The organism is Paenibacillus sp. FSL R5-0517, assembly GCF_037974355.1.
Lineage (GTDB): Bacteria > Bacillota > Bacilli > Paenibacillales > Paenibacillaceae > Paenibacillus.
The window spans coordinates 4094536-4152206 of record NZ_CP150235.1; the positions used below are offsets into that span (position 1 = coordinate 4094536).

The window sequence follows — 57671 nt, forward strand, 5'->3', positions numbered from 1 at the left end:
GCATGGCGGCTTCACATATATAAAAATAGAACATACGTTCTTTATGGGAGGTTTTTGTTTGGCTAGCTATAAAAAACATGGGACTGGATGGGAGTATAGACTAAGGTACAAGGACCCTTTCACACAGAAATTTCGAGAGAAGGCACAAAGAGGATTCGATTCAAAAAAAGAAGCGCAGTTGGCAGTTAGAGAATTTGAAAGAAAGCTTGCTGCTGGCTATGAACAATCTGATTTATCGCTTCAAGATTATCTAGATTTTTGGATCAATGAATATAAGAAAGGAAGTGTTCGTAAGAATACATTATTACTTCATCAGAACAACATTAAAAATCATATTATCCCTTTTTTTAAAAACATGCTTATACGAGATGTGAAGCCAATTATGTACCAAAATTTTATAAACCATATTAGTGAGAAAGGATATAGCCGACGTACGGTTGAATTAATTCATTCCACAATGCATAATGCCTTACAAAAAGCTGTTATAATCGGAAAATTAGAAAAAAATCCATGTCTAGGTGTCGAAATAAAAATTAAGCGCAAAAAGAAGGAAGTCCACTTTATTGATTCCGATGATATACCATTGTTTATGCAAAACTCTCGTCATTATGGTTATGTATACTGGATATTTTTCCGAGTGTTAATTGAAACTGGTATGCGAAAAGGCGAAGCAGCAGCTCTAAAATGGATTGATATTGATTTGGATAATCATTTCATTACAATTGATGAAACTCTAGATTTTACAGCGAAAAACAAAGAAGAATTATTCGGTGACACTAAGACAGATAAATCAGAAAGAAAAATAAAAATTACTACAAATCTAGTAAATGACATTAAATTTCACAGAGAGTGGCAGGAACATAACAAAGGGATACTTGGGGATAGATACCACCATGACCTTGATCTGGTTCTATGTAGGGAAGATGGAAACTTCATGCCTAAATCATCATTGTTCAATGCCTTCTCCCGCATCTTACAACGTTGTGATCTCCCATCCCTTCCCATTCACTCTCTCCGACATACCTGCGCGGTTCTTTTACTTGAGTCCGGAGCAGATATGAAATTCGTTCAAGAACAATTAGGTCACGGAAGTATTCAGATCACATCAGATGTATATGCCCACATCTCAGGCAAGATACAGAAAAGCAATATAGATAGATTTGAGAAATTCACTGAAGAAATTTTCGAATAGAAAAATATTTTGTGGGCATTTTGTGGGCACTTTGGTTTTTCTTTAAATATACAGGGACTTGCCCACAAAAAGAAAAACCCCTCAGCGCTAGAGCGCCAAGGGATTCGGCTATTAGTACAAAGTAATATATTGATCGCGTTCCCATTGGTGGACTTGTGTTCTATACATATCCCACTCAATTTCTTTCAGCTCATAGAAGTGAGCCAAGGCGTGGTCGCCGAGAGCATCACAGATAACTTCGCTGCGGATCAATTCATTCAGTGCTTCTTTCAGGTCAGCTGGCAAGCTTGGAATGCCTTCTTCCACACGCTCTTCTTCTGACATGATGTAGATGTTACGGTCAATTGGAGCTGGTAAGGAAAGCTCACGTTTGATTCCGTCCAGACCTGCTTTCAACAAAACAGCCAAAGCCAGGTAAGGGTTAGCAGCCGGATCCGGGTTACGAACCTCAACACGTGTGCTCAAACCACGGGAAGCTGGAATACGAATCATTGGGCTACGGTTACTCGCAGACCATGCTACATAACAAGGAGCTTCATAGCCTGGTACAAGACGTTTGTATGAGTTCACAGTTGGGTTAGTAATTGCTGCAAACGCACGTGCATGCTTCAGAGTTCCAGCCATGAAGTGACGTGCAGTTTTGCTCAAACCAAGCTCGTCCGACTCGTCAACGAATGCGTTCTCATTGCCTTTGAACAAAGATTGGTTGCAGTGCATACCGGATCCGTTCATACCAAACAGCGGTTTAGGCATGAATGTAGCATGTAAACCATGCTGACGTGCAATCGTTTTAACAACGAGTTTGAACGTTTGGATCTGGTCAGCCGCTTTCAGCGCATCAGCATATTTGAAGTCGATCTCATGCTGACCTGGAGCTACCTCATGGTGGGAAGCTTCGATCTCAAAGCCCATTTCTTCAAGGGTGATAACGATGTCACGGCGACAGTTTTCACCAAGATCCGTAGGTGCTAAGTCGAAATATCCACCTTGGTCATTCAGCTCGTTGGTCGGGTTTCCTTTTTCGTCTGTTTTGAACAAGAAGAACTCAGGTTCAGGACCGACGTTGAAAGAAGTGAATCCCATATCTTGGGCTTCCTTCAGGTTTCGTTTCAAGATACCACGTGGGTCTCCTGGGAACGGGTTACCATCTGGAAGGTATACGTCACAGATCAGGCGTGCAACACGGTTTTCTGCTACCCATGGGAAAATAAGCCAAGAATCTAGATCTGGATAGAGGTACATGTCGGACTCTTCAATACGTACATAACCTTCAATGGAAGATCCATCGAACATCATTTTGTTATCCAGAGCCTTAGTCAACTGGCTCACAGGAATCTCAACGTTTTTGATAGCTCCAAGCAAATCGGTAAATTGCAATCGAATGAATCGTACGTTTTCTTCTTTCGAAATGCGGAGAATGTCTTCTTTTGTATAGCTCACTATAACCTCTCCCTTTCTTATCTGCGTATTTGGCTTGCCTGTTATATTTGTACATTAGAAAGTTCCACGGGTCAAGGATTCTTACACCATAAGTGCATGATTTCCTCTCACTCGCCAAGTTATGCGAACTTACTTTTTATTAAAGAATCGGGAAAGCTCTCCCTGAATGAGAGATACTTGTCCAGGTCTCTTACCTGACACAAGCTGCTGCTTCAGCAAGCGATGCAACTGCGTATCGGACAGTTCTCTGCGTTTAACTTCTGTATCTGGCGTGATAACTGTAGCTTCCTCGGATTCTTTCGAAACAGGATTCATCACTTGTTTGATCCCTGCGATGTTAACTCCTTTTTCAATCAAAGCCTTGATCTCTAGCAATCTCTCTACGTCATTAAAAGAGAATAACCGCTGATTACCTGACGTTCTCGCAGGAACGATCAAGCTGTGCTGCTCATAATAACGAATCTGACGTGCAGACAGATCCGTAAGTTTCATTACAATACCAATTGGGAATAAGGCCATATTTCTGCGAATTTCATCACCCATGTTCATCAACCTTCCAGTCATCTATTCTTCACCCTATTGTACATTTAGTTGTTACCAAGTGTCAATGACGTGTTAGATAAACTCACAATAATTTACGATCTTTCATGGTCTGTAATGCCATCAAAACGCCATATTTGACATGAGAGTACGTTAATCCGCCCTGCATATACCCAATATACGGCTCCCGAATAGGCGCGTCGGCTGATAATTCCAGACTTCCGCCCTGAATGAACGTACCTGCCGCCATAATGACAGGATGTTCATAACCAGGCATATCCCACGGTTCAGGAACCACATGACTATCTACAGCTGCTGCACGCTGAATTCCCTGCACAAAGGCAATTAAATGCTCAGCAGAACTGAACTGAACAGCCTGAATCAGATCCGTACGAGCTTCATTCCAAGCGGGCTTGGTTACAAATCCCGATTCAGCAAACATCGCAGCAGCAAACGTACTACCTTTAATAGCTTGTCCTACGATTGTCGGTGCCATGTAAAGTCCTTGGTAGATGCCACGTGTTGTTCCCAGCATTGCTCCAACCTCTCCCCCAATTCCCGGGGCTGTCAGGCGATAAGCTGCCAACTGTACGTATTGTTCCTTCCCACATATGTATCCTCCGGTTTCTGCGATACCTCCACCAGGATTCTTAATAAGTGATCCGGCCATCAGATCAACTCCGACTTCTGTCGGTTCACGTTCCTCCGTGAATTCACCGTAACAATTATCCACGAATACGATGACATCCTCCTTAAGCCCTTTAACACGTGTAACCATCTCGGCAATCTCAGCAACACAGAAGGATGAGCGCCAATCATAACCACGTGAACGTTGAATCCCAATGACTTTTGTAGCCGGCGTAATGCTTTTCTCAACTGCTGCCCAGTCCACGCCACCTTCAGCAGTTAAAGCCGTCTCACGGTAGCCGATACCAAAATCGCGTAACGAACCTGTACCATCACCGGGTTTGCCAATCACTTTATGCAATGTGTCATAAGGCTTACCCGTGATGTACAATAATTCGTCACCTGGGCGCAATACGCCAAAGAGAGCTGTACTAATCGTATGTGTACCTGAAGCAAAATGAGGACGTACCAACGCGGCTTCCGCGCCGAACACATCAGCATATACTTCATCAAGTACTTCACGCCCACGGTCGTTATACGCATAACCTGTTGAACCTGCAAAATGAAAATCACTTACTTTTCGCTGTTGGAAAGCATTAATCACTTTCCATTGATTGTGATCTGTGATCCGATCAATCTGTTGAAGTTGTCCTTCAATCTGACGCTCCACTTGTTGCTGAAGTTCAGATATTTCTGAATCAAAGCTTACCATCTTACTTCATTCCCCTTCATAGCACGAATCTGACGTTGAATAGTCATTATCATGTAACTTATCACATCAATATGTCATGATTATTACGATTCAATAAAATTTTCGAGCATATAACCAAATTTCTCATATTCACCTTTTTGTAATTCCACTTCATAAATAACATCATTCTCTTCAAAGCTGGTATCCACTACATCACCAATTTTGTAGAGTACCGACGTAAGATCCCCACGTTCTGCCGGAATACGGAAGCGTTTCGTGTCACCTGTCAGTTCGTTCTGAATCAATTCACGGATTTTAAGCAGATCCTCTGAATCTAATGCGCTTACTTTAATATGATCTTTATCCAGTGGAAGCATCTCAAGCTGCTCTGGTGTGCACGCATCTTTTTTGTTATACAGGACTAACTGCGGCTTATCCCCTGCACCAAGTTCTTGCAGAATCGTGTTAACCGTTCTCATCTGATCTTCACGCATAGCTGATGAGGCATCCACAACATGCAGGATGAGATCTGCTTCATTCACTTCTTCCAGTGTTGCCCGGAAAGCCGCAATCAGATCATGCGGGAGATTTTGAATAAATCCAACGGTGTCGGTAAGTACGATTTCTTTACCACTTGGAAGTTCCATCGTGCGTGAAGTTGGGTCCAGAGTAGCAAATAGCTGATCTTGAATATACACATCTGCCGCAGTCAACTGCTTGAGCAAGGTTGATTTACCAGCGTTGGTATAACCAACAAGGGCCACTTGAACAATACCTGTCTTCTTCCGGCGTTCACGGTGCAACTTGCGATGACGTGTCAATTCTTCCAGATGACGCTTCAGATCGTCAATGCGGCCACGGATGTGACGACGGTCTGTCTCCAGCTTGCTTTCCCCCGGCCCTCTTGTTCCGATGCCTCCACCGAGTCTGGACAGATTCTTGCCATGACCCGACAAACGTGGCAACAAGTAGCTGTGTTGAGCCAACTCCACTTGAATGATACCTTCTCTCGTGTTGGCACGCTGTGCAAAAATGTCCAAAATCAATTGGGTACGATCAATAATTTTGAGATCCAGGGTCTCTTCCAGATTGCGAACCTGTGCTCCTGACAATTCCTGATCAAAAATAGCTGTAGTTGCTCCGAGTTCCTCTGCAATTGCACGAAGCTCTTCTACCTTACCTTTACCAATGAACCATTTGGTATCCCGTTTTTCTCTGTTCTGAGAAAGTACACTCAGCACTTCCACTCCAGCTGTCTCGGCAAGCTTCACCAATTCCTCTAAAGAGTACTCAGGATTGATACCCGTGCGTTTTACATCATCCGTAACAAGACTCACCAAGACGGCGCGATCTTTTTTGACCATATCTGTATCATGCGTGCCATTTGTCATGTATATGTTCACTCCCTCTAATTACTAATTCGTTGATATTCATTACCACAGATATGCCATGGCATGCCTTAAGCCGAACCGGTTGGCCCGGCCGGCTAGTGTAAAAACTATATTATCGCTTACTTTCGCTCAAAGTTCAAATCCTCTGTACGGATTGTCATCAGCTCCAGTTTCCCTGGACTGCCTTCCGAGTATTGTTCCAACAAACGAACCGCCTGATGCCTGATCGAACGCTCAATGGCATTACGAACGTATCTGGCGTTACTGAACGCATGCAGCGAATCATTTTTTTCCTGAAGCAAATGCTGCTTAAGTTTGAGTATGGTCTGAGGCATTAGAATATAATCACGCTCTTTGGCCATAATCTCAGAGATTTGAATCAACTGATCAATGCTATAGTCTGGAAACTCCACTTGAATGGGAAAGCGCGAAGGCAATCCGGGATTTGTCTGAAGAAAAAAATCAATTTCTTCCGAGTACCCTGCAAGAATCAGTATAAACTGATTTTTGTTATCTTCCATGGACTTAACAAGCGTATCAATGGCTTCCTTGCCAAAATCCTTCTCTCCACCGCGGGCCAAACTGTAGGCTTCATCAATGAACAATATCCCACCGAGTGCCTTCTTGACCAGATCTCTTGTTTTCTGCGCCGTGTGACCGATATATTCTCCAACCAGATCCGCACGCTCAACTTCAATAAGATGACCTTTACTCAACACACCCATCTTCTGAAAAAGTTTGGCAACAATCCTCGCCACGGTTGTTTTACCAGTCCCCGGATTACCTTTGAAGATCATATGATACACGTGCGCACCACTAAGTAAGCCTGCTTCGGTACGCATCTGAGCAATCTGTAAGAAAGCATAGATCTCAAATACCAGGTCTTTGATATTTTCAAGTCCAACCAACTGCTCCAATTCACCCTGTATCTCCTGGAAGTGCGCATGTTTGGTTATGCTCTTGGCCGCCTGTACTGCCGCTGCCTCATCTTTGACCAACATCTGAGGTTCCTGGTTACGCAACACAATATTAATTTGTCTGGATGGTCTGCCTCCTGGTTGCTCTCCTGCAGCCATGACCCGTCCGTTCATTCGCCATCACCTCTATTTTATCGGGCTGAACTCTCCTGATTATTAATGTATTCTATCAGGCGCTCCAATATTAGAAGGATCATGAAGAATTCTACGGTTAGGTACATGTCTTAGATCTGAATGTTTTTTCGAAACTCTCCGTTCTCAAACAAACTCTGCCTATGCTTCAGTGATAACTGAAAGTATGGGAATACATGTGCATCAATGGCATGCAGCAATTCCTTTGCCGTCTTGTTAGCCAAGTCATAATCACCTGTCGTAATATGCTTCCGCGACAATGCATCTTCAAGCTCATCTTCATCCAGCAAAAAGACCTCTCCATCTTTCAGCACAACGACATCCAGATACAGGTCATCAAACCAAGGTACCCCCTGATCGGTTATCCCCTGACTGCGACATGTATCAATATACCATTCCACAATCCGCTCCTGATCATCAAACATCGCTGTAACAACGAAATGCTCTCCCTTCGGGTAGTATTGCAGCCAGGAATACCCTTTATCTGCAATACAGAAGGTACTGCCTCCATATGTTTTCCACAGAGGTTCTTTCAAATCCTGTATGGTGTACAACGTAATATAACCTGTGAAAATTTTGGATTGAACGAACCGGCATGTGAATTGTCGGTTCGTAATCCGGCGCCAGTTCGCGCGGTCCCCGAATTTCCGTTTCATACGAACCCCTCTTTGCCGACTACAGGTCCGTGACCTGCTCTGATGTTATTGGTGAACAATGTAATAACGTCCGCATGATAAATTCCAGCGCTCTGGGCCTACCTTGCACAACGTATTACGAATAGTTACAGCTTACCATATTTAAGGTATACACTCAAAATCAAGCTTTGTCCCACCTATTCATTAAATGATCTTCTATTAAAGAAGGTTCGTATAACCAAAAAAACTGCTTCACCGAAATTCCGGGAAGCAGTTTAATTCATGCAGCTATTTAGTTATTCACTGGTTTAGCCGCCATTTCCAGCTTGAGAATCTGCAGGTTCGTCTGTTCCTCCAGTGTCACCACTCGTTCCGCTGTCTGGAGTTACAACCTCGCCCGGTGTTGTTACGGCCCCATCATCAGAGCCTTCACCTGTACCGCCTGGCTCTGTTGTCCCCTGACCAGGTGGGGTCGTGTTTCCTCCACCAGGTTGACCGTTACCTTGGCCGGCTCCGCCGTTATTACCATTGTTTCCATTATTGCCGTTATTACCATTCCCATTTCCGTTGTTGCCATTTTCATTCCCATTTCCGTTATTGCCGTTCGAGTTGCCATTATCCGGCGAACCATTGTCCGGATTTTCCGTACCTGGCTGCTCAGGATTTGTTTCTGTACCAGGGTCTATACCAGGATCAGGTTCCTCTGGTGGCATTTCCTGCGCTTCAATCATCAGGGAAATGGTGTTCGAAGGATCCGTCTCCTGTCCTGATGCCAAGTCGTAAGCTGTCACATAGTACTCATAGGTCAGGCCAGGCAATGCACTTAAATCTTGTGCACTGGTCGATCCCACTGAATCAATGAGATGCGTGAACTGGCCTTCGGAGGTTTCTTTACGATACACCCGATATGGCGTGCTCGTGTCACCTGTTCCAGTCCAACTCAGTGAGACGGTTTGAGCATTTGGATCGTATGATCCACTCAGACCACTAACGGATAGTGCTGGTTGTTCTGGTTCTTCTACTGGCGGAGGTGCCTGCCCTCCAGCCGGTGTTTTGAATTGCTTCACTGGAACGCCTTTTAAGGCATCCCCCATGACTTTGGCAAAGAAAGCTGCTGACAGCTTACTGCTGTTCTTAAGCATATGATTGGCATCCGGATTGTCATAGCCCATCCAGACTGCGGCAGTCCATTCCGGTGTGTATCCAACGAACCATACATCACGGTTGGCACTGTTGCCAGAGATACCACTTTGAACCGTTCCTGTTTTACCCGCTACCGGACGATCCAGACGTGCCGAACGTCCCGTACCATCATTAACAACATTCTGCAGCATCTGTGTAAGCTGATACGCATTTTGCTCGCTCATGACACGCGTGGTGTCCGAGTTATCGTGTTTATACGTTGTTTTGCCTGCGCTATCCTTTATTTCCTTGATCGAATAGGCTTGACGGTATTCTCCGAGGTTGGCAAATGCACTATAGGCTTGCGCCATTTCCAGTGTATTTGTCCCTTTACTCAGACCACCAAGGGCAATTGCCAAGTTTTTGTCTTCATCTGTCAGCTGTATACCTACACTCTTGGCAAAATTAATACCTGTGTTAACGCCGATTTTATCAAGCAACCAAACCGCAGGAATATTTTCCGATTTCGTAATGGCATCTGTCATACTGATCGTCGAAGAATATCCATGCAAATTACCCGGACAGTAGTTACCAAAACATTGCTTCGCATTGCTCAGCGCCGAGTTGGCACTGTAGTTTCCTGTTTCAAGCGCCGGTGCATAAGACACAATTGGTTTAAAAGCAGAACCCGGCTGTCTTCGACTCTGCGTTACACGGCTATAACCTTTAGTCTGATAATCACGTCCACCCAGGAGGGCAACGAGACTGCCATTCTCGTGGTTCATGATGACCATGGAACCTTGAACCTGTTGATCGTCTTTACTTGCCTCGAACAGACTATCGTCTGTAAAGGCAGTTTCCATGGCTGTTTGAGCCTGAGCATCCATGGTTGTATAGATTTTGTATCCGCCAATATTCAGATCATCTTCCGTTTTACCTGTTACACGTTCAGCTTCACGAAGCACATAATCTATAAAGGCTTGATACTTCATGTCTTTCTCTGGTCGCTTGTAGTTATAGTTAATCTCTTTTGCTTCATCCATCTCCGCCTTGGTGATGTAGCCTTGTTCATACATCAGCTGCAATACCACACCACGGCGTGCTTTGGAGTCGTTTGGATTGCTTACCGGGTTATAGGCAGAAGGGCCTTTCGGCATCGCTGCCAATGTAGCAATTTGCCACAACTTCAACTTTTTGAGATCGGTAACTCCAAAATAAAATTCAGATGCCGCTTTAATCCCGTAACGCTGATGACCGAAGAAAATCCGGTTCAGATACATCGTCAGGATTTCGTCTTTGGTGTACTTGCGCTCCAATGCCATGGCAATGGATACTTCCGTTGCTTTACGGAAGAACGTTTTGTCACGGGACAAGAACATGTTCTTGGCAAGCTGCTGGGTTAGTGTACTACCACCTTCCACCATGGAACGAGCCATGACATCCTTAACCGCCGCACGCCCAATGGACCAGATGTCCACGCCCTGATGATCGTAGAATCGCTTATCCTCTGTTGCAACAAAGGCTTGCTTCACCAGCTCAGGAATATCATCTTCTTTGACGGGTTCCAGCTTCTGAATGGATAGCTCCCCCATTAATTGGCCATTGCGATCATATACTTTTGAAGTTTCATTAATTGTAGTTTTGTCCTTGTTGGCTTTGAGCAGATTTTCACCACTCACCATAATAAATAAATATCCGCCTAGTGCACAGAATATGGCGATTGCCATTGTGAAAAACAGTGTCCATCCAACGCGTTTACCCGTAATTTTTTTCTTTTTAGAGGTCTTTGGCTTCGCTTTTTTGGGTGACTTGTTATTGTTGTTGCGATTATTAGACCTCGACAACGGATCGTTTGGCATGTTACCTCCTGACTCCCTTTCAGTTGCATAATTTCTATTCGTCTGTCGGCTCAAACATATATTAAACATATTTTGCCCGGAATGAAAAGAACAACCCTTTATTCAGGTTGCTCTGTTTCAATACCTATACTTGTAGACGAAATGGTTGGTGAAAAGGTTTCGTAATTTTTTAAGCTTCGCCGCTATTATCTTGCTGCATCAGCGATACGCTGCGTTGCGGCGTGAACGTGGAGATGGCATGCTTGTAGACCATTTGCTGGCGTCCGTCGCTGTCAATGACGATCGTAAAATTGTCAAATGCCTTGATCGTCCCGCGGATTTGGAAGCCATTGGTCAGATAGACCGTAGCAGGAATATTTTCTTTCCGCAGTTGGTTCAAGAACGTATCTTGGATGTTGATGGACTTGTTCATTAGCCGTACCCCCATTGGTTCATTTGAATTCGTGTTCAAGTAATATTCAATATCGCTGAGTAGCTTTCGTGCTATTATATCATGAACAGTTTCATATAATCCACAAAAACCCCTTGTCTGCTATTTTACACCCATTCTTGGCAAGGCAAACAAATAGAAGACTTATCCATTATACACCGCTTGCCAGTTTTGCAAAAGAGGGACAAACCCTTCATTTTTAAGCTCATTTATTCATTGTTTGGCGAATCGTCAATCTCTTACACCTATTCTAGTGATACATAAAAACCTCTATCCTTTTGATGACCAAAAGGTAGAGGTTTACATATCTCGATCTATTTGATACCTGTCAGAAGAATACTAATCATCGCTCAAATCAATCAAATTTTTGTGTAATCAATTCACTTATTTGCTTGTATTTCCCTTCAAAATCCTGGGTATCCGTCATGTCTACCCATTCAATATCCTTCATATGGCGGAACCAGGACAACTGTCTTTTGGCAAACCGGCGCGTATCCCTCTTTAACCACTCAACCGCAGCTTCCCAACTCACTTCCCCTTGCAAGAACGCTGCAATTTCCTTATATCCCAGCCCTTGCATGGAAATATGACCTCTCGCCACGCCCCGTTCCAACAAGGATTTCACCTCATCTACCAGACCTTGTTCGATCATCAGATCAATCCGCTCTTCTACCCGGGCGTATAACTTCTGCCGATCCATTGTCAAACCAACAATAAGAAGGTCATAAGGCGACTCTTTCTTCTGTACTGCCAGCTGATCAGACCACTTCTCGCCTGTGAGGTGATGAATCTCAAGCGCACGCACAATTCGCCTTTGGTCATTCGGATGCAGACGATCTGCACTGACCGGATCAACTCCCCTTAGACGATCATGAAGGGCCTGTGCGCCATATTGCTCCGCATAGCTGAATTGTTGCTCCCTGAACGCTTCATCCGAACCACTATCGGAAAATTGGAAGCCGTAACATACCGATTCCACATACAGACCGGTGCCACCTACAATAAAAGGCATTTTACCACGTTCATGGATTTCACTAATCAATCGGGTGCAGCTCTCTTGGAACTCGGCCACGGAGTAAGGGTACTCCGGTTCATGAATATCAATGAGATGATGAGGTACACCCTTCATTTCTTCAGAGGTAATTTTAGCAGTTCCGATATCCATTTCACGATATACCTGCATCGAATCCCCTGAGATAATCTCACAATCGAAAGCTTGGGCAAGCTCGATGCTCATTCTTGTTTTGCCTACTGCTGTTGGTCCAACCAGCACAAGCAGTTTGGGTTTTGGTTTAACTTCCACGTTCAACATTAATCACTCCGTACAGGGTTTTTGCATTCGCTCGATCAAGTATTTCAAATCCGAGCCTGTCAAACTCCGCGCTGCCGCGCTTTTCTTTCATCACTACCCTTTTACGGGCGACCCGTCTCGCTTCCATTATGCTCTCTTCATCCAGCGCATGAGCATTCGCATAATCTCGCAAGGGCTGTATCGCACTAGAATCCATCATCGGTTCACGGAACATGGGGTCAAAATATACAGTGTCACAGCTTCGATCTGGCATGGAACGCAGTAAATCAAGATGATCCACATGCCGCAGATCTATGCGCCGAAAAGCCTCATCCACCAAGGGTTGATTGCTCTTATAATGCGACATGCCCTCCAGCAACAGTGTATAGAGTGGTTGAGAACTTTCGCAGGCGATGACCCGTCCACTCAACCCAGCCGCAACCGAAAATACCAACGCATCAGAACCAAGTCCAGCGGTACAATCAACAATGGTGTCTCCTTCAAGTACCGCACCAGCTTCCAGCATGGGATCAGCTTCGCCTCTTAGAACACGTTTAGCGCGAACAAATCCCATACTGGGGTGAAATTCAAGCTCCGTTGCATCTTTGCGAAACAGACGGGCTCTGCCATTGAGTACCACTAGTATTTCATTGATACCATAATGTTCAATCAGTTTGGGTAAAGACGTTCTATTGCGCGGTACGTAGGTACCTCCTGTCGTTTCGGCGAGTTTACGCGCACGCTCCACCTGAGAGGCAATCTCCTTGTCACCGGTTGTAATGTACATAATGTCCCCCTAAATAGCTACATCACTCGTTTAAATAATTTTTCCAGATCATACGTTGAAAATGAAACCACAATCGGCCGCCCATGTGGACAGGTGTAGGGCTGACGACATGAACCCAGACGCTGAATCAGCACTTCTGCTTCCTGATCCGTCAGCTTCTGATTGGCTTTGATGGACGCCTTGCAGGAACACATGATGGATGCAGCTTCTCGCATCTTGGCCACATCTATGCTGCGTTCGCTTAGAACCCATTCGGACATCTCTTCGATAATGTCCTTCTCATCCCCTTTGGGGAACCAGAATGGATGGGAACGAACACGGAACGTCTGTCCACCAAAATGCTCCAAATATACACCGGCCTGCTCGAACCAGGCCAGCCTTGTTTTCAGCTTTTCCGTCTCCGAAGGTGTGAATTCCAAGGTAATCGGCAGCAGTAACTCTTGTGAGGCCTGAGCAGGATTACCGAATTTCTCGTAATAATATTCATAATTCACACGTTCATGAGCGGCGTGCTGGTCAATCAAATATAAACCTTGGTCATTTTGCGCGATTAAATACGTACCATGATGCTGTCCAATGAGGCTCAGCTCCGGAAATGCCGGCATGGATGCATCCGATTTAATGGCAGCAGCAAGTTTAGTGGCATCAGGCAAACCTGAAGTTTTCCACGTCCGTTCAGTTCTCGCACTCGAAGACGGATTGTAGGGTGAACGTGCTTCCCTAACCGGCAAAGTTACGGGATCGGACTGGTAGGTAGTCGGTTTGCCATCAGTCAGCGGTTTCTCTGCTGCTACACGATCTTGAGAAGAAAGATCAGACTTTGGAGAAGCTTCGGAAGAACTTGTACTTACCTCTTTAGTAGCTTCCTGCACGTTAGCATTTGTCTGCCCTCCATCATGACTCGACCCCTTCTGCAAAATATGCCCGTTCCAACTTTCTAACTGCTCAGGGGGGTGTGTAACCTCAGGTGGAGCTTCGGGCAGCGGCATTGTCTGTCCGTTTTCAGCTACCGGTTGTACTGCGGAAAGATCCGCCGGAGCATCCAGATCATCATCTTCCGTATTTAACTTTAACAATGCATTAGAAGGTTTCCCGAGTGGACCTTGTTGTCCATAGCCTTCTGCATCAGACTGGTCTTTCAGCGGACCACGCGGAAAGAGGAATTGTTCCTGGATAAAGGAACTATCATCTCCACGTCGAATCTGCTGCTTCTTGACCTGCGGAATCAATACTTCCTGCCGGAGGATCCCCCTCAACGTCGTCTCCACAAATTCATAGAGTTCTGGTTCCTTGCTAAAACGTACTTCCAACTTGGCCGGATGCACGTTCACATCCACAAGAGAGGGATGCATCTCCAACTGCACCACGACAAGCGGGAAGCGATTGATGGGCAGCAAGGTATGGTAGGATTTGAGAATCGCCTGATTGAGACCGTAATTGCGAACAAATCGCCCATTAACGATCGTCGACATACCACCACGATTCGCTCGTGTCCATTCTGGCAGGCTGATCAGCCCGCTCACCCGGTAATCCAGACTTTCACCCTGAATAGGAAGCATCGCTTTGGCAGCACTTGTCCCATAGATGGCTGCAACCACTTGCAGCAGATCGCCGTTACCCAGCGTCTGAAGCAACACATTCTCATTATGGCGCAATCTGAACGAAATGTTTGGATGCGACATCGCCATTCGGTATAGAACATCAGATATATGTCCGAGTTCCGTCTGGATCGTTTTCATATATTTGAGTCTGGCTGGTGTATTGTAAAAAAGTTCTTTCACTACAAAATCTGTACCTTGGGGCGAGGTTGCATCTTCATGAGAGACAAGGTTCCCGCCTTCAATTACAATGCGGCGCCCCCGCCCGTCATTGTTACTTGCCGATAACACCTCTACCTTGGAGACTGCGGCAATACTCGCCAGGGCTTCCCCGCGAAATCCAAGACTTGTGATCTGGAACAGATCTCGTCCATGGGCTATTTTGCTGGTTGCATGACGATAAAAGGCCGTTTCCATATCCTCTGGCTCGATACCTGACCCATTGTCTTTGACACGAATACTGAGGAGTCCGCCCTCTTCCACCGTCACCTCAATCTTGGTGGCGCCTGCATCCACCGAGTTTTCAAGCAACTCCTTGACGACTGAAGCAGGTCGTTCGACCACCTCACCAGCCGCAATCTGGTTGGCAATATGTTCATCTAGCACATGTATTTTCGCCACAGGTTTTCCCCTCCCTTATATTCAGGATAATTGCTGTGCCTTCAATTTGAGATCATTTAATATCTGCATCGCCTGAAGAGGCGTCATGTTCATGACATCGATATCTTTCATCGTCCGTATGAATTCTCGCGCTGGCTTATCTTCCACTACAACTACATCCGTTTTCGTTGCCACGTTCGGCTCATCATCCCCAAAGATGGACAGTTGAACCACATCCGAATGGCTTGCGTTGGACTGTGCTTTGCTGTTTGATTTCTTGGTATGCTGCTTCCCAGCCCCGGTTGAATCTTCAATAGGAGATGTGTAATCTGCACTTTCCGCAGTATCATGCTCCCGGAGTATAGAAGCTGAATCCGTGTGTTGGAGCTCTCCATCTTTTAATCTCAAGCCTGCTTCCTGCTTCTCGTTGCCGATGTATTCACTACCCACCGCTACTTGCGCAGCCGCATGTTCGAATCCATGCAACAGTCCATTCGCCCGCTCAATAATGCTATCAGGCAGACCTGCAAGGCGTGCACAATAGATACCATAACTGCTGCTGGCTGCTCCGGCAATCAATTTGCGCAGGAAATTAACCTTGTCACCGCTCTCCTGTACCGCCATTGAGTAGTTAGCCAGCTTGTCCAGACTCTCCTCCAGATGAGCAAGCTCATGGAAATGTGTGGATACGAGGGCTTTACAGCCGATGATATCATGTACATATTCAATAACAGACTGAGCAATAGCCATGCCTTCACTGGTTGATGTTCCCCGTCCCAATTCATCGATTATAATCAGACTGCGTGGTGTTGCTTTGTCCGTCATGACCTGAATGTCAGCCATCTCCACCATGAATGTGCTTTGACCACCAATGAGATCATCCGCTGCACCAATTCGTGTGAAAATGCGATCCATGATCGGCACCTCCGCTTGACACGCAGGCACAAAACAACCCACTTGCGCCAAAATGGAAATTAAAGCGACTTGTCGCATATAGGTGCTCTTACCAGCCATATTCGGTCCAGTAATCAGCAGAATACGGGCCTCTTCCTTGGTCATTGCCGTGTGATTGGCAATAAATGCACCATCTCGCATGACCGCCTCGACCACCGGATGGCGTCCTTCTTCCACAACCAGATCATAACCGTCGGTCAGCGTAGGCCGTACGAAGTTTCGCTCAGCACTAATCACAGCAAAAGATTGATACACATCAATTTCGGCTACCTGTTCAGCCAGCTTTTGCAATCTTGCAATCTCTTTGTTCAGCCGCTCGCGCAGTTCTGCGAACAGTCCATACTCAATATCAACCATTTTGTCCTGAGCTTCGAGAATAAGCGTCTCTTTTTCCTTCAACTCCGGCGTAATGTAACGTTCTGCATTGGCAAGTGTCTGTTTACGTTCATAACGTCCCTCCGGCAGTGAGGACAGATTGGACTTGGTGATCTCGATATAATAACCAAACACTTTGTTATATCCAATCTTCAGCGATCGAATGCCTGTCGCCTCACGCTCTCGCGCTTCAAGCTCCGCAATCCACTGTTTCCCGTTAACCGAAGCCTCACGCAATTCATCCAGACGTTCATGGTACCCTTCACGAATCAGGCCTCCGTCCCTTACGGATACAGGCGGCTCGTCCACAATGGCTTGCCCGATCGCTTCACGCAGATCATTGCAATCATCCATCGTTTCGGCAATATGCTGAAGTGTTGCGGAAGATGATCCTGAGCAATGCTGACGAAGTCCTGGAATTTTCTCCAGTGATGATTTGAGCGCATTCAGGTCACGACCATTGGCATTACCAAACGCAATCCGGCCAACCAAGCGCTCCAGATCATAGATATCTTTGAGTTCTGCCCGCAGGTCCTCACGCAATATAAACTGGTTGTACAACGTATCCACTGCTTCAAGACGCTCATTAATCTTCCCTTTTTGCAATAATGGCTTATCGACCCAGCGACGCAGCATTCTTGCACCCATGGACGTCTCGGTCCGATCAAGCAACCAGAGTAATGAACCTTTTTTGGAGCGTTCACGCACGGTTTCAACCAATTCCAGGTTCCGGCGGGTAAACGGGTCCAAGATCATATAATGATCTGGCTCATACGTTGAGATTTGGGTTAATTGTCCCAGAGAGCGTTTCTGTGTCTCACTCAGATAGGAGAAAAGACGTGCAATGCACGCTTGACGTTCAGGTTCTAATCTTGCCCACACAGCCTCACCAAACTGCTGACGAACCAGATCTTCCTTATTCTTTGTCCACGCCGTGTAGACCACAGGGCGACCGATTGGAGATGCCTCGGCTTCTACCGTTTCAAGCAGCGCTGCATCCCCCACCAGCTCCGATGGTTCGTAGATGCCGATTTCGTCTTTAAGCCATTCCTTGGAATAGGGTACGGATGTCACATACAACTCACCCGTTGACAGATCACAGGCTGCGAGCGCGAGCGTATTTTGATTACCAGTAAGACACACCATGTAGTTGTTGGATTTGTCCCCTAGTGTTTTGCCTTCCATTACCGTTCCGGGTGTAACCACACGAACAATTTCACGTCGTACCATGCCTTTGGTTACACTCGCATCTTCCATCTGTTCACATATCGCAACTTTATAGCCTTTTTCAATCAGACGCTGTATGTAATTGTCAGCCGAATGATAAGGTACGCCGCACATCGGAATTTTGTCATCCGTGCCTCCGTTACGTGCAGTCAGCGTGATCTCAAGTTCACGGGCAGCATTAATCGCATCCTCGAAGAACATTTCATAGAAGTCGCCCAGTCTAAAAAATAGAAAAGCATCTTGTGCTTCGGCCTTCACTTGCAAATATTGTTGAATCATTGGCGTATACTGAGCCATGATGAATATCCTCCATCCCGTTCCTATAATGTCAGGAAGAAACGCGTCTTGGAAGGACAATAAGACGGTCAGGCACCGTGTTTGCGCCTCCGCCTTATGTTTTGGCTATTCGCCACTTCCTTCAAAGGTTGCTGCTCCATATCTTCCGTAATTACTACTTATAAAAGACTTGTTTCTTATTATATCAAAAAAACGTCCGTTCTTCATGAACCTGCCCGAATATTCCAGAGTTTACGGATATCCCGGCTCTCATCCCAGGTTCTTCCCAATTTTAATTGAAGGAGTAATGGAGACGCATACCGTTCATAACGTGCATATCCCTCCAATCTCTTCAGATCATCTGCCAGAGCTGGAATGTGTTCCTTGATCACTTCACGCTTTCCTTCATAAAAAGCGGTATGAACCTCCGCTTTCTCCAACGGACGCCGCAGTAATTGAGTATACCCGCTAGCGATTAAACCTGCCAATGCCACAACGCCCTTTGCAACAAGGGGTGACACAAGAAAGCTGGGTAACGTACGATACTCAAACCCACCGTAGGATTTCAGGCGAAAATCACCAAGCGCTCCATAACGTGGACGTCTTCCCGATCCACGCGGGTCCTGAAGAAACGCCAGTGGCAATGCCAGATAATTGTCCAGTGTGCGGAGCAGTTCCCCGGTAAGGTTCACGCCGCTAAAATGAATATGACCACCAAGAGGTAACCCCCGCTGTGGCATCCCCCCTGCCTGCCAGATGAGCGAGTGATCGCTTATGCTGCGGGAAGCTGCTGCAAATGCCCTCATCAGATGAGCCAGTAGCTCTCTTGGTTCGGAGCTGGGAGCGGGCCGTAATTCAGCAACCGGGTAGATGCGTCGGCCACCAATCGTCACGGAATCACAGCCTGCCATTCCGGTACGTTCCAGAAATCTGGAGGCGGGGACGATTTTGGATTCCGGCATCTGTACCAGAAGAAACTCAGGGTCCATGCCAAGTATGGGAATAGGTCTGCGACGCTGCTCCTCATCCAGCAGTTCCTGATGCTGCTTCCAGCTTTCCCTGTAGATTGCAGCAAGGTTCGTCACCCCTTTCCACGGACTCGGATCGATCGAAATGACTGCACAACCACCATTCCCTGAGGATTCCATTCGAACGGCTCCATGATCCAGTCCCAGTGTGTACAGCGTTTTGATCGCAAGTCGTTCTATGCGCTTAAACAAGGTTGAACTCGTTTCACGCTCCAACAGCGTTTCCTGCGCCCCTCCCATGCCACTCGTATCCTTGCGTTTGATCCGGATCGCCTGCAGACAACTTATCTCTACATCATAGCGTACACGCAAGCCTGGTTCTCGTTTGCGCCGATCGCGCAGTGACAATACTTCAATGCCTGCCTGTTTCAACCGTTCTGTACGTTCTCCGGAGGTCATCCTTTCATATCGGCGTAATGCCTCCTCCGCTTGTTCCATCACATTCATGACGTCTCCCCCTACCCGATCATGCAACAAAATAAAAATAACCCCGCAATGCGGAGCCTTCCCGTGAAAGGTATTCCATGCGCATTGCGAGGCTCGTTACCACCCATTTTTCAATATTTAAGAAGAAAGAGGGCTTACGCCCTCTTCACCGCGCCTTCTGGCGCATATGATACCTTAGGTTATCAAATACTTGAGTCAATCTCACAGCTCATCGTCGAGCAGGTCGGGATCGAGATCGTCATAATCTCCATCACCACTGCCAAATTCATAATCCTTGTCTTCGTAATCACCGCAACCATCTGTGCAGACCTTCACACAAACTTTGGTTTCGGCAACGAGTTCTACAGCGAATTCCCGTTCTACCCGGATAATTACACTGCTTCCACCCGCCGATACTGTGGCTTCCACACAGCTAGGTTCCTGCGTTGCATCCGCAGATACCTCCACTGTGGAAGTCCGGTGTTTCGGGTCCAGATAGGACAAAGGCACATGTTCTACATACGACACCGTTTCTTTGGCTACATCCGTCTGCGAATTCTTGTCATAGGAATACCAAATGTTGATATCGTAAGTACCAATAACTTCAATTCCGTCACCCGCTGATACGGCTTCATATTGGTGGTTGATAATCCAAGCCCCCAAAATACTTGTCGGACCATTTGGCGGAGTCACGGTATGTGTTACGGTAGAGAACTTACGACCTTTGCCGCAGATCGCCTTCGTGATAATCTCTCTACATTGATGTTTATGACTCAATGACATCTTTAAACCTCCTCCATACAATCATTCACTACAAGTGTATGCAGGGCATTCGTCTAGGGTGACAACTATTTTCTATTATTCGTTTGTAGATTGGGACCGGTCCGATATTGGGGACGGTGCTTTGTCCTTCTTCGCGACTTTCAGATACAGCGCGAGTTCACGGCACAACTGGAGAATTGCGGAACGAATCTCGAATTCTTCCCTTGTATCCGGCAGCTCCATACGTTTGAATTCTTCTTGCACATTCGCAAGAAGTTTTTCAGTTCGTCCGGTGTAGGATTCAGTAAGTACATCCTGACTGAGCTGATCGAACAGTTCCGAGACCATTTCCGCGTGTGGCATCTTCTGATAGATCTGGGACACCAGATGCATCATGTGCTGGATGGAGTCGAGCTGCGTTTTGCGCATATAGAAGTAGACACTCCATTCCTCATTCGGATGAATCACCTGATTCTCCAGAGAACGCTTGGCTGCATCAATACCACCCAGAATCGCTTTATCTGCTTCAATCAGTTCTCTACCCGCCCATGCTTCATTGGGATTACGCAGCGTCGCCGCGAATTCTTTGAAAATCTTCGAAAAGAGTTCATCGATCCGTTTACGAATGCGCAGCATCTGTGGATCTGCTGCTGGCATATAGGCCAGGTTAACCGCCATTGCGGAACCAAGACCAATCAGTAACAAAGCAATTTGTACGAGGACAACATTCACGTCCATCTCTCCGCCGCTGAACACGCGAAACACAACGACTGAACCTGTTACAATACCTTCCTTGAAGCCCACCCGGACAATAACCGGGAATGCGATCAATATGTATACGGCCAGTACCCAGTAATGGAATCCTAGAAAGTGAAAAAGTACACTTGCAAATAGAAGTCCAACGACTGAAGCAAAGAACCTCGCCGATATGGTGCGAATACTTCGTTTTCTCGTTACATCCACCCCAAGAATGGCAAGCAATCCTGCTGAGGTTGGTCCTGGCAAGCCGCACCAGTCCGCAATCAACACAGCCATTAATGCGGCGATTGCGGTTTTAATTACCCTAAAACCCATTTAACATTCCATCTCCTCTAAGCTGTAAAAAATTGTTAGCCAGCTCGTCGCCTCATTCATTTATCATGACTAGTATGTCTCGTCCAAGTGTAAACTAGACGACATCAACCGACATGCGCATGCATGCCGGTCACAGCAATACGCCCCGAATGAGGGACGCTGGCAAGTTAAATCGTTGCGACAGAACCTCAAGGCCCTCTTCTCCAATCATCGCATTCATTCCGGATCAGCGCGGAATATTCATACTAAATATGGTACTTGATTTTACGGTATCGGGCAACGTGACACCCCTTGTGAAATTGTATACATATATAAACGTTCATCAAACGAACAAAACATAGCCACATTATCTGCGCCCAGCCAGCAATTTGCGCTCTGCATAGACAACAAGTTGATACATGGCCGTTGCAACTGCTGCAATAATTAACAGACTTGATAACACAAGCGTGAAGTTGAATACCTGGAATCCATAGATAATGAGATAACCAAGCCCTTGTTTGGCGACCAAAAACTCCCCTACAATTACACCCACCCAGGCCATGCCTACATTCACTTTCAAGGTGGATACAATCGCCGGAAAAGAAGCTGGCAATACAACTTTCGTAAAAATCTCGGAACGGTCTCCACCAAACGTACGAATCACTTTAATATAATTGGGATCCACTTCATTAAAGCTGTTATACACCACCAGTGTTGTAATAATGACGGTGATGGACAACGTGGTCATGACAATGGCTGTAAAACCTGCGCCGAACATAACGATAAAGATTGGGCCGAGTGCTACCTTTGGCATACTATTGAACACAACCATATAGGGGTCCAGCACTTTGGACAAAAAAGGAGACCACCAAATTAAAACCGCAAGCAAAGTTCCAACGAGTGTCCCCAGTAAAAAACCAACGGCCGTTTCCCCTACGGTTACCCCAACATGCGCCCATAATTCGCCACTAGCGATATCCTTGCCAATCTGTGCAAATATCTTGCTTGGATAACTGAATAACAGTACATCGATCCAACGGAGCCTGCCCGCCACTTCCCATAACAAGAACATACATACGAGCATAGATAACTGTACGGCAAGAACTTGATGTCGCCATCTGGCCACCTGCTGAATATGATCCCGATGCAGCTGTCCCATCCATTCGTCACGCTTTTCCTGCTTCGGATTCGTTTGATTCACGCGTCTTTCTCACCTCCCCCGGGCTGATCCAGTTCACTCCATAATGCCTGAAACAATGCATTGAACCCTTCTTGCTCCCTGGCATGGAATGGCTGAGCCTTCCGAATTTCATCGGGAATGATAAATTCACGACGAATGCGCCCAGGATTGCGATCAAGTACAATGACGCGATCACTGACTGCAATGGCTTCAGACAAATCATGGGTGACGAGTACAGAGGTTTTGCCAAACTGTTTTAACGTGTCCGAGACCAGATCTTCCAATTGCAACTTGGTTTGATAATCGAGTGCCGAGAATGGTTCATCCAACAATAAAATTCCCGGGTCGGTTGCCAGCGTGCGCACCAGAGCCACCCGCTGTCTCATGCCCCCTGAAAGCTCTGAAGGGTACTGATTCTCTGTTCCGGCCAAGCCCATACTGATCAGCAGTTCCCGTACACGCTCACGACTCCGTACATCCAATCTGCCTGTCAGTTCAAGACCAATCAATGCATTATCGAGAATGGTCCGCCATGGAAACAGATAGTCCTGTTGAAGCATATAACCAATCTGTGCGGAGGGACCGCCAACGAGTTTCCCCTTAACCTTAACCTCTCCTCGGGTGGGTGTGAGCAGCCCGGCGATGATCGACAACAATGTCGTTTTCCCGCATCCGCTCGGTCCAACGAGGCTGACGAACTCTCCTTTTTGGATCTCCAGACTCAAGTCTTCAATCACCAATGAAGCTTCCCGCTCGCTGACGTATACTTGAGAGATCCCCTCCAGTCGGATCACACTTTCGGATTCAGGCATTCTGCTCACTTCCTTTCCTGAATACCCATTACTTTGAATTTGCAGCTTCTTTCGCATAGACATTATCCACAATTGCATTCATATCCACGCGTTCTTTCAGCTCTCCGGCAGCACTCATAACATCAAGCAGATTGTTCCACTCTTCCTCATCAATGATCGGGTCCGTAGCGTAGCTGCCCTGTTCTTTATAACGGTTTACACTGCTGACCAGAATGGCTGGATCAATGTCTTTGAAGAAAGGAGTAATGACTTCTGCAACCTCTTCAGCCGTATGTGAATCTACCCACGCTTGTGCTTTGTGCAGACCGTACGTAAACTTTTGCACGATATCCTTGTTGTCGTTAATATAGCTCTGTTTCGTCATGAAAACCGTGTAGGGCAGATCACCACTTTCTGCTCCAAACGATGCTACAACCTTACCTCGACCTTCTTGTTCAAAGATCGATGCCTGGGGTTCAAATAGTTGAACATAATCTCCCGTGCCTGAGGCGAAAGCAGATGCAATGTTGGCAAAGTCCACATTCTGAATCAGCTCCAGATCACTCTGCGGATTAATGCCATGTTTGTTCAATGCGAACTCCCCTGCCATTTGCGGCATGCCGCCTTTGCGCTGTCCTAAAAATGTGGAATCCCTCAGTTGCTCCCAATCGAAGCTGCCTTCTGGGTTACGTGCGAACAGAAAAGTACCATCCGTCTGGGTGAGTTGAGCAAAGTTAATGACCGGATCTTCCGCTCCCTGCTGATAGACGTATATGGACGTTTCCGCTCCTACCAAGGCGATATCCACCGAACCTGCGAGTAATGCCGCCATTGTTTTGTCACCGCCAGCAGTCGTCTGAATATCCACCTCAAGTCCCTGCTCCTCAAAAAAGCCTTGAGCCACAGCCACATACTCCGGTGCGTAAAATACCGAACGAGTCACTTCGCCAATCGTAATTTTGGCTTCATTCTCTTCCTTATTACAGCTGGTAAGCGCCACAATGATAATCAGCAGGATAACGATGCCCCGGACGAACCATGGCGTGTATTTCATGTTGTTTCCCTCCTTCACAGGTTTGAGCAGTTTCTCTCTATTATGGATATGCTGCTGCCCAACAAAAGGTTAAGAACTTGAATGCAAAAAAAGAGCCGGGCAATGATGCCCGACTCTTCCGCTCTTCATAATGCTATTCAATACGTTATATATGTGATACCTACAACTTGTAGATCTCGGCGTATTTAGCTTCCAGGTAATCAGCAAGATAATCCGGGTTCAATTCTTCACCCGTTACGGCAACAATCAATTCAGAAGGTGTCCGACTTTTCCCATGCCGGTAGATCTTGTCTGTAAGCCATTCCTTAATCGGAATCAGATTACCTTCGGCAATGAGGGTATCAAACTCCGGCATTTCCTTACGCAATGTATGTAGAATTTGTGCTGCATACATATTGCCCAGAGAATACGAAGCAAAGTATCCAAAGTCGCCACCAGACCAGTGAACATCCTGCAGAACGCCCTCTCCATCATTCGTTGGCATAATACCAAGGTATTCCTTGTATTTCGCATTCCAGGTCTCTGGCAGATCCTTCACTTCCAAGCCATCGTTGAATAACATTTTTTCAATCTCATACCGGATAATAATGTGCAGATTATAGGTCAGTTCATCCGCTTCAATCCGAATGAGTGAACTCTCCACCCGGTTGATTGCACGATAGAAATCTTCCAGTTCAACTTCGCTCAGTTGCGGGAAATGCTGCTGCAAATCTTTGTAATAGCGTTCCCAGAATGGCAGGCTGCGACCAATCATGTTCTCCCAAAGACGGGACTGAGACTCATGAATTCCCATGGACGTTCCTTCAGCCAGAAGGGTACCCGCCAGACTGTCATCAATATTTTGCTCATACAGGGCATGTCCGCCCTCATGCAGTGAACTGAAGACTGCGCTTGCTACATCATCCTGCAGGTAATGTGTTGTGATCCGCACATCACCCGGGTTAAGCCCCGTTGCAAAAGGATGCACACTCTCGTCCAAGCGTCCAGCTTCAAAGTCATAGCCCATTTGTTCCAAGATGAACAGACTGAACTTCTCCTGCTGTTTGGTGTCAAACAACTGATTCAGGAACTCTGTATTGGGCTGGTTGTCAGAAGCATTAATTTTCTCTTGCAAAGGCACCAAACGTGCTTTGAGCCGAGCAAATACAGCATCCACTTTTTCAACGGTCAGATCCGGTTCGTACATATCAAGCAGCGTATCGTAACGCGTATCCTTTACACCCCAATAATCAATAAACTCTTGTTTGAGCTTAACGATATCTGTCAGATATGGGGAGAACCCTGCAAAATCACTGTTATGCTTGGCATCTTCCCAAGCAGTTTCGGATTTGGCCGTGAGTACGGTATAGGCTTGCACTTTCTCAGGTGGTACGGATTGACTGCGATCATACTCTTTCTTGCAATCTTCAACCAGACGACGATCTATATCTTCGAGTTGTTCCAATACTGCTGGAGTAGTCAATGCATCCAGGTAGGTTTTCATGTCAGCCGAGGTTTGCAGCTTGAATGCTTCGGTGGACAACATACCCAGCGTCTCTGAACGAGTCGGAACGCCTTTTTTGGGCGCACCTGTGCGCAGATCCCAGTGAAGCAAACCAATGGCTTCATGATAGCTCTTGATTTTACGAGCCAGATTACGGAAGGATTCCAAATGTTCCTGTGTTTGTTTATCCATTGTTATCGTTCACCTCTTCAAAAAAAGTTTACTCACCTATTGATGATACTTTTCCTATTGCGTATAATCAACTTTTAACAGAGGCAAATCGCATTATCCTCCTCAAGATACGTGTTCCAAAAGTCTGGTTTTCATTACCGAGAAGATAGAAATGAATTTCAACTTCGATGCTGATGATGCCCTTCGGGCATGATTTGTAATCAAAAGTGGACTTTTTGAACAACCTCTATAAGGTTGGAGTAATGCCATTTGCTGACCGTGATACATTATTAAAGCAAAAAGGCGCGTAGGACAAGCTGCATCAATTGCAAGTGGCCGTGCTCGTCGTATTGGATAACAGGAGGCAATGGACATGAATAACATTCAAGAGATTTTGGCTTACAACAAATCATTTGTCGAGACTAAAGAATACGAGAAGTATACGGCTAGCAAGTTTCCAACCAAAAAGATGGTCATCATCACTTGTATGGATACCCGTCTTGTAGAGCTGCTGCCGAAAGCGATGAATCTGAAAAATGGCGATGTAAAAATCATCAAAAACGCAGGTGCCATTATCTCTCAACCTTTTGGTAGTGTTATGCGTTCTGTATTGGTTGCTATCTATGAATTGGGCGCTGATGAGGTATTGGTGGTAGGTCATACAGAATGTGGTATGGCTTCCCTGCATGCTGAAACGATGATTGGTCACATGACAGAACGTGGAGTTTCAGAAGAGGTCATGTCTACGCTTGAAAATTCCGGCATTCGTCTGCAAAAGTGGCTGCGTGGGTTTGACAGTGTTGAAGAAGGGGTAAAAGGAACTGTGGAAGTGATCAAGAAGCATCCATTACTTCCTCCCAATGTACCCGTTCACGGCATGGTTATCGATTCTGCCACAGGTGAGCTTGATGTTGTCGCTGAAGGGTATGGACAACAGGCATCTCTCTAAATGGTTTGGAGTGCGGACCTTATGGTTCGCACTTTTTTTGTCTAAATTAAGGCGGTTGCTCGATCAGGTTGTCAAACCATACAGTTTCAGTGTACACTTTTATGAAAGCGGTCAAAGAAAGCAAAATCAATTGTTTTCTCTGACCCAGCCCTAATATTAAGGAGACATGTGCATGAACATACTTTCCTACGGATTACTCGGGCTGCTTACCCGCGAGGAGTCATCGGGCTATGATCTAATGCTGAAAATCCAGCCGCATTGGCAGGCAAAACACAGCCAGATCTACCCACTCCTGTCCAAAATGGAAAACGATGAGTTATTGGCCTCCCGCTGGGTACAACAGTCTGACAAACCGGATAAGAAAATGTACGCGGTTACGGAAAAAGGCATTGAAAAGCTATTGGAATGGATGATCACTCCGGTTACCGCACCGGTTACACGCGATGAATTTAATTTGCGTATTTTGTGTGTTGGCATAGCGGAAGACGGAAGCATGAGACGCATTCTGAATGAGCGTAAAAGCTGGTTTATGGAACGTATACGGTACTTCGAGGATCTGAAGTCACGTATACCTCTGGATAATCTTCGTGTAGGCAATCGAGATTTTGGAAGCTACATCCTGGTACAAAAAGGGTTAATGCATGCGCAAACAGGTCTGGAATGGTGTCATTGGGTTACCCAATTGCTTGATGGTCAAGCTGCAATTCAAGACCCCAGTCCAAGCGTTTCTGAAATTTAATAAAAATTTGAAACGTTCCTGTAGGTTAACCGTATTACTTGAGTAAGGTCCAATTATGGGCGAATCAAACAAATTAATCGGGGGGTTACGATCTTTACAATGAAGAAAAAATTCGGAGTTAAACATCTAATGATGGTATTTATGGCCTTTACATTATTATTCGCAACAGTGGGAGTAACAAATCCGGATTCTGCGGATGCAAGACGTGGTGGCGGATTCAAATCCGGTACAAAAAGTTATACCAACACACCTAAGAAATCCGACTCCAACAGCAACGTGAATCAATCCAATTCCGGTAATAACTCCGGTACTGGTGCAGCTGCAACTCGTGGTGGTGGATTCTTCGGCGGTGGCGGCGGATTCATGAAAGGCATGATGCTAGGTGGTCTTGCGGGTATGATGTTCGGCGGATTGTTCGGTGGCATGGGCGCTCTGGGTAACATCCTTGGATTGCTCGTGAACGTTGCAGCAATCATGTTGATTGTTATGCTGGCTATGGCACTCTTCAGAGCCATTACAAATCGTCGTAAACCTGCAGCGGATGGCCGTTATGACCGCCGCAATGATCGTGATGATGACCGTAACAGAAACGGACGGTACTAATCTCTATGGTTCTGAGCATGGATGAAATTGTGAATGCAATCTGTATTCATATGGCAGAACGTAAGGGTGTACGTCCAACCGATGTGAATGTAGAACTGAGCTGGGAAGAAGATACAGGTTATTCCGCTGAAGTTTGGATTCAAGGCCGTAGTCAATATCTGGTGGAGTCCAATATGATTGAAGCGATTCTTCGTTACCTGCACAGCGAATACAACATTCGGGCGTACCGTGAGAACGTACGACTTGATCTGGATGAAGAGATCACAGCGATTGTTAATCAATAAAATAGGTCAAGCAATGACCCGTGATACAAAAGACCGTCTCCGCTCTGTCGCCTGACAGAGATGGAAGACGGTCTTTTTGTTCCTGTATATGTGGCTCTCATTGTATCTCTATTGCAGTCTCTATACGTGTCTGTGTTACGTTCTACTTCTTGGAAACTACGATTGAAGTTTAACCAGACTGTAGTTCTTTTTACCTTTACGGATAATGATGAATTTACCGCCAATGGCATGCTCTGCAGACACCGTGAATTCAAGCTCCGTGATTTTCTCACCATTCATGGAAATCGCACCTTTGGTGACATCCTCACGCGCCTGGCGCTTGGATGGCTCCAGACCCAGATCCACGAGCCAGTCCACAATATTTTTGGCTTCGCCATCCGTTTCAAAGGTAGGCATTTCCTTGAAGCCCTGCTCGATTTCGTCTGCCGTCAGGGAACGGATATCACCACTGAACAGCGCCGCTGTAATACGTTTAGCCTGTTCAAGCATTTCTTCGCCGTGAACGAATTTTGTCATTTCTTCCGCAAGTGCTTTCTGTGCTTCGCGTCTGTGCGGCTCTGTCTCTACCTTTTCAGCCAAAGCTTCAATTTCTTCTTTGCCCAGGAAGGTAAAGTATTTCAAGTATTTGATCACATCACGGTCTTCTGTATTCGCCCAGAACTGGTAGAATTCAAATGGTGTTGTTTTGTTCGGATCAAGCCAGACTGAGCCGCCAGCTGTTTTACCAAACTTGGTTCCATCGGATTTGAGCATAAGTGGAATGGTCAGACCGTACGCCTTCGCTTCAGATCCTTCTTTTTTACGAATCAGATCAAGTCCACTTGTGATATTACCCCATTGATCGGAACCGCCGATTTGAAGCTGTACATCTTCGTTCTGGAACAGATGCAGGTAGTCGAGTGACTGAAGGATCTGGTAGGAAAACTCAGTGAACGAGATGCCGCCTTCCAGTCTGCTCGCGACGACATCTTTAGCCAGCATCGTGTTGAGGTTAAAGTTTTTGCCGTAGTCACGCAAAAATTCAATGACATTGATTTTGTGTGTCCAATCGTAGTTGTTCACCATGCGAACCTGATTATCCCCATCTGTTACAAACAACTTCTTCATCTGCGCTGTCAGTGCATCCACATTCTCCTGCACTTGCTCCATCGTTTGCAATGACCGCTCTGCCTGACGACCACTCGGATCACCAATCGTACCTGTTGCTCCACCAATCAAAATGACTGGACGATGTCCTGCCAGTTGAAAACGTTTCAGCATCATGAAGGGAATTAGATGTCCAATATGCATGCTATCTCCCGTTGGATCAACACCGCAGTACAAAGAAACGGACTTCGTTTCAGTCAATTCACGTAATCCCTCAGCATCCGTCTGCTGATTAATGGCGTCACGCCACTGTAGTTCATCAATAATATTCATTCGTATAACCCCTTTTCTATCCTCAAAATTCAGTCATGATCTACGTTAATTTACGAAATAACACGCTGGAACGGCTTTTTTGGACACAAAAAAATCGCCTCCTTGTCTTCATTAGACACAGGGACGATTATCATAACCGTGGTACCACCCAAATTGCATGGATAACACATAACCTTAACACGCTATCCATACCACTTTTGGCAATATATCGTTTGCCCATCCGCTTGGCATTACCCAAGTACTCCAGAGTGTAATTCGCAGCCCTTGTATGTATCAGGTTCCATCAACCCCTGACTTTCTGTAACAGGGACAAAGCCGCTACTGCGCTCTATCAACGTGATTCATGTATTCAATTTATAGCAAGTATAGCCGAACGTTTCGGTCATTGCAAGACCAAGTATGCAAACCTTAAACAGAACAACGGATGCTTAGTTAAAACCAGATGATATAATCATCATGTTCAATTTTCCTTGATAATAACCATAGGCTTTCTCCGCGATCTGATCCTCATTATTCCAAAATTGCTGATCCAGCGCATCTAACTGGTGCTCTTGTTCCTTTGTCAGTAGTTTAGGAATGTCCCATAGTCCAGTAAGCCTTTCACCCTCTTTCAGATGCTCAATGCAGCCGTATGCCGAGGTTATAATCTCCACTACTTGAGTCGCACCAATGTTATGTAATGCCCGTAACGCGTAACGGTATACTTCTTCCCCCCAGTTGCAGAAAAACTGTATAAAACCGCCATTAAAGACATCCGCCTCTAACAGCCATAAAGCAGCAATGTCCTGCTCGTTCGAATTCAACGAAGCCCATGCCTGTTCAGATTCATTCTTTTTTTCGACAAATAATACAGCATACTCATACCAAATATCATGGATATCTTGCTCACTCACGTAACACACCTCACTTTTCTTTATTCCAAACGCTCTAATTCCTGACGTTTACCCGTCTGATACCAATGTAAATACGGATCACCGATTTGCTGGAAAGCTTCATGAACACCCCTGTTCAGTTCCTTCATCACTTCATCTGTATAGTTCAAATGCGTCCGTTTATTATCGAAACCATGTCTTTCCAACAACCCTACATGCGTCGCGGTGAAAATAATATCCTCCAGCAGCCAATAGATGACTTCCTCCGGCTGTTTTACTCGTTTCTCTAACGAGACGAGACCACGTTCGTATATTCGAACGATATACGTATCTTTTCCACACTCCACATAGGGTACACCGTCCCATTTTGGTCTCATACAGGCGGTTAACATAGTTCTGCATCTGTTCCCTGCGGAAAGAAGTTCGCTCTAAAAGCTGTATAAGGATGTCTGCCAATTGTTGTTTGTTTAACATGTTGGACATGAATGCACCTGCCTATTTTAATAAAAAAAATGAAAAAGCTGCCAAAGGCAGCCTCTTCTTCCTTACTGTTCAATCAGGTCCCACAAAAAGTCTGGTACGAAGTATCGCATTGTGCAGGTAGTTCAGCATACTCAGCCTGTTCAGGTGAATGTGCGAACGGATCTGAAAGCACAGCCAAAAGCTTCTCCATCACGCTAAGATCCCCATGATTCTCTGCTCGCTCAAGGGCTTCCTCGACCCGATGATTACGGGGAATGACCGCTGGATTGCTCGTTCTCATCAACTGCGTAGAGACTTCCTTCCCACCTTGCTGTCTGTCCAATCTGGCTTGCCAACGCTCATGCCATTCAGCAAATTCTGACGTTCCAAACCAGGCTGTTCCTTCCAAAGTATCAAAAGTCAAAGCCAGGAACGTATTCGTGTAATCTGCACTATGCTTCTCCATAAGTTCAAGAAAATCCTTGACCAAGGCCTCATCTTCTGCCTCTTCATCCAACAAGCCCAGTTTGGAACGCATCCCCTTGAGCCAATGATCATGATACAATTCTGAAAATTGTGCGATGGCATCTTGCGCGAGTTGCACCGCCTGCTCTTCATCTTCGTGCAACAGCGGCAGAAGCGTCTCGGCAAATCGAGCCAAATTCCACCCGGCAATATACGGTTGATTGCCATAAGCATAGCGACCTTGTCTGTCAATGGAGCTAAATACGGTTGAAGGATTGTAAGCATCCATAAAGGCACATGGACCATAATCAATGGTCTCACCACTAATAGCCATGTTATCCGTATTCATCACGCCATGAATAAAACCAACTCGCTGCCACTGGGCAATGAGAGCCGCCTGCCGCTTAATGACTTCCTGAAGGAGCAGAAGATAACGATTTTCGGCTTGAGCAACCTCAGGAAAATGTCGATGCAACGTGTAATCAGCCAATGCCCGAAGATCTTCAATAGAACCCCATCTGGATGCGTACTGGAAGGTTGCTACTCGGATGTGACTGGAAGCCACACGAGTCAAAATAGCCCCAGGCCGCTCTGTTTCGCGAATAATGTTTTCTCCTGTTGCCACCACGGCCAAACTGCGAGTCGTTGGAATACCCAGTGCATGCATCGCTTCGCTAATGATATATTCACGCAACATGGGTCCAACAGCAGCTCGTCCATCCCCTCCACGGGAGTAGGGTGTTCTTCCTGAACCTTTCAGCTGGATATCCACTCGCTCGCCCTGTGGCGTAATCTGTTCTCCCAGCAGCAAAGCCCTTCCATCACCAAGCATGTTAAAATTGCCGAATTGATGTCCTGCGTACGCCTGCGCTAAAGGTTCAGCTCCTTCCGGAACCAGGTTACCTGCAAAAATTTGCGCTCCTTCATCACTGTCTAGTGACTCCACATCCAGTCCCAAACTGGAGGCAAGCAGTCTATTGAATATGATTAGCTTTGGTGATTCAACAGGCACTGCGCTCTGACTTGTAAAAAAAGGTTGTGGTAACTGCGCATAACTGTTGTCCAAATTCCATCCTTTGTTCAACGTTTCTTCTTGCATGGTGATCACAACTCCTTTTCTGTACCAAGGGATCATCCCCAGGTTATATTCTTGCCTTGTGAACCAATGCTCATTTATGTAGTCGCATGGAAATTCAATTCAAGAGGATGTTGACTTAAACGAACATCTAAAATGTTCTTGATGAAACTTTAGCATATTTGCATTCCTTTTGCATTCCTCATGAATAGTCACTTTGATAAGGGAACCACCATATCGTTGGTTTCGCACAAAAAAATCCAAGAAGTTCCTTGGGCAAGTGGAATCTTTCCCTTTCAATCCACTTTCCAGAAGATCCTTCTTGGATCTAGTACGTATACCCGATGACAAGTCTGTTATGGCAAGGATTACGTGTGTGCTTCCTGAGCCTGTACCTGTACAGGCAAGCTTTCTTTTTTGAAACCGAGGTTAAAGAAGATATTGAGCAGGATCGCTGACAGGCTTCCCGTGATAATACCATCACTAACAATAATCCGAATACTTTGAGGAAGCTCGGCGAATAGATCGGGTACAGCAGTAACACCAAGCCCAAGTGAGACGGAGCAAGCCACGATCAATAGATTGGATTGTTTGCCAAAGTCGACGTTTTGCAGCATTTTGATCCCGGATGAGACGACCATTCCGAACAGAACCACCGTCGCTCCTCCGAGGACAGCACTTGGAATAATGGTTGCAAAAGCAGCTACCTTCGGAATCAGTCCCAGAAAGACCAGAATGCCTCCGGCTGCAACAACGACATTGGTTGTTTTCACTTTGGAGAGCTGAACCAAACCAACATTCTGTGCAAAGGTATTGTATGGAAAAGCATTAAATATGCCGCCCAGGACAAACGCGAAACCTTCTGCGCGATATCCCCGTGCCAGATCTTTCTCGTTAATAGGTTGATCACAGATTTTGCTCAAAGCCATAAAAACACCTGTTGATTCAATGATGACAACCGTACCTACAATGATCATTGTAATAATGGGACCAATTTCGAAGGTAGGCCATCCGAAGTAAAAGGGTTGGGGTAAATGGAACCAGGAGGCTTCCTGTACAGCGGCAAAATTCACTTTTCCCATGAAAGCTGCAATGAGGGTCCCCACGATAATACCAAGGAGAACAGCCAGGGATTTAACAAAACCGCGAGCATATCGATTCAGAATCAGAATGAAAAGTAAAACACCAAATGAAAGAGCCAAATTGTCCAAACTTCCAAAATTCTCACTGTTTGCTCCACCCGCCATGTTTTTAATACCGGTTGGGATTAACGCAAGACCGATGATGGTTACCACTGTACCGATCACCACTGGTGGAAACAATTTGACGATTTTACTGAAGAACACGGCGAAGATGACGATAAATAAACCCGCTGCAATGATCGACCCATATATGGCAGGAATGCCGTATTGCGATCCAATCGCAATCATCGGTGTCACCGCGACAAAGGAACTGCCGAGCACTGCTGGCAAACCGATCCCCAAGTACTTGCCTTTCCGAGCCTGAAGCCATGTTGCAATCCCACACGTTAACAGGTCAATGGATACCAGATACGCCAACTGCTCTGCTGTCAGATTTAGCGCTCTGCCCACAAGCAAAGGTACCAGAATTGCTCCCGCATACATTGCGAGTACGTGCTGAATCCCCAGTGAAAAAACTCTCATCTTTTTGGTTTCTTTCATCCCACGTTGCCCCCCTGAAATTAGAATCAACCGAACCGCTGCAAAAATCATGTTATGTTGATTCACATTATATAAACTATTCAGGGAAGTTCCATGATTCGTAACATAGAATTGTGATCAGAGATAAAGAGCCCAACTAAAATTGGGCGTGTTATACAAAAGGTACTCTCATACCGATTATGTCGCGTTATATTAGTTGACACATGAGGTTGGATAGCCCTCTTTGACACCCGAAAAAAAGAGACATAAATGTGGAATTTAAATTCAGTGCTGCATGTTAATGCGTATTTCTCAACATCACTTGTTTCATATTCTTAGCTTGTCAGTTGAGAAGCTTGATGTTAAAATGTTGCTCCATTATCTCACCGTTCTGGTGAACCATTTCTGTAAAAAACACTTCTTCTCTGTTCATCAGAACAACGGATGAAGCTCTCGTCCCATAGTCATATTTCTCACTTCTGACGAAGATGGGAGAAAGCAAACGTTCCCACTCCAATGGAACACCTGTATGAGGCAGAAGTTCATCCACTGAAGGATCTGCCATTTGCAGCAAACCTAATATTTGTTCAGTGAGAGTATTCTCGTCTAAGTTCTCTCCATGGATGATTCTCTCCAGCCCTTCTTTCCCACGTTTCACCTTGGGCCAATCTGTATTAATCAAGTGATTACTAATCCCGTATATTCCCGGTTTCAACTTCATCACGACATTACCCACATTCGAATAATAATAGAGCCCATCGCGATCCCCCACTAACAGGTTGTAGCCAGGATAATCATTGCGACTTTGCTCTGCATGTAATACATATTGCTCAGGTGTGGAGGTTCCCTTTAAAAAGTCAGCAACCAGATCTCCTCTTGAGCCCTTGGCATGTACCTCTTCATTCGGATCACGATAATTCGTAACAGCAGCCAGACGCCCAGTTGTTGTTACGCCCATCCAGGTTCCCATTTTTGACAAGTCTCGCCCTGCCAATATCTGAGGGTAATCTTCCCAATAATGTGCTTGAGCCGTAGGTCTGTGATAGAATTCATCTCTATTTGATCCCAGTATAAGTGAATACTTTGGATGCATGTTGTAAGCAAATAAAATTAAACACATGGGAATCTTCAACTCCTATATTCGTTAAACCTCTAATTTCGCGCCTTTATATCGCATAATCAACTACAATGACATCTTCTACCCAACCATCGAGAGAGGCTACAAATGCCTGATGAGCAGGATGTGGACCATAGGCACGCAGTGCGTCCTGATCTTCAAACGTCACTCTCAACCCAATCGTATAACCTTGAATACGGTCCGTTTCTTCCGTTGCATTAATTCCTGCGGTCAGCGCGGCAATTCCCGGGATTAGTTCCTGTAATGCGAGCAATTGAGCCACCCATTCCTGCTGTTTGGCTAGCGTGGTTTTATCGTTAAATTTGAAAACAACCAAATGTTCAATCATCTTGTCACTTCTCCTTCGTCCATTCGAATAGTAAAGCGATTTCGTTAAATGAAGTTAATTCATGAAGTTAATTCAACAATTCCAATCCGCCCATCATATAAGGGACAACTCGCTGGGCCAAGTCAGTGGGAGATTCCTCTCTTCCATCCATATTCCATCGATACGTCATTCCATAGATCGACCAGCTTAGCATCGTTGCAGTTATTTTCAGCGTTTTGGGATCTACATCCTTCGCCGCTCTGCTCATTAATTCAAGCAAGAATAGCTCCAGCTGTGTCTTAATGTTTTCTTCAATTATCGGTGCAACCGTCTCATATTTCTTGATGCAGTCATTGCTTGAGACGTGATAATCACATAATGAAAATATAAGTTGCTCTATGGTTTCCGCTGATAACCGGGCATCCGGGTTCACCCTTTTCGTTACATATTCCATAAAAGCATCCGATAACAAGGCTTCAAGCAATGCATATTTATCCTGAAAATGAGCGTAAAAAGTGGCTCTGTTAATTGTGGCTTGTTCCGTAATTTTCTGAATCGTAATGCTGTTGAAATTTTTAAGATTCAACTGGTGCAGAAACGCATCAAGAATTAATTGCCGAGTGCGAACTACACGCGGATCGTTCGAGTTTGGAGACAATACACCAGACAAGTCCCAGTCCTCCTTTGTGCATAACATATTTGGCGAGACTCCTTTATTATAGATAAGTGCTATTGGTTCAACAAGTGAAAGCAAGTGCAAAGACGCCATACAATAATCCGTGTCTTTCGCTTAAGCAACAAAACAATCAAACTGTTGGTTGAGTAAGCTTGTAGGGATTGCTAACATTGCACTCGTACCCACTGAGAGGTACAACATTATGGAGGTGCATATGTTGAGTAATCCACAATATAACATTATTTCTACAGAGCGTTTGTTTCAACCATACACCGTTGCCAAGCTAACCCTGTCCTCGCGCATCGTCATGTCTCCCATGGCTCGAGCCTTCTCCCCGAATGGTGTCCCGGGCCCCGATGTAGCCGCATATTATCGTCGCCGTGCCGAGCATGGTGTTGGACTCATTATTACCGAAGGTGCGACCATTGATCATCCGTCTGCATCAAGTGAGCCTAGAATCCCTCATATGTACGGAGCAGCAGCTCTTCAAGGCTGGTCTGAAGTGGTCAAACAAGTTCATGAAGCTGGCAGCAAAATCTTCCCTCAGATTTTACACATGGGAATCGTTCGTCCTTCAGGATCTGACCCACACCCGGAAGCTGCATCACTCAGTCCATCGGGAATGGATATGGAGGGTAATCAAGTAGGTGCGCCCATGACGGAAGCAGAGATTGCAATGGTGATTCAAGCTTATGCTGATGCAGCCGTTAATGCGCAACGCATCGGTTTTGACGGAATTGAGCTTCACGGTGCACACGGATTTTTGATCGATCAGTTTTTCTGGAAAACGACGAATAGAAGGACCGACCGCTACGGTGGTGACCTTCGGAAACGAACTCAATTTGCGATTGAACTTGTCATGGCAGTTCGTGCTGCGGTAGGTCCTGATTTTCCTATTGCAATGCGGATTTCCCAATGGAAAATGAATGATTATCAAGCCCGACTGTTCGACACACCGGAACAACTGGAACAATTCCTTCGTTTGCTGGTTGAAGCAGGTGTAGATATCTTCCACTGCTCCACACGACGCTTCTGGGAACCCGAGTTTGAAGGATCTGATCTTGGATTTGCAGGGTGGGTGCGGAAGCTAAGTGGCCAAACCACGATAACGGTCGGTTCTGTAGGTATAGCAGATGAACCTGAAGCAGAAGACGATGAAGTCAAACATCCGGGGATGAGCGAACTTATGAAGCGATATGAGCAAAAGGAATTTGACCTAGTAGCTGTGGGACGCGCACTTCTTGGTGATCCGGCATGGGCTGCCAAAATACGCGAAGGCCGCGTCTCTGAGATTCAGACTTTTACACCTGAAGCACTGGCTACGCTACACTAAGAACAATGACTTATTGTTCCAGACATTTTTTCTCACATCATTTTTTCTCCCATATATGTAGGTTTGATCTCATGTATCCACTATAATATGCAAAGGGCTCGCTTTCCCTCCGGGATTGCGGGTGTTTTGTTATTGGAGATAACTGTACAATCAAACACTTGGAGCACATAGCAATATCGTTCAAGAAAATTCCTTCTTTGCAAACTATAATGACCTTAACATACAGAAAGAAGGTGCATCATGACTCGGGAAGTCCGGACTGTGGTATTTGATACCGACTTACAGCTAGAAGCTTATCAATTTGAAGGCATTATGCAGAAGTTTCCCAATCACTTTCATGACTATTACGTCATTGGTTTTATTGAGCAAGGCAAGCGTCACCTCGTCTGCAACAATGAAGAATACATTTTGAATAGCGGAGACATGATTGTCTTTAATCCACATGATCCTCATGCCTGCGAACAGGTCGATGGCAGAACACTCGATTATCGCTGTATCAACGTCCAGCCTGAGGTGATGCGAGAGTATGCGAGAGAGATTACCGGACAAGCTTACTTGCCACGGTTTACAACCCCCGTTCTCTACCAAAGTGAACTTGTGGGTTCCCTGCACGAGCTGCATCAGATGATTTTGGAGGAGCAATCGGATTTCTGCAAAGAAGAATTGTTACTCTTTCTGCTGGATCAATTGATGCGAGAATATTCAGATGCTGAACCGCCTGTTTCCACTCAGGATGTTACTATGGAGATCAGACGTATATGTGAGTACATCGAATCTCATTACATGGAGAGCATCTCATTAAACGAGTTAGCCGACTTGACGGAGATGAGCAAATATCACCTGCTGCGTTTGTTCACTCGTCAGAAAGGGATATCCCCTTACCGCTATCTGGAAACCATTCGTATTAATCATGCTAAACGGTTCCTGGAACAGGGCCAGCTTCCGATTGAAGTTGCTGCACAGACAGGATTTAGCGACCAGAGCCACTTCACGAATTTTTTCAAAAAACTGATTGGCCTGACGCCCAAGCAATACCGACGTATCTTCAATCATGATACCGAGCCGAAACGAACCACCCAGCACATCGTATGACGAGTCATCAGAACACCACGGTCTCTACTGGGCATTTACTCGCTTTGTTTACCATATTGATCTGGGGCACTACCTTTGTCTCGACGAAGGTTCTGCTGATTGACTTCACTCCAGTGGAAATTTTGTTTTTTCGCTTCCTGTTCGGGTATGTGGTACTCGTACTGATCTATCCGCGTTCACTGCGGACCGCCTCATTCAGAGAAGAATGCTTGTTTATCGGAGCAGGAATATGTGGAGTGACTCTATATTTTCTCATTGAAAATATTGCGCTGCTGTACACAACCGCTTCCAACGTGGGAGTTATTGTCTCCATTGCCCCGTTCTTCACTGCCGCACTCGCACATTTCTTCCTGGATGGTGAGAAGTTAACACGCCGCTTTCTTATCGGATTTGGGATTGCCTTGAGCGGCATTCTACTCATCGCACTGAATGGCAGTTTCGTACTGCAACTGAATCCGGCAGGTGATCTGCTTGCTTTCATAGCACCTGCGGTATGGGCGATTTATTCTGTATTAATGCGTAAAATTGGCCAGCTTCGCTTTCACACGATTGGTGCGACTCGCAAAGTATTTTTCTATGGCATGATCTTCATGCTGCCAGCTCTTTTCCTGTTTGAATTCCATCTGGAACTCGGGCGCTTCACGAGTATGACCAATCTTTCTAATTTACTTTACCTCGGTCTGGGTGCCTCCGCGCTGTGTTTCGTGACCTGGAACCAGGCTGTGAATCTTCTCGGAGCTATGAAAACAAGTGTATATATCTATCTGGTACCTGTCATTACTGTCGTGTCATCTGCACTCATTCTTCGGGAACAGATCACCTGGGTGATTGTAATTGGGGCGTTCTTAACCCTATTCGGCTCTTACATTTCAGAGCGCAAAGGACACAAGCTTAACAACAAAAACACTAATCCGCGTAGCGGTTAGTGTTTGCTTCATTTTTTACGGATATAACTGGAACTCCTGGTTGACCACCGTTGACATACAGCAAAGTTCATTCATTTGATCTCATTCAATTGAGACAGCAGAATCTCAAGTTCCTCTTGCTCCAGATGACGCCATTGCCCCCGCTCCAGTTGATCCAGCGTAATATTCATAATTCGGATGCGCTCCAGCTTCAATACTCGGTACCCCAAAGCTTTGCACATTCTGCGGATCTGCAGATTGAGCCCCTGTGTCAGAATAATACGAAACACATGTTCACTTTGCCTATTCACTTCGCAAGGTTTGGTCACCACGTTCAGTATTTCAACACCTTCAGACATGGACTTTACAAATTCATCTGTTATAGGTTTGTCTACAGTCACTACATATTCCTTATCATGATTATGCTCCGAACGCATCATCTTGTTCACAATGCCTCCATCATTCGTAAGCAAAATCAACCCCTCAGATGCCTTATCCAGCCTGCCTATTGCAAATATGCGAGAAGGATAATTCATATATTGAATGATGTTGCCCTCCACATGTTCTGCTGCTGTGCAGACAATACCGATCGGTTTATTCAGAGCAATGTAGACAGGTTCGCTGTCATTACGAGGAATCTCCTTGCCATCAATGAGTACCACATCGTCAGGTTCAACATTCGCCCCTTTTTCACATACCCTGCCATTGATCGTTATGCGTCCGGCTGCAATTAATCGGTTCGTTTCCCTGCGGGAGCAGAATCCCGTTTCACTTATGTATTTGTTAATTAACATGTGTCACCGCTTCTCATCTGTAATAGATCTGATGGTTCATTGAATTAAATGGTCCGTTCTTTCTTCATGCAAGAGTTAGTACCTTGTACTGATTCTCATTCCCCATCATCTCATTTATACTGATACGAAGCAATGAATGGTTGTATGAGAACACATACAACGGTTCATAGAAAAGTCAAAATACACTCTGGAAGGAGAGTATCCATGAACAAAGTTACTCGACTTACAATTGTTCCCGATGATCCAAACCTAGACTCTGGCATATGGATTGGTGGAGAAATCGCATACGTTGCAGACTGGCCGGTCAACCCTGAGGGGCAGCCTTTAATGCATCTGTTCTCCATCCATTGCAATACACTTTCACAGCATGTCGATATCCCTTATTTACCACAAGATAAATATATCTCGGTCTTCTCCACCTACTCCGCCTCCGAATACTTTCTGGACCAGGTAACCTATGCGGGAGATGAACTGGAATGGAACGAAAATATTCTCGCAGGATACACTTATGTCTCGGTGTCTTCGCATCCGCTAACTTCCGTATGTCCCATTCCACCCATTCCGTTAAGCGGCGTACGTTTGATTGAAATGGAGTTGGACGATCAGGAGTTCCCTGCATGTTCGTTTTTCTCTCCGACTTTACCAAACGGTGTGAAGGGAATTGACCACCTGCTAGAGGAATATCAACTGGTGTGCCAAATATATTCCGGAGATTTTCCTGATCCTTATCGGGATATATTGGGTCTTTCGGATGCTAACGGTTATTTATTTTTGCGAAAGGGTCTCGCGTCTTCTCACGCACCATTCGATGCAATTTTCTTTGTACAGACTGCTTAATGGCGATATGTTGAGGTCAAATACCATCATATAGAACGGCTAATCAGAACGTTTCCCGTCTACTCAGACAGGGAACGTTTTTTGATATATGCCCAGTTTACAATCCTCGTTCAATTCAAATGCCAACACTGTTAAAAGTTCATATTGATTGGATCGTATCTATCCTTTCGACACGAAATCGTTTTAGAAAAAAATGTAACACGAATGTTCAAAAATTAACATTATTTTACAATAAAAAGCATGTACATTTGGGCAATTATGGTATAAGTTATATATGAAATAAACATTAATTACATAATATAAAATTTTCATCCAATTAGGAGGCGGGCTTTTGAAAAGAATATTCGCTCTAAGCTGCGGTTTTTATCTGTTAATCGGCATAACCAGCGTTGTGCTCGGTGCACTTCTCCCTGTTTTATTGTCATATTATGAGCGCGGTTACAGTGATGGCGGATTTTTGTTGTTTCTGCAGTTTCTTGGATTTCTTGTCGGTGTACTTGTAGCTCCTGCCCTGACAGCCCGGATTGGAAGAAAAGCGATGCTTACCCTTGCCTTGATCTGTATTGTAGCCGCCTATACATTACTCGGTTTTTTGCCATCCTGGGCTGTAGTTCTCTTTCTCACAATGATCGTAGGTTTCGGTTCAGGTATCATCGAACCCTCTGTAGGTGCATTCACGATCGAATTCACTGAGAATCAGAAGGCAGTCGCCATGTCCAAGCTGGATGTCTTTTTTGCTCTTGGAGCACTTCTCATCCCCGCTGTCGCTGCTTTATTTATCTGGATAGACATGTGGCATCTCACTTTTTATGCGGTGGCCGTGTTGTCACTGGTTCTCATGTTGCTGTGGATCACTATGCCCCGGCCAGCCGCACTATATCTGGAACAAGCTGGTGAGAATACAGTGGCGCATGCCGCAGGTAAAGCCAGATATTCAAAAAAACATCTAGGTCTGCTGACGATCTTCGTCATCTTCTTTTTCATCTACATGGGACTGGAACTGGGACTGATGAACTTCCTGCCCTCCATTCTCGTAGAACGATTGCAGCTTCAGGAATCTGTCGCATCACTGAGTGTCTCCATCCTGTGGATTGCGATGATCATCGGCCGTCTTTTCTCGGGAAAAATAGCGGAAGCGGTCAACTATATGCCTTTCCTGATCTGGAGTACGATCGGCACGCTTATGTTCGCAGTGGCTATGGTATTTGTAACTGGACAGTGGGCAACGTACGTGCTGATCTTCGGTACCGGTTTGTTCATGTCAGGGCTGTTCTGTATCGCACTCGTCTATGCTAATGTTCTGATTCCCGGCATGACCGAACGCACAACCAGTATCCTGATCGCATCGGGTGGTATTGGAGGTGCAGTCTTGCAGTATGTGACTGGATGGAGTATGAGTGCCTGGCCTGTTGTGAATACAATCTGGATCTTGGCCGGATTCTGTCTGATCCTTCTTCTCACATTGATGGTTTCTCATCTATGGACTGTTAAGAATAATGCCGTAAGTGCCGCTCTCGCACAACATAGTAAGGAAATGTAAACTCCTTCATTTCTTAAGGGAGGTGATGCCCGCATCATCCGGAATTGTTGAGCTTCGTTCGAGCTAGTACACCATAATATTGGAGGAAATCGTATGCAAACTTTGACCAACAACCGCTTCGTAGCCGGAAAAGGGATTAAGTTGATTGACGATTCAGGTGTTGAATACCTCGATGGCGTATCAGGTACGTTCAATCTGTCACTGGGCTATAATCACCCACATGTAGTCAGCAAAATTCAGGAACAAGTCGGCAATCTGACGCATATGTCTTCCTCCTTCACTGAACCATACGTAAATGAAGTACTTGATCACTTAATCGAATATGCTCCAAACGACATTAATGCCGGATGGATGCGGGATATTACCGGTTCAACTGCAAACGAATGTGCAACAAAAATTGCACAGAAGTATACCGAGTCGACAGACATCATCAGCCTGTATCTATCCCATCATGGACAGACCCAATTTGCCACCGGAATCTCGGGAAATGCCTTTAGACGGAAACGGTTCCCCAATTCAGCAGCGGCTAACGCTGTTCATGTACCTGCCCCATACTGTTATCGCTGCCCATTCAAATCCTCAAACGGAGACTGCGGCTATCAATGCGTTGAAGCTATCTCTGATGCAATAGAATATGCAAGTTCCGGCTCAGTCGCCTGCATGATTATCGAACCCATTCTTGGGAATGGTGGCAATATCATTCCTCCTGCCGGATATTTCAAACGACTGCGTAAACTGTGTGATGAGTACAACATGCTTCTCATTGCCGACGAAGTACAGACCGGCATCGGCCGTACGGGAACCATGTTTGCCAGCGAGCTGTTTGATATCCAGCCTGATATGATTACCCTTGCTAAAGGTCTTGGCGGAATCGGCGTACCTGTTGCTGCTGTATTAATGCAATCCCGATTAAATGTGCTCGAAAAGCACGAACACTCCTTCACCTCTGGAAGCAATCTGATTTCCGTAACCGCTGCCAAATCCACCCTGGAGGTGGTATCTGAACCCGGATTTCTCGATGCCGTGAAACGCAAAGGTGAAATTCTGGGTGAATTACTGCATGAATTGGCTATGAAATACCCAAGTATCGGGGAAGCTCGTGGTGTCGGGTTAATGTGGGGGTTGGAGATCGTAGGTGACGGTAATGAACCGGATACGTTAAAAACAAATGCCATTGTTGACCGTGCTTTTACAGATGAGCATCTGATCTTAAGAAGTTCAAGATATGGCTTCGGTAACGTGGTTAAGGTCCGGCCTTCTCTTACCACAACCGAGGACGAACTGGTAGAGATTGTGGAGCGGCTGGATTCGGTGCTTGCCAGCGTTCATTAAAACATTTCAATGCAACTGTTCGAAGTGGTCGTTTCGGTTACGAATCGTTCTTATGATCGCTGTTATCCACGGATTTTCTTGATTTTCCTTTCCCAAGGGAAAAATCCGGTGATAAAGGCGAACGCTTCGCTTCTCCAGAATCGATTTCGTCCCCTTCACTACTTTCGTATCTTGTCAGAAACTGCTTTAAGATCAAACGCTATATTTATATTTTATATAATTACAAGGAGGTTATATCATGCTTGCATTGGTATACAAATCGGCATGGGATGTTGCACTTGAGGAACGACCTGTCCCGGAAATTACAAGAGATAATCAGGTGTTGGTTCGTATTCGGGCGACAGGCGTGTGCGGTACCGATCTCGGTATTGTCAGTGGCAAATATCATGCGGTCCCTTCCGTCATACTCGGTCATGAGTCTGCCGGGGAAGTCATCGATGTTGGCTCTGCGGTAACGACATTACAACCGGGCGACCGTGTTGTGATTGATCCTACCTACTATTGCGGACAATGTGACATGTGCAGAACAGGCAGACAAAATCATTGTACACATAAGTCTGTTACAGAGACAGGTGTAAGTGCTGACGGGACATTTACGGATTATTATGTGACCGAAGATCGCTTTTTGTACAAATTAAAGGATCATGTGAGCTATGAGGAAGCGACGTTGACGGAACCGCTCAGTTGTATGCTAACGGGGATTAATCAGATCCATCTACTGCCGAATTTCAGAACGATCATCCTCGGCGCAGGCCCGATTGGCATTCTGTACAGCTACGCGCTCGCTTCCAAAGGTGTTACTGGCTGTCTGGTCGACATCTCGGAGGAACGCTTGGCGATTGCCGGTTCCATTGCACCAGATCGCTGGCAGGTTCATTCATCCTTCGAAAATGCAATAGAATCGCTGTCACCTGCAACCCATCAGGTTGATATGATTGTGGATACTACAGGTGTCGTAGGTACACAAGTACTCTCCCAGCTCGCCAGTGGCGGTTATCTGATGCTGGTAGGTCTGAGAGATGGAAATACGTCCTTTAATCCAAAAGAAGTCGTGGACCGCAGTCTGAAAATTATTGGCTCCATCGATTCTCTGGGCACATTCGCAACAGCACATTATATGATTGAACAAGAGATCATTCCGGCTAAAAAAATCATTACCCACTCCTTCCCGTTGGAGGATTACGAAGAAGCATTCCGCACACTTGGCTGCGATATCCAGGGGCGCACACTTCAAGCCTCTTCACATGCAATCAAAGTTGTACTGCAATCCAGCGGTTCCCGTTTCTAAAACGCAAAGCTAACCATGATAAAATAAAGTAGATTAGAGATATATGTTTACACAATCCTGGAGGAGGAATACAACATGGTAGCAAACCAAGAGTTTGGCGGACTGGGAGCGGCCGATGATGACATCATTCAAGCAGTCATTTTTGATATGGATGGTGTATTGATTGACAGCGAACCGATATATTTCGAGATTGAGCGCAGCTCTTTTGCCCATTTTGGCGCAGTCATGACCGAAGAAGAACACCATACTTATGTTGGAGTTACGTTGGAGTCCATGTGGCAGCAAGTATTGGACAAACATCAACTGACAGCTACGTTAGATGAAGTATTGGCTTATCATCAGCATAATGTGATGCAAACCATGCTGGCTCATTCCAACTTGACGGCAATGCCTTCCGTGGAACGTTGGTTAAGCTGGCTGCACGAGCAACACGTTCCCATAGCCGTTGCTTCTTCCTCTCCACGTGCACTGATTGATTTGATCATGAACAAGACCGGACTTGGGCGGTACTTTGAGGTACGAATGACCGGAGAGGAAGTCGAGAACGGCAAGCCGGCACCGGATATTTTCCTAACCACAGCTGAAATGATTGGCGCATCCCCGTCCAATTGTCTGGTGATTGAGGACTCTCGCAATGGTGTTCAGGCGGCCAAAAGTGCAGGCATGCGCTGCATCGGTTATCACAATCCGGGATCAGGCAACCAAGACTTATCCAAAGCCGATCTTCAGATTTCCAGTTACGATGAGTTATGGACCTTGAAGGATGCACTGCCCTTTGAAGGCAGATTGCCAAGCCTGGCGAAGCTACGCTGAGCAGAAGTAAGTCTGGAAGTAAACGCCTAAACATATCTATGGAAAAAACAACCCGACCCGCTTCCATTCTTTCGAATTGGAGCGGGTCGGGTTTTGCTTGCTGCAATGGGTGTTACATTAAAACACATGCTGTAATATCAATTAAACCGAAAGATCGAGACTTCCACCCAGATTGGGATGAGGAGCAGGCACAGACTTCAACATCTCCGTCATCTGCTGGCCTTGCTGCTGTGCCATGTCTTTTGTAATTGACATCACTTGCAAGCTTGCCGACTGTACGACTGAAGCTTGGCTCATTGCCATTGATAATGCTGCAATATCCATGATCTTCACTCCTTTCTCTATCTTATATATGGGCGTACTTACTTTATATCGGTCAGTAGGATTCAAATGTTGAGTAAGCCACACCACTCTACTTATATGTAAGCAGACTTCATTCGTTTTAGTTGATATGTTAAACTCATTCGGGAGCGATGATCATGTTGCCTGTCTCATTTCAATTTACATACATAACAAGTCTACTTACCCCTCAATCAATCCATACTTCACAAAACTATGATACAATCCATCTTCCTCAACTGTGCCAGTAATATCGTCTGCAATGGCTTTCAGACCTGGCTTAGCATTGCCCATGGCAATGCCGACGTTACAAAACTCCAGCATCTCGGCATCATTCATGCCATCACCGATGGCGAATGTATCCTCCTGCGACATGTCCAGATGCTTCAGCAGATCGGCGATTGCAATAGCTTTGTGAATGCCAGGGATCATCAGTTCACCACTTCCCTCACCAAAGATCGGCACCGTGCACTGAATGACTTCAAATTTGCCTTCGAACTCCTGCTTGATTCGCTCAAACGGGATCACTGCGCTCTCCAGGAAACATACTTTGTTCACGTCATCCTTGTACAGGTCGCTCTCTCCATACGTCAATCCGGCAATAAACGGGTGTGGCTTCAATTCCTTCTTCTCTCTGGCTACAGGATCATTCTCCACATCACCATAGATACGGCGTTCTAAGTGAGGTTGCAGATTACTACTCGCATACAATGCCGAATTAGATTCAAGGTAGAAGTCAATGCCGTGTTCATTGAAGAAATCGACCATATGACGAACATCTTCCGCTGTAACCCTTTTGTGATACAACACATCCTTGCCAAACTCCACATAACCTCCACCTGCACCAATCAGGCCATCGAACCCTACATCCCAGATGGAATCATAGATTTCCGCCTTGGACCGGCCTGTACATAAATAGAGCAGATGTCCATTTTCTCTGGCCTGTTTGCAAGCCTTCTGCGCTGACAACGGAATGTTTCCGTCATCATCTACCAATGTGCCATCAATATCAATAAATACAATTTTCCGCTTCATTTCTTGCATCTGCTTATGCCCCTGTCATGTAATGTTGTCTATGTCTAACCTAGCGAGTGCCGACAGGCATTTTCCTGATATAAAATTACCTATTTCGTGGTGTTCGCTGATCGATCAACTTCTCCAAAAATCCGGCAAAAGAATCCGCGTATACCTCCGGTTCCCCATTAAAGTAATCCAAACGCATCACTTTATACTCCCCAAGGTGATCAGCCGTCTGCGTATCAAAGTAGTAATATTCATCCTCGTCCGGTACAAACAGCTCCAGCTTCCCTTCCTTCTTTGCGTCTTCATCGGCAAGTCGGTATCTATACAAAATGTCAGCATCGGTATACTCTCGGTGTTCCGAAGACGTAATCGTCAGAATTTCTGTTCCGCTTAACAGCGCTTGACCATAATTCAGAAGCCACCAGCGATAGGATGGGGGTAACGAAAAGCCCAACTCTTGTTCAACTTCAACAATCCAGCTCTCTTGAACTTGATGGTTCGGGAACCAGCGTATAGCCTCGGTATGTTCCAATTTCTCAATCAGACTTGAATACATGGATAGATCTCCTCCAATACCATTGTAATGTCATTGAGTTATGATTACCTTCATCCCGACTTGTCCATATGTACAGTTTGCCAGTCATCATTTTCCTCAGCAATAACCGTAAACCCTTGACGTTTCCAGAAATCTACGGCTCCTGGCAAGAAGCGATGTGTATGCAAGTAGAGTGTAGTATAGTGCATATCCTTCACCACATTCTCCAGTTCTTTTACCAGCATGGACCCAATGCCATATCTGCGATACGCAGGATCTACATAACATTTCACAATTTCGGCTGCAGATTGGGCTGCATATCGACCGTCTACGGCCTGAATACGTCCATCATACGGTAATATTCCAATCGTTCCGACGATGCCCGCATCCCCCATCATTGCAACAAGAAAAATCGATTCATTGGATACCAAATAATGTTCAGTGAACTGCTCGAAATCCACAGGTAACCTCGTGTGATCCATCATGGGAAACACTTCTCTACGTACACGCATGGCAAAATCAATGGCATCATGAATCTGATGTGCCTGAACTGGTGTTACTGTCGGTATACTCTGAAGTCGTGTCAAAAGATCCACATTCCTTCTCCTCTATATTGGGAGCGATTTCTAGGCATTTCCTTGATCCTTCTTCATGCCATGTCAGATCGACTCTCTTCATCTCATCTTACCGAATTTGTCCCTCCCTATCAATCTATCTACACTACTAACCAAATTAAAAACATGCCCTCACAGCCTGATAGAGTTCGCATACGATAAGGCGTGTCACAATCCATGTTGGAGGGAGAAACGCTCATGTGGTTATGGTTAGGTGTTTTTGGTTTCATTTCGCTAGCAATAATCGTGTTCGTGTATCGTTTTCTGGACCAACGTGCCGAGAGCAAGTTTCACCCCCATGCTCCCAAGCAGCTCTTAGTCAAATTCAAGGAAGGTACAACACCAGATGAGATGCACACCCTTCACAAAAAAGGCAGATGTAAAGTCGCGGAAACATACGAGGATTTGGGTTGGTACCGTGTGGAATCCCGCAAAAAAATGCACCGGATCCTGAAACATTACAAAGATCATGAGTTGATTGAACATGCAGAGCCAAATTACCTTGTTGAGGCTTCCTTCACCCCTAATGACCCTTTCTTCCCTTACCAGTATAACCTGTCCAAAATCAATGCACCCGCTGCATGGGATATCACTCAAAGTAACAGCTCTGTTAAAATCGCCATTATCGACACTGGTGTACAGCTAAACCACCCAGAATTGGCTTCCAAGCTCATCCCCGGTTACGATTATGTTGATTATGATAATATCCCTGAAGACGGGAACGGACATGGTACCCATGTAGCAGGGATCGCTGCTTCTGTTACCAACAATGGTGTGGGAATCGCAGGCGCTGCACCACTTGCATCCATCGTTCCGCTCCGGGTCCTGGATAACAACGGGCAAGGAACGGTCGGTAATGTCGGTAACGGTCTTGTCTATGCTGCCAATAACGGTGTACAGGTGGTTAACCTGAGCCTTGGTGGTCCGATGGGAGACGCATTCCTTCAAGCTGCTGTGCAGTATGCCTGGGACCGTGGAGCCGTAATTATTGCTGCAGCCGGCAACGACAACACTACATTCCCGATCGTACCCGCATCGTATCCCAACGTCATTGCTGTCGCTTCAACCAATCCTTCCGATCTCAAATCCAATTTCTCCAACTATGGTTCGTGGGTCGATATGGCTGCACCAGGAGATACCATCCTATCCACCTATCTGGGTGGTTCGTATGCCTACCTAAGTGGAACATCCATGGCAGCACCACATGTGGCTGGAGTAGCCGCACTTCTCGCTGCACAAGGTAAAACCAATGCCCAGATTCGGGATGCACTATGCTTCGCTTCTGATCCAGTATCCGGCTCCGGAGTCTACTGGACTTATGGACGATTGAATGCCTATAGGAGCTTACAGGTGCCATAATACACTGACTATCCCTCATGATTGCCGGGTATATCCTTTCCCCTTTTAGAATAAAAAAGAAGGGCATCTGTATGTAAGATGCTCCTTCTTTTGCTTAAAAAGTATTCGTTGTTAAACTTTTGCCGCCCAAAGCTCTATTTCAATTTTAATCTCTGGCAGACCTAACTCCGTAATATATCCAATCGTCATTGCAGGATAATTTGCATTAAATAATTGTCCCCATTTGGCATATAAATGATTCCAATCGATTTTCTCGGTTGCCCATACGTTTACTTTGATAACATGTTCGGCCTCTAAACACTCAGATTCGAGCACTGTTTTGATATTATTAAATGTATTAGTAACTTGCTCATTCAGACTGTCCGGAAAGAGTCCATTTGCATCTGCTCCAATTTGACCCGAAGTTACGAATAGCTCTGCGTTCCTCGGAATTCTTGTAATATGCGTGTATTGTCCTACAGGAGCTGGCATATTCGCTGGATTTTTTCTGGTGATTTTATCAATTTTCATTTGGATTACCTCGTCATTCCTAAGATTTTTCTGCGTTATTTCCTAGTTTTCTTCCGGTTTCGGGCAGACTCCACCCTTGGAATAGATTTTAGAAAAAGACAGCAGTGGAGTATCCATATCCCGAAGATATAAACGCAAGTGATTTTTTCTTCATGAGTGGATGCTCCTCCCTTCTTAAGTGACAAGATTTTCTTAATTTTTTCATTATATCTAAAACCCACATTATGGGTCAAATTCGTCCCCTCATAAACAAAGAGCAATCTCGTAATAACGAGACTGCCCTTTGTCAATTCTATAGTGGCGAACACCTATATTAGAAATATTGTGCACCATTATTCGCGATAACATCTTTGTACCAGTGAAAACTCTTCTTTTTCACTCTGCGAAGTGTGCCCGTGCCATCATTATTTCTGTCTACATAGATATAGCCATACCGCTTCTTCATTTCTCCGGTACCCGCACTGACCAGGTCTATCGGTCCCCAGCTTGTGTAACCTATGAGCTCTACACCGTCTTGAATCGCTTCAGCCATCTCGGCAAAATGACTATTCAAATATTCGATGCGATAGTCATCTTCAACGGAGTCATTGTCTAACAACACATCGGTTGCCCCAAGTCCATTTTCCACGATAAACAAAGGTTTGCCATAGCGGTCATACAGCTGATTACACGTAATTCGAAGCCCCTTAGGATCAATCGTCCATCCCCATTCGGATGCTTTCAGATACGGGTTCTTCACCGAACCAAATACATTACCCTCAGTCGAATCTTTCAAAATCTCAGGGTCTGTACTGGTACAACGGCTTGCATAGTAGCTAAAACCAATATAATCCACTGTATTCTGCATCAGGATATCTGCATCTTCTGGTTGCATTTCAATCTGAATATCATTTTCTCTGAAAATTCTTTTGGTATAACCTGGATATGCTCCCTTCGACTGCACGTCGATGAAGAAGAACGACTCACGGTCTTTCTCCATAGCCTTCCATACGTCATCCGGGTTAGAGCTATATGGATAGACCATGCCAGCCGCTAGCATACAGCCGATCTGTGCACCAGGAATAATCTCATGACAAGCCTTAACCGCAAGTGCACTGGCTACCAATTCATGATGTGCTGCCTGATACAGGACCTGCTCTTTGTCTTCACCTTCCTGAAGAACAATGCCTGCTCCTATATAAGGAAGATGCAGTAACATATTGATCTCATTAAACGTCATCCAATACTTCACTTTATTCCTGTATCGATTGAATAGCGTCGTCGCATATTTCTCAAAGAAACCGATCATCTTGCGATTCTTCCACCCGCCGTAAGTCTCGACCAGATGTACAGGTACATCGAAATGACAGATCGTCACAACAGGTTCAATGTTGTATTTCAATAACTCATCAAAGACATCATCATAAAATTGCAAGCCTGCTTCATTTGGCTCTGCTTCATCCCCATTAGGGAAAATCCGTGCCCAGGCTACGGAGAGTCTCAGGCACTTGAATCCCATTTCTGCAAATAGCGCAATATCTTCCTTATACCGATGATAGAAGTCTATAGCTTCATGTGAAGGATAGAATTCCCCTGCTTTTGGCTCATACGAATCAAGGTTACCCAGAGCAATGTTCCATCGATTGGCACCAATCGGAATCAGATCTACCGTTGTTAACCCTTTGCCACCTTCCAGATAGGCACCTTCCAATTGATTCGCTGCGGTTGCTCCTCCCCAGAGAAAATTCTCCGGGAAGGCTGTACACTTTTCGTTCATTGAGGAGTTCCTCCTAAACCATCTGTAATTTCAATTAGCTTAATACCGTGATCAATTTGTCTTTCTCATGAACAGATGCATCTTTCGTTCCTACAACGTCCAGATAATTCGAAGTATTTGTGACAATGATCGGTGTAACCGTCTCATATCCTGCATCCTTAATCGCTTGCAGATCAAACTCAACAATCAGGTCACCTGCGTTAACACGGTCTCCGTCTTTCACATGGGTTGTAAAATGTTCGCCTTTCAGCTTGACCGTATCCTGACCAATGTGGATCAGCATCTCTACCCCATCATCGCTTACAAGACCAATGGCGTGTTTAGTACGATATACGGTTTGAACAATACCCGTAATTGGAGATACCACTCTACCGCTCGTTGGACGAATCGCAATCCCTTTACCCATATGCTCTCCTGCAAACGTTACGTCATTAATATCTTTCAGTGCAACGACTTCACCAGCCATTGGGCTTACGATTTCGTATCTGCTGTTCGGATTTGGATCAAGTACTGGTGCTGGTTTAGACGCTTTGTCAACCGGATCTTTGAAACCAACAACATATGTCAAGATGAAACCAAGGATGAATGCAATAATGGTTGCTGCAACAGTCCAGAAGAATACGGAATTCATTCCTTCTGTAGGGCTTACATAGCTCGGATAACCGAAGATTCCAAGACCACCAATGATATAACCTTTAGTTCCGACAAAACCAAGGATACCTCCACCAATACCACCAGCAATACAGCTCATGATAAATGGTTTTTTCAATGGCAATGTTACACCGTAAATCGCTGGCTCAGTGACACCGAAAATACCGGATATAAACGCAGGTGCACCAAGCGTTTTAATTTTTTGACTTTTCGTTTTCAGTGTAACCGCAAGCACTGCACCAATTTGAGCAAAGGAAGCTGCAAAAGACAATGCCAGAATCGAATCGTAGCCAAGCGTTGCAAGGTTAACGAATACCAATGGAACGAGTCCCCAGTGGAGTCCGAACAATACGAATACTTGCCACAAACCGCCGATTACAAGTCCTGTAAGTAAAGGGCTCAGTCCATAAATCGAAGATGTGAATGCACCTAACAGTTGGCCCGCCCATGTCGCAACCGGTCCAATTACCAGGAAGGTTACGGGTACAATAACTAGCAAAGTACAAAATGGAACTAGGAAATTGCTGACTACTTTAGGCATAACCTTTTTGAAGAAACGTTCGATTTTAACCGCGAAGAACGTTGCTACGATAATCGGAATAACGGATGAAGCATAATCCATTAAAATAACCGGGATACCTAGAAACTCGATCCGAATCGGTGATTCGAACAAAGTGCCTGCAAACAAAGTGTATAACGGTTCTCCAGCACGAATTCCCGCAAGTGTTGGGTAGACTAACGATGCACCAATAGCCATACCTAGGAATGGACTTCCACCGAATTTTTTAATAGCTGTGTATCCAAGGAAGATCGGGAAGAAGTAGAATAAGCAATCTCCTATGGCATTCAATAAGGCATACGTACCAGCAGTATTGTCGATCCAACCCAGCGACACGAACATCGCCGTGAAACCTTTGATCATCCCTGTGGCTGCTAGTAAACCAAGAACTGGCGTGAACACGCCGGAGATCATGTCTACAAAACGGTTAAAGAGATTTCCTTTAGGAGCAGAGTCTACTTCATTATCATCAATCTGACCTTCAGCAGACAAATTTCCCGCTTTAACAACTGCTTTATATACATCCGGCACTTCGTTGCCGATAACAACTTGATACTGTCCACCACTCTGCATGACGGTAATAACACCTGGCAGATTTTTAAGTTCTTCCGTTTTGGCTACGCTTTCATTTTTTAGTTTAAACCGCAGCCTTGTTACGCAATGGAATACACTGTTTACATTCTCGCGACCACCTACACGTGACAGAATGTCCTTAGCTAATTGATCGTAGTTGCTCATTGTAATTCTCCCTCTCTAAGTGAACTCCCCATTACTTTTGAAACAAATAAAACCTGAACCACTGAACATACACAACATACCGGATCTTCCGGAAATCAGTCGTGTTATTCAGCAATTCAGGTTTTGCCCTTAACGGTTGCAACCCTGTAAGGCTGTACACATTGGTATTTAATTATTTTACTAGTGAAAGTAATTTGCATGCCATATCCTCTGAACTGAGGATGGTCGGAATTGCCTGATTAAACAGTTACAACCCGATTGATGTATGCGCTTACTTCTTGAACTCATCATAGTACATCTGAACTACGTTTGCAACACTTATTTTAATAAATTATTGAATAATCATCAATGACCTGTCGTTCTAACAACATGAATATATTTACCGGTCAATTCATGACGTTCCATGCATTGTTTCTGATCGGAATAACATAGAAATGACCCGCAAGAGATCACTTTTTTTCAACGTGTGCAGCTTGCAGGTCTTTATAAGATACGGACAAAATTAACCAATAATCGTAATCAATTTATCTTTTTCTTGCACTTCACGATTTGTTGTCGCAACGACGTCCAAATAATCAGCAGTATTGGTTACAATAATCGGTGTGACGGTCTCATATCCCGCCTCAATAATAGCTTGAAGATCGAATTCAACGATCAAATCGCCAACACTCACACGATCCCCGTCTTTTACATGTGCTGTAAAATGCTGACCCTTGAGCTGTACCGTATCCTGACCGATGTGGATTAGAATCTCTACACCTTGATCATCTACAAGTCCAATCGCATGTTTGGTACGGTAAATCGTCTGTACCACACCATTAATCGGGGATACGACTCTTCCACTGGTTGGACGAATCGCAATACCTTTACCCATATGTTCACCAGCAAAAGTAGCATCATCAATTTCTTGCAAAGGAACCACCTCACCCGTCATCGGGCTGGCAATTTCATAACGATTGTTTGGATTAGGTTCAAGTGCAGCCTTCTCTTCTTTTACTGGCTCAGGAGCCTGTTTTGCAGCCTCTGGATTAGCAGGATCTTTGAATCCTACAAAATAAACGAGAACAAAGCCTAATACAAAAGCAATAATCGTAGCCATCATGGCCATCCAGAATTCATAGTTGATCCCTTCTGTGGGACTAATGAGCGCTGGAACACCGAAGATGCCTGAAGCAAATACAAACATTTTGGAACCAGCGAATCCAATAATACCTCCAGCCGTTGCAGAAGCAATGCAGCTCATAATAAATGGTTTCTTCAACGGCAAAGTTAGGCCATAAATTGCAGGTTCCGTTACACCAAAGATACCAGATACAAAGGCAGGAACACCCAGTGATTTCAGTTTGGTATTTTTCGTTTTAAGCATAACGCCAAGAACGGCACCAATCTGAGCAAAGGAAGCAGCAAACATCATGGCCAGAATCGGATCTGCTTTCAGTGTAGACAGATTCAGCAACATGATTGGTACAATTCCCCAGTGTAAACCGAAGATAACCAATACTTGCCACAATCCACCAACAACAATACCGGTTACCAATGGACTCAATCCATAGATGCCTGATACCCCAGCACCAATCAGCTGACTAGCCCATGTCGCAATTGGACCAATCAAGAGGAATGTTACAGGTACAACAATCAGAATGGTAAAGAATGGCGTGAGGAACGTTCTCACAACAGAGGGAATAATCTTTTTGAAGAACGTTTCTACTTTTGCTCCAAAATAGGCAGCTATAATAATCGGAATTACGGATGAGGAATAACTCATCAGGATAACAGGAATACCCAGGAACGTGATATGAATCGGTGATTCAAACAATGTGCCTGCAAACAACGTATATAACGGTTCCCCGCCACTTAGACCGGTTAAGGCCGGATATACAAGTGATGCTCCGATGGCCATCCCGAGGAATGGAGATCCACCGAATTTTTTCATTGCCGTGTAACCCAAGAAGATAGGGAAGAAATAGAATAGGCAGTCTCCTGCAGCATTCAACAATTGATATGTTCCCGAAGCCGGGTCCAGCCACTCGAGAGAAGTAAACATGGACAAGAAACCTTTGATCATCCCTGTTGCAGCAAGCAAACCGAGAATCGGTGTAAATACACCTGAGATCAAGTCGATAAACCTACCCAGAAGACTTTCTTTTTTGCCGGAAGATTCAGACCCATCATCACTAGAGACTGGTCCATCAGTATTCATATTGCCAACCTGTAGCAAGGCTTTATACACATCAGACACTTCGTTACCCACGACAACCTGATACTGCCCACCGCTTTGCATGACTGTTATGACTCCGGGCAGATTTTTGAGTTCATCTGTTTTGGCATTATTGTCATTTTTTAATTTGAAACGAAGTCTGGTTGCGCAGTGCACCACGCTGTTAATGTTCTGTTTACCACCAACGCCAGACAGAATGTCTTTGGCTAATTGCTCATGTCTCATGAAGTTACTTTCTTCCTTTCTGGTTAGAGACGGATTCGAAACCTATTGGAGAGAATAAAAAAACCTGAACATCTGAATGTACGGAACATCCGGTTAACGGTATGTTCTATCATTCAATCGTTCAGGTTTTGCCCTAGTGGTTGCAACCCTGCAAGCTGATCTATAGGATTATTCAGAAGTTGCATTCACAACTCTCTCAATATGAATCGTTAAGTACATGATTTCTTCGTCAGTTAGTTGATAGGTGTAGTTGCTTTCAATGAACTTCTTGATTTTCTCCGAGCACTTGTGCGCTGCTGGATACTTTTTCTGAATCATCAGGAACAGTTCATCGTCGTTGTTGCTCTTGTAATGTTTTCCCTTCACCAAACGTTGAGCGAAAAACTTCAAATGCGTCACAAAGCGATAGAATGTCAGTGAGTTCTCATCAAAATCAATCTTGAAATGATACTTGATGATCGTCAAGAT

At 45.3% G+C, this 57671-nt stretch carries 51 protein-coding genes and 1 other annotated feature (1 of these 52 running past the window's edge); of the genes, 14 read left to right on the top strand and 37 right to left on the bottom strand.

Features of this window, described 5'->3' with window-relative positions; translation table 11 throughout:
• Nucleotides 1-58: 58 nt before the first annotated feature.
• A complete protein-coding gene (locus tag MKX40_RS18100; protein WP_339234676.1) occupies nt 59-1192 on the top strand; it encodes a site-specific integrase in 1134 nt (377 codons plus the stop codon).
• Between the two features lie 111 nt (nt 1193-1303).
• Here MKX40_RS18100 and glnA read toward each other — a convergent pair whose 3' ends face one another.
• The 19 genes from glnA to MKX40_RS18195 all read right to left on the bottom strand — a co-directional run bounded on the left by glnA (nt 1304) and on the right by MKX40_RS18195 (nt 26113).
• Nucleotides 1304-2632, bottom strand: coding sequence for a type I glutamate--ammonia ligase (glnA, locus tag MKX40_RS18105; RefSeq protein WP_091029299.1), 1329 nt, complete (start codon nt 2630-2632; stop codon nt 1304-1306).
• A gap of 129 nt (nt 2633-2761) precedes the next feature.
• The gene (locus MKX40_RS18110) at nt 2762-3175 is read right to left on the bottom strand and encodes a MerR family transcriptional regulator (RefSeq protein ID WP_056689944.1); all 414 of its coding nucleotides are present in this window, start codon (nt 3173-3175) and stop codon (nt 2762-2764) included.
• 82 nt (nt 3176-3257) lie between these two features.
• On the bottom strand, nt 3258-4511 hold the full coding sequence (locus MKX40_RS18115; protein ID WP_339234678.1) for a methionine gamma-lyase family protein: 1254 nt from the start codon (nt 4509-4511) through the stop codon (nt 3258-3260).
• Nucleotides 4512-4594: 83 nt separating this feature from the next.
• Nucleotides 4595-5881 carry a GTPase HflX gene (hflX, locus tag MKX40_RS18120; RefSeq protein ID WP_339234679.1) on the bottom strand — a complete coding sequence of 429 codons (1287 nt, stop codon included), beginning with the start codon at nt 5879-5881 and terminating at the stop codon, nt 4595-4597.
• A 119-nt stretch (nt 5882-6000) separates the two neighbouring features.
• Nucleotides 6001-6972, bottom strand: coding sequence for an AAA family ATPase (locus tag MKX40_RS18125; RefSeq protein WP_062834999.1), 972 nt, complete (start codon nt 6970-6972; stop codon nt 6001-6003).
• A gap of 110 nt (nt 6973-7082) precedes the next feature.
• Complete coding sequence (locus MKX40_RS18130; RefSeq protein ID WP_062835000.1) at nt 7083-7646, bottom strand: DUF402 domain-containing protein; 564 nt, start codon at nt 7644-7646, stop codon at nt 7083-7085.
• 287 nt (nt 7647-7933) lie between these two features.
• Entirely contained in the window at nt 7934-10606 is a 2673-nt protein-coding gene (locus tag MKX40_RS18135) for a PBP1A family penicillin-binding protein (RefSeq protein WP_339234682.1), read from the bottom strand.
• Nucleotides 10607-10775: 169 nt separating this feature from the next.
• The gene (hfq, locus tag MKX40_RS18140; protein ID WP_017687918.1) at nt 10776-11018 is read right to left on the bottom strand and encodes an RNA chaperone Hfq; all 243 of its coding nucleotides are present in this window, start codon (nt 11016-11018) and stop codon (nt 10776-10778) included.
• A 373-nt stretch (nt 11019-11391) separates the two neighbouring features.
• Nucleotides 11392-12348, bottom strand: coding sequence for a tRNA (adenosine(37)-N6)-dimethylallyltransferase MiaA (gene miaA, locus MKX40_RS18145; protein WP_339234684.1), 957 nt, complete (start codon nt 12346-12348; stop codon nt 11392-11394).
• Nucleotides 12329-13114, bottom strand: coding sequence for a class I SAM-dependent methyltransferase (locus MKX40_RS18150; protein WP_339234685.1), 786 nt, complete (start codon nt 13112-13114; stop codon nt 12329-12331). Before MKX40_RS18150 ends, miaA begins: the two co-directional genes overlap by 20 nt.
• Nucleotides 13115-13131: 17 nt before the next feature.
• Nucleotides 13132-15333, bottom strand: a complete 2202-nt coding sequence (gene mutL / locus MKX40_RS18155; RefSeq protein WP_339234686.1) for a DNA mismatch repair endonuclease MutL — start codon at nt 15331-15333, stop codon at nt 13132-13134.
• Nucleotides 15334-15354: 21 nt separating this feature from the next.
• Entirely contained in the window at nt 15355-18165 is a 2811-nt protein-coding gene (gene mutS / locus MKX40_RS18160) for a DNA mismatch repair protein MutS (protein ID WP_339234688.1), read from the bottom strand.
• Nucleotides 18166-18368: 203 nt separating this feature from the next.
• Complete coding sequence (locus MKX40_RS18165; protein WP_339234689.1) at nt 18369-19619, bottom strand: hypothetical protein; 1251 nt, start codon at nt 19617-19619, stop codon at nt 18369-18371.
• A 201-nt stretch (nt 19620-19820) separates the two neighbouring features.
• Nucleotides 19821-20381, bottom strand: coding sequence for an outer spore coat protein CotE (locus MKX40_RS18170; RefSeq protein WP_339234691.1), 561 nt, complete (start codon nt 20379-20381; stop codon nt 19821-19823).
• Nucleotides 20382-20456: 75 nt separating this feature from the next.
• Complete coding sequence (locus MKX40_RS18175; protein ID WP_124116373.1) at nt 20457-21434, bottom strand: aromatic acid exporter family protein; 978 nt, start codon at nt 21432-21434, stop codon at nt 20457-20459.
• 346 nt (nt 21435-21780) lie between these two features.
• On the bottom strand, nt 21781-22572 hold the full coding sequence (locus MKX40_RS18180) for an ABC transporter permease (RefSeq protein WP_339243127.1): 792 nt from the start codon (nt 22570-22572) through the stop codon (nt 21781-21783).
• A gap of 38 nt (nt 22573-22610) precedes the next feature.
• A complete protein-coding gene (locus MKX40_RS18185; protein ID WP_339234693.1) occupies nt 22611-23405 on the bottom strand; it encodes an ABC transporter ATP-binding protein in 795 nt (264 codons plus the stop codon).
• A 28-nt stretch (nt 23406-23433) separates the two neighbouring features.
• Nucleotides 23434-24438: an ABC transporter substrate-binding protein gene (locus MKX40_RS18190; protein WP_339234694.1), complete on the bottom strand. Its 1005-nt coding sequence runs from the start codon at nt 24436-24438 to the stop codon at nt 23434-23436.
• A gap of 160 nt (nt 24439-24598) precedes the next feature.
• Nucleotides 24599-26113, bottom strand: a complete 1515-nt coding sequence (locus tag MKX40_RS18195) for a carboxypeptidase M32 (RefSeq protein WP_339234696.1) — start codon at nt 26111-26113, stop codon at nt 24599-24601.
• A 352-nt stretch (nt 26114-26465) separates the two neighbouring features.
• On the opposite strand from MKX40_RS18195, the gene MKX40_RS18200 reads away from it, so the two are divergent.
• From MKX40_RS18200 to MKX40_RS18215, 4 genes are all read left to right on the top strand, one after another.
• Complete coding sequence (locus MKX40_RS18200; RefSeq protein ID WP_339234698.1) at nt 26466-27041, top strand: carbonic anhydrase; 576 nt, start codon at nt 26466-26468, stop codon at nt 27039-27041.
• A gap of 172 nt (nt 27042-27213) precedes the next feature.
• Nucleotides 27214-27780 (top strand): PadR family transcriptional regulator, encoded by a 567-nt coding sequence (locus tag MKX40_RS18205; RefSeq protein ID WP_253437997.1) that lies wholly within the window; start codon nt 27214-27216, stop codon nt 27778-27780.
• Nucleotides 27781-27879: 99 nt separating this feature from the next.
• Nucleotides 27880-28383 (top strand): hypothetical protein, encoded by a 504-nt coding sequence (locus tag MKX40_RS18210; RefSeq protein WP_339234702.1) that lies wholly within the window; start codon nt 27880-27882, stop codon nt 28381-28383.
• Nucleotides 28384-28388: 5 nt separating this feature from the next.
• Entirely contained in the window at nt 28389-28667 is a 279-nt protein-coding gene (locus MKX40_RS18215; protein ID WP_017687903.1) for a YxcD family protein, read from the top strand.
• Between the two features lie 156 nt (nt 28668-28823).
• On the opposite strand, the gene tyrS is transcribed toward MKX40_RS18215, so the two are convergent.
• From tyrS to MKX40_RS18255, 8 genes are all read right to left on the bottom strand, one after another.
• On the bottom strand, nt 28824-30086 hold the full coding sequence (gene tyrS, locus MKX40_RS18220; RefSeq protein ID WP_339234704.1) for a tyrosine--tRNA ligase: 1263 nt from the start codon (nt 30084-30086) through the stop codon (nt 28824-28826).
• 116 nt (nt 30087-30202) lie between these two features.
• Nucleotides 30203-30430, bottom strand: a binding site (T-box leader).
• An 84-nt stretch (nt 30431-30514) separates the two neighbouring features.
• A complete protein-coding gene (locus tag MKX40_RS18225; RefSeq protein WP_339234706.1) occupies nt 30515-30979 on the bottom strand; it encodes a DUF4375 domain-containing protein in 465 nt (154 codons plus the stop codon).
• Between the two features lie 20 nt (nt 30980-30999).
• Complete coding sequence (locus tag MKX40_RS18230; protein ID WP_339234709.1) at nt 31000-31335, bottom strand: Imm63 family immunity protein; 336 nt, start codon at nt 31333-31335, stop codon at nt 31000-31002.
• Between the two features lie 179 nt (nt 31336-31514).
• Nucleotides 31515-32984: a YdiU family protein gene (locus MKX40_RS18235; RefSeq protein ID WP_339234711.1), complete on the bottom strand. Its 1470-nt coding sequence runs from the start codon at nt 32982-32984 to the stop codon at nt 31515-31517.
• A gap of 344 nt (nt 32985-33328) precedes the next feature.
• Entirely contained in the window at nt 33329-34642 is a 1314-nt protein-coding gene (locus MKX40_RS18240; RefSeq protein WP_339234713.1) for a nucleobase:cation symporter-2 family protein, read from the bottom strand.
• A gap of 322 nt (nt 34643-34964) precedes the next feature.
• Nucleotides 34965-35741, bottom strand: coding sequence for an NRDE family protein (locus tag MKX40_RS18245; protein WP_339234716.1), 777 nt, complete (start codon nt 35739-35741; stop codon nt 34965-34967).
• A 46-nt stretch (nt 35742-35787) separates the two neighbouring features.
• On the bottom strand, nt 35788-36087 hold the full coding sequence (locus MKX40_RS18250) for a Dabb family protein (protein ID WP_339234718.1): 300 nt from the start codon (nt 36085-36087) through the stop codon (nt 35788-35790).
• A gap of 67 nt (nt 36088-36154) precedes the next feature.
• Entirely contained in the window at nt 36155-36763 is a 609-nt protein-coding gene (locus MKX40_RS18255; protein WP_339234720.1) for a TetR/AcrR family transcriptional regulator, read from the bottom strand.
• A gap of 193 nt (nt 36764-36956) precedes the next feature.
• Here MKX40_RS18255 and MKX40_RS18260 point away from each other — a divergent pair, with 193 nt between their 5' ends.
• From MKX40_RS18260 to MKX40_RS18270, 3 genes are all read left to right on the top strand, one after another.
• Entirely contained in the window at nt 36957-38075 is a 1119-nt protein-coding gene (locus MKX40_RS18260; protein WP_339234722.1) for an NADH:flavin oxidoreductase, read from the top strand.
• Between the two features lie 240 nt (nt 38076-38315).
• On the top strand, nt 38316-39167 hold the full coding sequence (locus tag MKX40_RS18265; RefSeq protein WP_339234724.1) for an AraC family transcriptional regulator: 852 nt from the start codon (nt 38316-38318) through the stop codon (nt 39165-39167).
• A complete protein-coding gene (locus MKX40_RS18270; RefSeq protein WP_339234726.1) occupies nt 39164-40093 on the top strand; it encodes a DMT family transporter in 930 nt (309 codons plus the stop codon). Before MKX40_RS18265 ends, MKX40_RS18270 begins: the two co-directional genes overlap by 4 nt.
• 71 nt (nt 40094-40164) lie before the next feature.
• On the opposite strand, the gene MKX40_RS18275 is transcribed toward MKX40_RS18270, so the two are convergent.
• Nucleotides 40165-40866, bottom strand: coding sequence for a pseudouridine synthase (locus MKX40_RS18275; RefSeq protein ID WP_339234728.1), 702 nt, complete (start codon nt 40864-40866; stop codon nt 40165-40167).
• Between the two features lie 204 nt (nt 40867-41070).
• Between MKX40_RS18275 and MKX40_RS18280 the strand changes: the two genes are divergently transcribed.
• The 5 genes from MKX40_RS18280 to MKX40_RS18300 all read left to right on the top strand — a co-directional run bounded on the left by MKX40_RS18280 (nt 41071) and on the right by MKX40_RS18300 (nt 46676).
• A complete protein-coding gene (locus tag MKX40_RS18280; protein WP_339234731.1) occupies nt 41071-41703 on the top strand; it encodes a DUF1963 domain-containing protein in 633 nt (210 codons plus the stop codon).
• Between the two features lie 331 nt (nt 41704-42034).
• Nucleotides 42035-43243 (top strand): MFS transporter, encoded by a 1209-nt coding sequence (locus tag MKX40_RS18285; RefSeq protein ID WP_339234734.1) that lies wholly within the window; start codon nt 42035-42037, stop codon nt 43241-43243.
• A gap of 93 nt (nt 43244-43336) precedes the next feature.
• Nucleotides 43337-44575: an aspartate aminotransferase family protein gene (locus tag MKX40_RS18290; RefSeq protein WP_339234737.1), complete on the top strand. Its 1239-nt coding sequence runs from the start codon at nt 43337-43339 to the stop codon at nt 44573-44575.
• A gap of 238 nt (nt 44576-44813) precedes the next feature.
• Nucleotides 44814-45863 (top strand): alcohol dehydrogenase catalytic domain-containing protein, encoded by a 1050-nt coding sequence (locus MKX40_RS18295; RefSeq protein ID WP_253438041.1) that lies wholly within the window; start codon nt 44814-44816, stop codon nt 45861-45863.
• Nucleotides 45864-45938: 75 nt separating this feature from the next.
• A complete protein-coding gene (locus MKX40_RS18300) occupies nt 45939-46676 on the top strand; it encodes an HAD family hydrolase (protein ID WP_339234740.1) in 738 nt (245 codons plus the stop codon).
• Between the two features lie 141 nt (nt 46677-46817).
• On the opposite strand, the gene MKX40_RS18305 is transcribed toward MKX40_RS18300, so the two are convergent.
• The 4 genes from MKX40_RS18305 to MKX40_RS18320 all read right to left on the bottom strand — a co-directional run bounded on the left by MKX40_RS18305 (nt 46818) and on the right by MKX40_RS18320 (nt 49169).
• A complete protein-coding gene (locus tag MKX40_RS18305) occupies nt 46818-47000 on the bottom strand; it encodes a YjfB family protein (RefSeq protein ID WP_105599263.1) in 183 nt (60 codons plus the stop codon).
• Between the two features lie 198 nt (nt 47001-47198).
• A complete protein-coding gene (locus MKX40_RS18310; RefSeq protein ID WP_339234745.1) occupies nt 47199-48059 on the bottom strand; it encodes a Cof-type HAD-IIB family hydrolase in 861 nt (286 codons plus the stop codon).
• A gap of 76 nt (nt 48060-48135) precedes the next feature.
• Complete coding sequence (locus MKX40_RS18315; RefSeq protein WP_249912364.1) at nt 48136-48594, bottom strand: SMI1/KNR4 family protein; 459 nt, start codon at nt 48592-48594, stop codon at nt 48136-48138.
• 50 nt (nt 48595-48644) lie between these two features.
• The gene (locus tag MKX40_RS18320) at nt 48645-49169 is read right to left on the bottom strand and encodes a GNAT family N-acetyltransferase (protein WP_339234748.1); all 525 of its coding nucleotides are present in this window, start codon (nt 49167-49169) and stop codon (nt 48645-48647) included.
• A 216-nt stretch (nt 49170-49385) separates the two neighbouring features.
• On the opposite strand from MKX40_RS18320, the gene MKX40_RS18325 reads away from it, so the two are divergent.
• Entirely contained in the window at nt 49386-50546 is a 1161-nt protein-coding gene (locus MKX40_RS18325; RefSeq protein ID WP_091020575.1) for a S8 family peptidase, read from the top strand.
• A gap of 111 nt (nt 50547-50657) precedes the next feature.
• Here the strand turns inward: MKX40_RS18325 and MKX40_RS18330 are convergent, their stop codons facing one another.
• The 5 genes from MKX40_RS18330 to MKX40_RS18350 all read right to left on the bottom strand — a co-directional run.
• A complete protein-coding gene (locus tag MKX40_RS18330) occupies nt 50658-51056 on the bottom strand; it encodes a RidA family protein (protein ID WP_339234752.1) in 399 nt (132 codons plus the stop codon).
• Nucleotides 51057-51369: 313 nt separating this feature from the next.
• Nucleotides 51370-52812, bottom strand: a complete 1443-nt coding sequence (locus MKX40_RS18335; RefSeq protein WP_339234754.1) for a 6-phospho-beta-glucosidase — start codon at nt 52810-52812, stop codon at nt 51370-51372.
• Between the two features lie 34 nt (nt 52813-52846).
• A complete protein-coding gene (locus MKX40_RS18340; protein WP_339234756.1) occupies nt 52847-54760 on the bottom strand; it encodes a beta-glucoside-specific PTS transporter subunit IIABC in 1914 nt (637 codons plus the stop codon).
• Between the two features lie 502 nt (nt 54761-55262).
• Nucleotides 55263-57203: a beta-glucoside-specific PTS transporter subunit IIABC gene (locus MKX40_RS18345; protein WP_339234759.1), complete on the bottom strand. Its 1941-nt coding sequence runs from the start codon at nt 57201-57203 to the stop codon at nt 55263-55265.
• A gap of 168 nt (nt 57204-57371) precedes the next feature.
• Nucleotides 57372-57671 carry the 3' portion of a PRD domain-containing protein gene (locus MKX40_RS18350; RefSeq protein ID WP_253438078.1) on the bottom strand. 543 nt of this gene lie beyond the right edge of the window, so 300 of the gene's 843 nt are visible here — the last part of the coding sequence; its start codon lies off the right edge, out of view; its stop codon occupies nt 57372-57374.

Excerpts from the sequence above, each read along its gene's own strand:
- MKX40_RS18110 (WP_056689944.1), bottom strand. The coding sequence starts at position 3,175 with ATGGGTGATGAAATTCGCAGAAATATGGCCTTATTCCCAATTGGTATT.
- MKX40_RS18115 (WP_339234678.1), bottom strand. The coding sequence starts at position 4,511 with ATGGTAAGCTTTGATTCAGAAATATCTGAACTTCAGCAACAAGTGGAG.
- hflX (WP_339234679.1), bottom strand. The coding sequence starts at position 5,881 with ATGACAAATGGCACGCATGATACAGATATGGTCAAAAAAGATCGCGCC.
- MKX40_RS18125 (WP_062834999.1), bottom strand. The coding sequence starts at position 6,972 with ATGAACGGACGGGTCATGGCTGCAGGAGAGCAACCAGGAGGCAGACCA.
- MKX40_RS18130 (WP_062835000.1), bottom strand. The coding sequence starts at position 7,646 with ATGAAACGGAAATTCGGGGACCGCGCGAACTGGCGCCGGATTACGAAC.
- MKX40_RS18135 (WP_339234682.1), bottom strand. The coding sequence starts at position 10,606 with ATGCCAAACGATCCGTTGTCGAGGTCTAATAATCGCAACAACAATAAC.
- hfq (WP_017687918.1), bottom strand. The coding sequence starts at position 11,018 with ATGAACAAGTCCATCAACATCCAAGATACGTTCTTGAACCAACTGCGG.
- miaA (WP_339234684.1), bottom strand. The coding sequence starts at position 12,348 with ATGTTGAACGTGGAAGTTAAACCAAAACCCAAACTGCTTGTGCTGGTT.
- MKX40_RS18150 (WP_339234685.1), bottom strand. The coding sequence starts at position 13,114 with ATGTACATTACAACCGGTGACAAGGAGATTGCCTCTCAGGTGGAGCGT.
- mutS (WP_339234688.1), bottom strand. The coding sequence starts at position 18,165 with ATGGCTCAGTATACGCCAATGATTCAACAATATTTGCAAGTGAAGGCC.
- MKX40_RS18165 (WP_339234689.1), bottom strand. The coding sequence starts at position 19,619 with ATGAATGTGATGGAACAAGCGGAGGAGGCATTACGCCGATATGAAAGG.
- MKX40_RS18170 (WP_339234691.1), bottom strand. The coding sequence starts at position 20,381 with ATGTCATTGAGTCATAAACATCAATGTAGAGAGATTATCACGAAGGCG.
- MKX40_RS18175 (WP_124116373.1), bottom strand. The coding sequence starts at position 21,434 with ATGGGTTTTAGGGTAATTAAAACCGCAATCGCCGCATTAATGGCTGTG.
- MKX40_RS18180 (WP_339243127.1), bottom strand. The coding sequence starts at position 22,572 with ATGGGACAGCTGCATCGGGATCATATTCAGCAGGTGGCCAGATGGCGA.
- MKX40_RS18185 (WP_339234693.1), bottom strand. The coding sequence starts at position 23,405 with ATGCCTGAATCCGAAAGTGTGATCCGACTGGAGGGGATCTCTCAAGTA.
- MKX40_RS18190 (WP_339234694.1), bottom strand. The coding sequence starts at position 24,438 with ATGAAATACACGCCATGGTTCGTCCGGGGCATCGTTATCCTGCTGATT.
- MKX40_RS18195 (WP_339234696.1), bottom strand. The coding sequence starts at position 26,113 with ATGGATAAACAAACACAGGAACATTTGGAATCCTTCCGTAATCTGGCT.
- MKX40_RS18200 (WP_339234698.1), top strand. The coding sequence starts at position 26,466 with ATGAATAACATTCAAGAGATTTTGGCTTACAACAAATCATTTGTCGAG.
- MKX40_RS18205 (WP_253437997.1), top strand. The coding sequence starts at position 27,214 with ATGAACATACTTTCCTACGGATTACTCGGGCTGCTTACCCGCGAGGAG.
- MKX40_RS18210 (WP_339234702.1), top strand. The coding sequence starts at position 27,880 with ATGAAGAAAAAATTCGGAGTTAAACATCTAATGATGGTATTTATGGCC.
- MKX40_RS18215 (WP_017687903.1), top strand. The coding sequence starts at position 28,389 with ATGGTTCTGAGCATGGATGAAATTGTGAATGCAATCTGTATTCATATG.
- tyrS (WP_339234704.1), bottom strand. The coding sequence starts at position 30,086 with ATGAATATTATTGATGAACTACAGTGGCGTGACGCCATTAATCAGCAG.
- MKX40_RS18230 (WP_339234709.1), bottom strand. The coding sequence starts at position 31,335 with ATGAGACCAAAATGGGACGGTGTACCCTATGTGGAGTGTGGAAAAGAT.
- MKX40_RS18235 (WP_339234711.1), bottom strand. The coding sequence starts at position 32,984 with ATGCAAGAAGAAACGTTGAACAAAGGATGGAATTTGGACAACAGTTAT.
- MKX40_RS18240 (WP_339234713.1), bottom strand. The coding sequence starts at position 34,642 with ATGAAAGAAACCAAAAAGATGAGAGTTTTTTCACTGGGGATTCAGCAC.
- MKX40_RS18245 (WP_339234716.1), bottom strand. The coding sequence starts at position 35,741 with ATGTGTTTAATTTTATTTGCTTACAACATGCATCCAAAGTATTCACTT.
- MKX40_RS18250 (WP_339234718.1), bottom strand. The coding sequence starts at position 36,087 with ATGATTGAACATTTGGTTGTTTTCAAATTTAACGATAAAACCACGCTA.
- MKX40_RS18255 (WP_339234720.1), bottom strand. The coding sequence starts at position 36,763 with ATGTTATGCACAAAGGAGGACTGGGACTTGTCTGGTGTATTGTCTCCA.
- MKX40_RS18260 (WP_339234722.1), top strand. The coding sequence starts at position 36,957 with ATGTTGAGTAATCCACAATATAACATTATTTCTACAGAGCGTTTGTTT.
- MKX40_RS18265 (WP_339234724.1), top strand. The coding sequence starts at position 38,316 with ATGACTCGGGAAGTCCGGACTGTGGTATTTGATACCGACTTACAGCTA.
- MKX40_RS18270 (WP_339234726.1), top strand. The coding sequence starts at position 39,164 with ATGACGAGTCATCAGAACACCACGGTCTCTACTGGGCATTTACTCGCT.
- MKX40_RS18275 (WP_339234728.1), bottom strand. The coding sequence starts at position 40,866 with ATGTTAATTAACAAATACATAAGTGAAACGGGATTCTGCTCCCGCAGG.
- MKX40_RS18280 (WP_339234731.1), top strand. The coding sequence starts at position 41,071 with ATGAACAAAGTTACTCGACTTACAATTGTTCCCGATGATCCAAACCTA.
- MKX40_RS18290 (WP_339234737.1), top strand. The coding sequence starts at position 43,337 with ATGCAAACTTTGACCAACAACCGCTTCGTAGCCGGAAAAGGGATTAAG.
- MKX40_RS18295 (WP_253438041.1), top strand. The coding sequence starts at position 44,814 with ATGCTTGCATTGGTATACAAATCGGCATGGGATGTTGCACTTGAGGAA.
- MKX40_RS18300 (WP_339234740.1), top strand. The coding sequence starts at position 45,939 with ATGGTAGCAAACCAAGAGTTTGGCGGACTGGGAGCGGCCGATGATGAC.
- MKX40_RS18305 (WP_105599263.1), bottom strand. The coding sequence starts at position 47,000 with ATGGATATTGCAGCATTATCAATGGCAATGAGCCAAGCTTCAGTCGTA.
- MKX40_RS18310 (WP_339234745.1), bottom strand. The coding sequence starts at position 48,059 with ATGCAAGAAATGAAGCGGAAAATTGTATTTATTGATATTGATGGCACA.
- MKX40_RS18315 (WP_249912364.1), bottom strand. The coding sequence starts at position 48,594 with ATGTATTCAAGTCTGATTGAGAAATTGGAACATACCGAGGCTATACGC.
- MKX40_RS18325 (WP_091020575.1), top strand. The coding sequence starts at position 49,386 with ATGTGGTTATGGTTAGGTGTTTTTGGTTTCATTTCGCTAGCAATAATC.
- MKX40_RS18330 (WP_339234752.1), bottom strand. The coding sequence starts at position 51,056 with ATGAAAATTGATAAAATCACCAGAAAAAATCCAGCGAATATGCCAGCT.
- MKX40_RS18335 (WP_339234754.1), bottom strand. The coding sequence starts at position 52,812 with ATGAACGAAAAGTGTACAGCCTTCCCGGAGAATTTTCTCTGGGGAGGA.
- MKX40_RS18340 (WP_339234756.1), bottom strand. The coding sequence starts at position 54,760 with ATGAGCAACTACGATCAATTAGCTAAGGACATTCTGTCACGTGTAGGT.
- MKX40_RS18345 (WP_339234759.1), bottom strand. The coding sequence starts at position 57,203 with ATGAGACATGAGCAATTAGCCAAAGACATTCTGTCTGGCGTTGGTGGT.